The sequence below is a fragment of the Streptomyces sp. RLB3-17 genome, assembly GCF_007113425.2.
Classification (GTDB): domain Bacteria; phylum Actinomycetota; class Actinomycetes; order Streptomycetales; family Streptomycetaceae; genus Streptomyces; species Streptomyces mirabilis_D.
The window spans coordinates 11,769,541-11,826,213 of the sequence record NZ_CP041610.2 but is presented as its reverse complement, the minus strand read 5'-3'; the positions used below and the strand labels follow the sequence as shown (position 1 = coordinate 11,826,213).

The 56,673-nt window shown below is 68.2% G+C and carries 50 protein-coding genes and 6 pseudogenes (1 of these 56 only partly in view); 13 read left to right on the top strand and 43 right to left on the bottom strand.

What is annotated here, in order from left to right; genetic code table 11:
- The 7 genes in view from FNV62_RS53535 to FNV62_RS53505 are tightly spaced (at most 48 nt apart) and all read right to left on the bottom strand, a layout consistent with a single transcriptional unit that may run on beyond the window.
- Positions 1-765: the 5' portion of an SDR family NAD(P)-dependent oxidoreductase gene (locus FNV62_RS53535; RefSeq protein ID WP_143605023.1), read on the bottom strand. Its footprint begins 42 nt before the window's first position; the window shows 765 of its 807 coding nt (coding positions 1-765); the start codon lies at positions 763-765; the stop codon falls past the left edge of the window.
- Between the two features lie 20 nt (positions 766-785).
- Positions 786-1,352 carry a YceI family protein gene (locus tag FNV62_RS53530; RefSeq protein ID WP_143605022.1) on the bottom strand — a complete coding sequence of 189 codons (567 nt, stop codon included), beginning with the start codon at positions 1,350-1,352 and terminating at the stop codon, positions 786-788.
- 48 nt (positions 1,353-1,400) lie between these two features.
- Positions 1,401-2,498 (bottom strand): LLM class flavin-dependent oxidoreductase, encoded by a 1,098-nt coding sequence (locus FNV62_RS53525; protein WP_143605021.1) that lies wholly within the window; start codon positions 2,496-2,498, stop codon positions 1,401-1,403.
- 6 nt (positions 2,499-2,504) lie between these two features.
- The gene (locus tag FNV62_RS53520) at positions 2,505-3,359 is read right to left on the bottom strand and encodes an ABC transporter ATP-binding protein (protein ID WP_225900755.1); all 855 of its coding nucleotides are present in this window, start codon (positions 3,357-3,359) and stop codon (positions 2,505-2,507) included.
- The gene (locus FNV62_RS53515) at positions 3,356-4,216 is read right to left on the bottom strand and encodes an ABC transporter permease (protein ID WP_164331927.1); all 861 of its coding nucleotides are present in this window, start codon (positions 4,214-4,216) and stop codon (positions 3,356-3,358) included. Before FNV62_RS53515 ends, FNV62_RS53520 begins: the two co-directional genes overlap by 4 nt.
- Positions 4,213-5,145, bottom strand: a complete 933-nt coding sequence (locus FNV62_RS53510; protein WP_143605019.1) for an ABC transporter permease — start codon at positions 5,143-5,145, stop codon at positions 4,213-4,215. Before FNV62_RS53510 ends, FNV62_RS53515 begins: the two co-directional genes overlap by 4 nt.
- Before the next feature lie 7 nt (positions 5,146-5,152).
- On the bottom strand, positions 5,153-6,142 hold the full coding sequence (locus FNV62_RS53505) for an ABC transporter substrate-binding protein (RefSeq protein ID WP_143605018.1): 990 nt from the start codon (positions 6,140-6,142) through the stop codon (positions 5,153-5,155).
- A gap of 577 nt (positions 6,143-6,719) precedes the next feature.
- Between FNV62_RS53505 and FNV62_RS53500 the strand changes: the two genes are divergently transcribed.
- Positions 6,720-7,265, top strand: a complete 546-nt coding sequence (locus tag FNV62_RS53500) for a flavin reductase family protein (RefSeq protein ID WP_143605017.1) — start codon at positions 6,720-6,722, stop codon at positions 7,263-7,265.
- A 278-nt stretch (positions 7,266-7,543) separates the two neighbouring features.
- Here FNV62_RS53500 and FNV62_RS53495 read toward each other — a convergent pair whose 3' ends face one another.
- From FNV62_RS53495 to FNV62_RS53425, 15 genes and pseudogenes are all read right to left on the bottom strand, one after another.
- Positions 7,544-8,221 carry a Crp/Fnr family transcriptional regulator gene (locus FNV62_RS53495; protein ID WP_143605016.1) on the bottom strand — a complete coding sequence of 226 codons (678 nt, stop codon included), beginning with the start codon at positions 8,219-8,221 and terminating at the stop codon, positions 7,544-7,546.
- 190 nt (positions 8,222-8,411) lie between these two features.
- The gene (locus FNV62_RS53490) at positions 8,412-9,704 is read right to left on the bottom strand and encodes a M24 family metallopeptidase (protein WP_143605015.1); all 1,293 of its coding nucleotides are present in this window, start codon (positions 9,702-9,704) and stop codon (positions 8,412-8,414) included.
- 587 nt (positions 9,705-10,291) lie between these two features.
- On the bottom strand, positions 10,292-10,822 hold the full coding sequence (locus FNV62_RS53485; RefSeq protein WP_205522504.1) for a MarR family winged helix-turn-helix transcriptional regulator: 531 nt from the start codon (positions 10,820-10,822) through the stop codon (positions 10,292-10,294).
- Positions 10,823-10,863: 41 nt separating this feature from the next.
- Complete coding sequence (locus FNV62_RS54965) at positions 10,864-11,112, bottom strand: hypothetical protein (RefSeq protein WP_181360987.1); 249 nt, start codon at positions 11,110-11,112, stop codon at positions 10,864-10,866.
- Positions 11,113-11,192: 80 nt separating this feature from the next.
- A pseudogene (locus tag FNV62_RS53475) lies at positions 11,193-11,387 on the bottom strand (DUF1275 family protein); the annotation flags it as partial.
- Between the two features lie 165 nt (positions 11,388-11,552).
- The gene (locus FNV62_RS53470; protein ID WP_143605875.1) at positions 11,553-12,197 is read right to left on the bottom strand and encodes a hydrolase; all 645 of its coding nucleotides are present in this window, start codon (positions 12,195-12,197) and stop codon (positions 11,553-11,555) included.
- Positions 12,198-12,268: 71 nt separating this feature from the next.
- Positions 12,269-13,900 (bottom strand): annotated as a pseudogene (locus tag FNV62_RS53465) (IS200/IS605 family accessory protein TnpB-related protein).
- Between the two features lie 673 nt (positions 13,901-14,573).
- Positions 14,574-15,614: a branched-chain amino acid ABC transporter permease gene (locus FNV62_RS53460; protein WP_143605012.1), complete on the bottom strand. Its 1,041-nt coding sequence runs from the start codon at positions 15,612-15,614 to the stop codon at positions 14,574-14,576.
- The gene (locus tag FNV62_RS53455) at positions 15,611-16,498 is read right to left on the bottom strand and encodes a branched-chain amino acid ABC transporter permease (protein WP_143605011.1); all 888 of its coding nucleotides are present in this window, start codon (positions 16,496-16,498) and stop codon (positions 15,611-15,613) included. The genes FNV62_RS53460 and FNV62_RS53455 overlap by 4 nt, the downstream gene beginning before the upstream one ends.
- Before the next feature lie 6 nt (positions 16,499-16,504).
- A complete protein-coding gene (locus FNV62_RS53450; RefSeq protein ID WP_164331926.1) occupies positions 16,505-17,884 on the bottom strand; it encodes an amino acid ABC transporter substrate-binding protein in 1,380 nt (459 codons plus the stop codon).
- 361 nt (positions 17,885-18,245) lie between these two features.
- Entirely contained in the window at positions 18,246-18,968 is a 723-nt protein-coding gene (locus tag FNV62_RS53445; protein WP_143605009.1) for an ABC transporter ATP-binding protein, read from the bottom strand.
- Positions 18,969-18,970: 2 nt separating this feature from the next.
- Positions 18,971-19,702, bottom strand: coding sequence for an ABC transporter ATP-binding protein (locus FNV62_RS53440; protein ID WP_143605008.1), 732 nt, complete (start codon positions 19,700-19,702; stop codon positions 18,971-18,973).
- Complete coding sequence (locus FNV62_RS53435; RefSeq protein ID WP_143605007.1) at positions 19,699-20,736, bottom strand: branched-chain amino acid ABC transporter permease; 1,038 nt, start codon at positions 20,734-20,736, stop codon at positions 19,699-19,701. Before FNV62_RS53435 ends, FNV62_RS53440 begins: the two co-directional genes overlap by 4 nt.
- Entirely contained in the window at positions 20,733-21,611 is an 879-nt protein-coding gene (locus FNV62_RS53430) for a branched-chain amino acid ABC transporter permease (protein WP_143605006.1), read from the bottom strand. Before FNV62_RS53430 ends, FNV62_RS53435 begins: the two co-directional genes overlap by 4 nt.
- A gap of 8 nt (positions 21,612-21,619) precedes the next feature.
- Positions 21,620-22,855 (bottom strand): amino acid ABC transporter substrate-binding protein, encoded by a 1,236-nt coding sequence (locus tag FNV62_RS53425; protein ID WP_143605005.1) that lies wholly within the window; start codon positions 22,853-22,855, stop codon positions 21,620-21,622.
- A gap of 657 nt (positions 22,856-23,512) precedes the next feature.
- Between FNV62_RS53425 and FNV62_RS53420 the strand changes: the two genes are divergently transcribed.
- Positions 23,513-24,565 (top strand): LacI family DNA-binding transcriptional regulator, encoded by a 1,053-nt coding sequence (locus tag FNV62_RS53420; protein ID WP_143605004.1) that lies wholly within the window; start codon positions 23,513-23,515, stop codon positions 24,563-24,565.
- Between the two features lie 205 nt (positions 24,566-24,770).
- Complete coding sequence (locus FNV62_RS53415; protein ID WP_143599674.1) at positions 24,771-25,313, top strand: GNAT family N-acetyltransferase; 543 nt, start codon at positions 24,771-24,773, stop codon at positions 25,311-25,313.
- Here FNV62_RS53415 and FNV62_RS53410 read toward each other — a convergent pair.
- The 4 genes and pseudogenes from FNV62_RS53410 to FNV62_RS53395 form a co-directional block, all read right to left on the bottom strand.
- Positions 25,297-26,171, bottom strand: a protein-coding gene (locus tag FNV62_RS53410; RefSeq protein ID WP_225900565.1) for an IS5 family transposase whose coding sequence is annotated in 2 segments (ribosomal slippage) — positions 25,297-25,781 and positions 25,781-26,171 — 876 coding nt in all. Because the reading frame shifts where the segments join, the coding sequence is not laid out codon by codon here. The genes FNV62_RS53415 and FNV62_RS53410 overlap by 17 nt on opposite strands.
- Positions 26,172-26,191: 20 nt before the next feature.
- Positions 26,192-27,386 (bottom strand): annotated as a pseudogene (locus tag FNV62_RS53405) (RNA-guided endonuclease InsQ/TnpB family protein).
- Between the two features lie 209 nt (positions 27,387-27,595).
- Entirely contained in the window at positions 27,596-28,954 is a 1,359-nt protein-coding gene (locus tag FNV62_RS53400) for a dihydrolipoamide acetyltransferase family protein (RefSeq protein WP_143605003.1), read from the bottom strand.
- Between the two features lie 42 nt (positions 28,955-28,996).
- The gene (locus FNV62_RS53395; RefSeq protein WP_143605002.1) at positions 28,997-31,183 is read right to left on the bottom strand and encodes a thiamine pyrophosphate-dependent enzyme; all 2,187 of its coding nucleotides are present in this window, start codon (positions 31,181-31,183) and stop codon (positions 28,997-28,999) included.
- A gap of 163 nt (positions 31,184-31,346) precedes the next feature.
- Here FNV62_RS53395 and FNV62_RS53390 point away from each other — a divergent pair, with 163 nt between their 5' ends.
- Together FNV62_RS53390 and FNV62_RS53385 are read left to right on the top strand one after the other, a co-directional pair.
- Entirely contained in the window at positions 31,347-31,898 is a 552-nt protein-coding gene (locus tag FNV62_RS53390) for a VOC family protein (protein WP_143605001.1), read from the top strand.
- Positions 31,885-32,562 carry a GntR family transcriptional regulator gene (locus FNV62_RS53385; RefSeq protein ID WP_143605000.1) on the top strand — a complete coding sequence of 226 codons (678 nt, stop codon included), beginning with the start codon at positions 31,885-31,887 and terminating at the stop codon, positions 32,560-32,562. Before FNV62_RS53390 ends, FNV62_RS53385 begins: the two co-directional genes overlap by 14 nt.
- Before the next feature lie 464 nt (positions 32,563-33,026).
- Here the strand turns inward: FNV62_RS53385 and FNV62_RS53380 are convergent, their stop codons facing one another.
- The 3 genes from FNV62_RS53380 to FNV62_RS53370 form a co-directional block, all read right to left on the bottom strand.
- Positions 33,027-33,638: a LacI family DNA-binding transcriptional regulator gene (locus FNV62_RS53380; protein WP_143604999.1), complete on the bottom strand. Its 612-nt coding sequence runs from the start codon at positions 33,636-33,638 to the stop codon at positions 33,027-33,029.
- On the bottom strand, positions 33,610-34,857 hold the full coding sequence (locus tag FNV62_RS53375) for an RNA-guided endonuclease InsQ/TnpB family protein (protein WP_143604998.1): 1,248 nt from the start codon (positions 34,855-34,857) through the stop codon (positions 33,610-33,612). Before FNV62_RS53375 ends, FNV62_RS53380 begins: the two co-directional genes overlap by 29 nt.
- Before the next feature lie 229 nt (positions 34,858-35,086).
- Complete coding sequence (locus FNV62_RS53370) at positions 35,087-35,437, bottom strand: substrate-binding domain-containing protein (RefSeq protein WP_375336856.1); 351 nt, start codon at positions 35,435-35,437, stop codon at positions 35,087-35,089.
- Positions 35,438-36,009: 572 nt separating this feature from the next.
- On the opposite strand from FNV62_RS53370, the gene FNV62_RS53365 reads away from it, so the two are divergent.
- The 3 genes from FNV62_RS53365 to FNV62_RS53355 all read left to right on the top strand — a co-directional run bounded on the left by FNV62_RS53365 (position 36,010) and on the right by FNV62_RS53355 (position 40,277).
- The gene (locus FNV62_RS53365; RefSeq protein ID WP_143604997.1) at positions 36,010-36,957 is read left to right on the top strand and encodes an NAD(P)-dependent oxidoreductase; all 948 of its coding nucleotides are present in this window, start codon (positions 36,010-36,012) and stop codon (positions 36,955-36,957) included.
- Between the two features lie 134 nt (positions 36,958-37,091).
- Positions 37,092-38,351: a M24 family metallopeptidase gene (locus tag FNV62_RS53360; protein WP_143604996.1), complete on the top strand. Its 1,260-nt coding sequence runs from the start codon at positions 37,092-37,094 to the stop codon at positions 38,349-38,351.
- A 450-nt stretch (positions 38,352-38,801) separates the two neighbouring features.
- Positions 38,802-40,277 carry an NAD-dependent succinate-semialdehyde dehydrogenase gene (locus FNV62_RS53355; protein ID WP_143604995.1) on the top strand — a complete coding sequence of 492 codons (1,476 nt, stop codon included), beginning with the start codon at positions 38,802-38,804 and terminating at the stop codon, positions 40,275-40,277.
- A 297-nt stretch (positions 40,278-40,574) separates the two neighbouring features.
- On the opposite strand, the pseudogene FNV62_RS53350 reads toward FNV62_RS53355, so the two are convergent.
- The 6 genes and pseudogenes from FNV62_RS53350 to FNV62_RS53315 all read right to left on the bottom strand — a co-directional run.
- Positions 40,575-40,871: pseudogene (locus FNV62_RS53350) on the bottom strand (integrase core domain-containing protein); the annotation flags it as partial.
- Between the two features lie 4 nt (positions 40,872-40,875).
- Positions 40,876-42,075 carry an IS30 family transposase gene (locus FNV62_RS53345; RefSeq protein WP_186003052.1) on the bottom strand — a complete coding sequence of 400 codons (1,200 nt, stop codon included), beginning with the start codon at positions 42,073-42,075 and terminating at the stop codon, positions 40,876-40,878.
- 289 nt (positions 42,076-42,364) lie between these two features.
- Positions 42,365-43,278: pseudogene (locus tag FNV62_RS56770) on the bottom strand (IS3 family transposase); the annotation flags it as partial.
- A 201-nt stretch (positions 43,279-43,479) separates the two neighbouring features.
- A complete protein-coding gene (locus FNV62_RS53325) occupies positions 43,480-44,172 on the bottom strand; it encodes a 3-oxoacid CoA-transferase subunit B (protein WP_143604994.1) in 693 nt (230 codons plus the stop codon).
- Positions 44,169-44,864 carry a 3-oxoacid CoA-transferase subunit A gene (locus FNV62_RS53320; RefSeq protein WP_143604993.1) on the bottom strand — a complete coding sequence of 232 codons (696 nt, stop codon included), beginning with the start codon at positions 44,862-44,864 and terminating at the stop codon, positions 44,169-44,171. The genes FNV62_RS53325 and FNV62_RS53320 overlap by 4 nt, the downstream gene beginning before the upstream one ends.
- Entirely contained in the window at positions 44,861-46,057 is a 1,197-nt protein-coding gene (locus tag FNV62_RS53315) for a thiolase family protein (RefSeq protein WP_143604992.1), read from the bottom strand. The genes FNV62_RS53320 and FNV62_RS53315 overlap by 4 nt, the downstream gene beginning before the upstream one ends.
- A gap of 70 nt (positions 46,058-46,127) precedes the next feature.
- On the opposite strand from FNV62_RS53315, the gene FNV62_RS53310 reads away from it, so the two are divergent.
- Positions 46,128-47,009, top strand: coding sequence for a LysR family transcriptional regulator (locus FNV62_RS53310; protein ID WP_143604991.1), 882 nt, complete (start codon positions 46,128-46,130; stop codon positions 47,007-47,009).
- Here FNV62_RS53310 and FNV62_RS58340 read toward each other — a convergent pair.
- The 7 genes from FNV62_RS58340 to FNV62_RS53280 form a co-directional block, all read right to left on the bottom strand.
- On the bottom strand, positions 46,895-47,176 hold the full coding sequence (locus tag FNV62_RS58340) for a transposase (RefSeq protein WP_375336823.1): 282 nt from the start codon (positions 47,174-47,176) through the stop codon (positions 46,895-46,897). The genes FNV62_RS53310 and FNV62_RS58340 overlap by 115 nt on opposite strands.
- Positions 47,097-47,969 carry a hypothetical protein gene (locus tag FNV62_RS58335; RefSeq protein WP_399223615.1) on the bottom strand — a complete coding sequence of 291 codons (873 nt, stop codon included), beginning with the start codon at positions 47,967-47,969 and terminating at the stop codon, positions 47,097-47,099. Before FNV62_RS58335 ends, FNV62_RS58340 begins: the two co-directional genes overlap by 80 nt.
- Before the next feature lie 76 nt (positions 47,970-48,045).
- Positions 48,046-49,008, bottom strand: coding sequence for a dioxygenase (locus tag FNV62_RS53300; RefSeq protein ID WP_143604990.1), 963 nt, complete (start codon positions 49,006-49,008; stop codon positions 48,046-48,048).
- A gap of 32 nt (positions 49,009-49,040) precedes the next feature.
- Entirely contained in the window at positions 49,041-50,102 is a 1,062-nt protein-coding gene (locus FNV62_RS53295; protein ID WP_205522503.1) for a maleylacetate reductase, read from the bottom strand.
- Positions 50,103-50,398: 296 nt separating this feature from the next.
- Entirely contained in the window at positions 50,399-51,613 is a 1,215-nt protein-coding gene (locus FNV62_RS53290; RefSeq protein ID WP_143604988.1) for an acyl-CoA dehydrogenase family protein, read from the bottom strand.
- Positions 51,614-51,649: 36 nt separating this feature from the next.
- The gene (locus FNV62_RS53285; RefSeq protein WP_143604987.1) at positions 51,650-52,144 is read right to left on the bottom strand and encodes a flavin reductase family protein; all 495 of its coding nucleotides are present in this window, start codon (positions 52,142-52,144) and stop codon (positions 51,650-51,652) included.
- A 181-nt stretch (positions 52,145-52,325) separates the two neighbouring features.
- Complete coding sequence (locus tag FNV62_RS53280) at positions 52,326-53,672, bottom strand: PucR family transcriptional regulator (RefSeq protein WP_143604986.1); 1,347 nt, start codon at positions 53,670-53,672, stop codon at positions 52,326-52,328.
- A gap of 493 nt (positions 53,673-54,165) precedes the next feature.
- On the opposite strand from FNV62_RS53280, the gene FNV62_RS54960 reads away from it, so the two are divergent.
- The 3 genes and pseudogenes from FNV62_RS54960 to FNV62_RS56765 form a co-directional block, all read left to right on the top strand.
- Positions 54,166-54,351, top strand: coding sequence for a hypothetical protein (locus FNV62_RS54960; protein WP_181360986.1), 186 nt, complete (start codon positions 54,166-54,168; stop codon positions 54,349-54,351).
- Positions 54,348-54,770: a hypothetical protein gene (locus tag FNV62_RS53270; RefSeq protein WP_143604985.1), complete on the top strand. Its 423-nt coding sequence runs from the start codon at positions 54,348-54,350 to the stop codon at positions 54,768-54,770. The genes FNV62_RS54960 and FNV62_RS53270 overlap by 4 nt, the downstream gene beginning before the upstream one ends.
- 76 nt (positions 54,771-54,846) lie before the next feature.
- Positions 54,847-55,047: pseudogene (locus FNV62_RS56765) on the top strand (IS982 family transposase); the annotation flags it as partial.
- Between the two features lie 72 nt (positions 55,048-55,119).
- On the opposite strand, the gene FNV62_RS53260 reads toward FNV62_RS56765, so the two are convergent.
- A complete protein-coding gene (locus tag FNV62_RS53260) occupies positions 55,120-55,578 on the bottom strand; it encodes a hypothetical protein (protein WP_143604984.1) in 459 nt (152 codons plus the stop codon).
- Here FNV62_RS53260 and FNV62_RS53255 point away from each other — a divergent pair.
- A complete protein-coding gene (locus FNV62_RS53255) occupies positions 55,544-56,512 on the top strand; it encodes a hypothetical protein (protein ID WP_143651831.1) in 969 nt (322 codons plus the stop codon). The two genes, FNV62_RS53260 and FNV62_RS53255, sit on opposite strands and share 35 nt — an antisense overlap.
- Positions 56,513-56,673 lie beyond the last annotated feature (161 nt).

Sequence of the window (56,673 nt, the reverse complement as noted above, 5' to 3'; positions counted from 1 at the left end):
CGTGCCAGTGATGTAGCCGGCCCGCTGGGACGCCAGGAAGGCCACTGCCTCGGCGACCTCGGCCGACTCGGCCCACCGACCGAGCAGAACGCCGAGCTTGGCGAGGTAGGCGTCGAGGAACTCCTCGGTCGTCTTGCCCGCCTTCCCCGCCGCCGCGGCGGCCCAGCCGACCCGCCACTCGGTGGCGACCAGGCCGGGGACCACGGCGTTCACGGTGATCCCCTCGGGCGCAAGGTCGCGGGCCAGGTAGCGGGTGGCGTGGTGCATGGCCGCGTTGTTGAGGCCGTGGGTGAGGGCGCCCTCCCAGACGGTCTCGCCGGCGACGCCGCCGATGTTGACGATCCGGCCGGCGCCGGTCTTGTCCAGGAGCGGGTGCAGCGCCCGGATGACCCGGAGCATGCCGACGGTTTTCACGTCCAGGTCGGCGGCCCAGTCGCCGTCGTCCCAGAACAGCTGCCGGTCGAGCCGGCGCATCCGGTGCCCGGCAGCGATCACGAGGATCTGCACGCGGCCGAACTCCAGCTCGATCTGGCGGGCGGCCACCTCGACCGACGCCCGGTCGGTGACGTCGGCCTGGATGCCGACGACCGGTCCAGGGTGTCCCAGCGCCCGTAGCTCGGCCACCGTCTCGTCGAGGGTGGTCTTGGTACGGGCGAGCAGGACGACGCCCGCGCCCTCGGCGAGCAGCGCTGCGGCCGCGGCCTTGCCGATGCCGGTGCTGCCGCCGGAGATGACGGCCGTGGAGCTGGCGATTCCGAGATCCATTCGTGTCTCCGTTCGGTCGGTCAGGACTGGGTGAGGACGAGCTCGATCTCCAGCGTGATCCGGACGAGGTCCGACACGATGGCGCCGCCGGAGTCGAGTGCGGCGTTCCAGGTGACGCCGAAGTCCTTGCGGTTGATCTCGGTGACGGCGGAGAATCCGGCCCGGATCGCGCCGCGATGGGAGATCGCCCCGCCGAAGACGGTGTCGAGCACCACCGGCCGGGTGACGCCCTTGATGGTGAGGTCGCCCGGGACGTTCCAGCGCCCGTCGGCGGTCGGCTTCGCCGAGCCGCCGGTGAAGGTGATGACTGGGTGGGTCTCCGCGTCGAGGAAGTCCGTGGAGCGGATCAGCTCGTCGCGTTTGGGGTGACCGGCGCTCACCGAGGCGACGTCGATGTCCGCGCGCACGGTCGCGCCGAGCGGGTCGCCGGCCGGGACCTCGACGGTGCCGTTGACGGCCCCGAACCGGCCGGTCACCTGGGCCACGGTCATGTGCCGTACGGAGAACTCGACGAGCGAATGGGCCGCGTCGACGGTCCAGACGCCGGGCTGGAGCGGGGTCTCGGTGCTGCTCTGCAGGGTGGTCACAAGGTGCCCTTTCTTCGGTTTCCCGGCTTTCGTGAGGGATGGGGTCGGTCAGCTGGTGGTGGCGGAGTACGCGACGTGCTCGGCGGTCTGCACGGGGTCGGTGAAGCGGGGCATCACCTCGTCGATGAAGCGGCGCATCGAACGGGCGCCGAGGGCCGGGCTCATCTGCCCGTAGAGGAAGACCAGCGTCATGTGGCCGACGCCGATGCCCTCGTACTCGCTGATCTTGCGGGCCACGGTCTCCGGGCTGCCGACGATCATGGCCTTCTCCACGAAGTCGTCCCGGTCCACGGCCGAGACGCCGACGATGCTGGACTTGAACCCGGCCGCCGCCGCGGTCCCGCCGAACGACTTCTTCGACTGCTCGGCGAGGTAGTCGAGCGGCCCGGCGACGTCGGCCAGCGCGGACTCGTCGGTCTCGCCGACGTAGACCATCTTCTGCACCATCGACCATTCCCGGGCGAAGGCGAGCGTCTCCTCGTCGTGGCCGGACGCGTTCAGCGTGTCGTGGTAGAGCCGCCACTTGCGGGCGGTCTCGGGCACGGCCTCGCGGGCGGTCATCAGCACCCAGCCGCGCTCGGCGGTGTGGACGATGCCCTCGTCGGACAGCGCGGCGCGGCCGAACCGCGGCCCCGGCTCGGTGTACGAGGTCGGCATGATCCGGCGGGTCAGCACGCCCTTGGAGTGCGGCGTGGCATACTCCAGGTCCGGGTCGTCCAGAGTCTTGCGGCTGGCCTGCTCCGCGATCTGGATGACCTCGTCCATGAGCGCGCCGCGCTGCGCCGGGTCCCGGCCAAGACCCTTGTACTCCTGCGGGGACCCGCCCGTGCCGACGCCGATGATGCACCGGCCCCGGGTGAGGATGTCGAGGGTGTTGCACGCCTCGGCGAAGTTCATCGGGTTCCACAGTGCCGGGACCGCGACCGACAGCACCACATGAGCGTTCGTCAGCTGAGGCGCCAGGTACGCCCCGAACGTGAACGGGTTGCCGTAGGTGTTGTAGCCGGTGAAGTGGTGCTCGGTGAGGCACACGCCGGCGAATCCGCTGCGGTCGGCGAGGATCGCCTGCGCCGTGACCGCGTCGATCACGTCGAGGTCGTGGTCGGGCCCCGGGGACTGGGCGTTCAGGTATACCGAGAAACGCATGACGATCTACTCCTTGGATCCAATGGATACGGGATCGGACGGCGGCGGGCCTTGTGGCGGTGGCTCCTGGGAATCCGGGTGGCGCAGATGGTTCGCCACCTCCGTGCGGAGCTTGACGAAGTCGGCCGTGGCCCTGGTGGCGATCTGGTCGCGAGGCGTCGGCAGCGCCACCGGGATGTCGTCCGCGACGGTCGCGGGTGGTCTGGTCAGCGCGATCACCCGATCGGAGATGTAGACACTCTCGTCGACGTCGTGGGTGACGAACAGGACCGTGACGCCGAACAGGTCGCGCACCGCCAGGGTGAGGTCCTCCAGGTCGGCCCGGGTCTGCGCGTCGACGCTGGCGAACGGTTCGTCCATGAGCAGGACCTTGGGGCGGCACGCCAGGGCGCGGGCGATGGCGACCCGCTGCTGCATGCCGCCGGACAGCTGCCAGGGGTAGCGGTTCCAGGCGTCGGCCAGGCCCACCGCCTCCAGGGACTCCTGGACCCGCGCCCTGCGCTCGGCGCGCGGCACATGCGTCGCCTTCAGCGGAAACTCGATGTTGGCGCCCACCCGCAGCCACGGGAACAGCGAGCGGCTGTAGTCCTGGAACACGATCGCCAGGTCACGGGGCACTCCCCGCACGGGCGCCCCCAGCACGCTCATCTCGCCCGAGGTGGGCTTGAGCAGGCCGGCGACACAGAGCAGCAGGGTCGACTTGCCGGTGCCGGACGGCCCGACGATCGACACGAGTTCCCCGGGGGAGATCGTGAAGGACACGTCGGCGATCGCTTGGTGCGTCACGCCCTTGGCGACGTACGTGTGCGACAGCCCGCGTACGTCGATCATCGCCGTCTGGGTCGTTTGCGCGTCGGTCACTTGCCTCGAACCCCCTTGTGCCAGTGCAGGAGCCGGCTCTCGACGGAGAGGAAGACGGTGTTGATCAGGTAGCCGACGATGGCGAGCAGCGCCATGGCGGCCCACATTCCCGTCATGTCGAAGTGCTGCTGGGCGGTGATGAGGTTGAAGCCGAGGCCGCTGGTGGCCACCACCCACTCCGAGAGCACCATGAGGATCAGCGCGAGGGCGATCCCGATGCGCATCCCGGCCGCGATGGCCGGCGCGCTCGAGGGCAGTGCCACCTGCGCCAACCGGCGCCACCGGCTCAGGCGCAGAGCCCGCGCGGTGAGCCGCAGCCGTGGATCGACGGAGGCCGCCGCGGTCATCGTGTTGAGCAGGACCGGCCAGACGCAGCCGAACGCGATCAGTGCCACGCGCATGCCCGTGGATGCCCCGAACAGCAGGAGGAAGACCGGTACAACCGCCGGGGTGGGCAGCGCCCGCAGGAACTGCGCCGGCGGGTCGATGATCTGACGCGCGGTCCGTGCGGAGCCCGCGAGGACCCCGACCACTACGCCGATCAGTGACCCGAGCAGCCAGCCCGCCAGTGTCCGGCCCACGCTCGGCGCGACATCGGCCATGAAGGCCGAGGTCACGAACAGGTGCGTGGGCGGGCCGGAGAACCAGTCGGCGAGGATCCGGTCGAGGATCTCGGTCGGCGACGGGAAGAACAGGTTGCCGGCGTTGCGCGTCGCCCACTGCCAGGCGAGCAGCAGCAGGACGAGTACTCCGAACCGCACCACGGCGCCCTTGCCCAGCCTGGCCAGCAGACGGACCTGGCGTCCCGGCCGCCGGAGTCCCGGCCGCCGGATCAGGCCGGCTGTCGTCGTAATCATGACGTTCCCTCCCGTCCGTGCCATGGGAACGCGCGCCGCTCGATCGCGGTGGCCGCGGAGTTCACGGCCAGGCCGAGCAGTCCGGCGACCGCCACCGAGGCGTACACGAGATCGGCGTGGAAGCCGCCGCGGCTGGAGTCGAGAATGAACGCGCCGATCCCCTGGGTCGTACCGATGATCAGTTCGGCGGCGACGGTGACCACCAGGGCCAGGCTGACCGCGATGCGCACCCCGGAGCCGATGGCCGGCGCCGCGGACGGGATGACGACGGTGCACACCCGGCGTGGCCACTTCGCCCCGAACAGGCCGGCCGTCTGCAGAGCGACCCCGTCCACGTCCTGTACACCGTGCACGGTGTTGAGCAGGATCGGCCAGAAGACCGCGACGGCGACCGCGAGGACCACACTCGTCTGCCCGAGCCCGACCGTGAGCGTCAGCAGCGGGATGATCGCCACCGCCGGCAGCGGTCGCAGCACGTCGATCACCACCCGGGTGGCCCGCAGGGCCATGGGGAACAGCCCCAGCAGCAATCCGCAGACCACCGCCATCGGCGCGGCCACCAGCATCGCGAGCCCGGCCGAGGCGAGCGTGTACCCGATGTCGGACAGGAAGGGCGACGCGGTGAGCAGCTCGCCGAGCCGGGCCACGATCGTGGTGGCCGGCGGCAGATAGCGCGGTTCGACAAGGCCGCACCAGCTCACCAGCTGGTCGGCGAGGCAGATCGCGAGCAGGCCGACCAGCCCGCGGACGAAGGCGCTGCGCGCCGCCGCCCGCGCGTATCGGGCGGGCCGGCCCGGGCGCCGTAGCGCCGCCGCCGAGGCCGCCGAGACCGCCGCAATGCTCCGGGCCGTGCCGGTGCCGCCCTCTCCGGCCTCCGTACGGGCCCGCTGCCCAACCGTCCCCGGGCTGGTCGGATTCCTGGTGAACATGACCCGGTCAGCTCCCGGACGGGGCCGGCGCGGCGAACGACTTACCGGCGTCGATCTTGGCGGTGAGCAGACCGTTGTCCACCATGAGGTCGGCCAGGGACTGCAACGCGGCCGTGTCCGTCACGTTTGGGATGTACGTCGGCAGCGTGATGCTCTTCGCCAGTTCATCGGTGACGCCGCTGTACTTGGGGATCAGCGCCCGGACGACGCTCTGGTCCGCGTCCGCCTTCTGGTTGGCGGCGGTGAGACCGTCACGGAAGGCTGTGACCGCCTCCGGGTTCTTCTGCACGTACGCGTTGGTGGCGACGTACGCCCCGATCAGCATGTCCTTGTTGCCGCCGGTGAAGACGTCCAGCACCACGTTGGTCTTGAGGTGCAGCTTGATCTCGCTCTGGAACGGCTCGGGCGTGCACACCGCGTCGGTGACCTTGTTCTGCAGGGTGCTCTCGTGGTCGACCTGGGGCACCGTCACGAACTGGACCTTCTTGGCATCGACGCCGACGGCCTTGAGCAGGTTCGGGATGGCGAGGGCGCAGGAGGAGGTCGGCGATGGGATGGCGACCTTCTTGCCGACCAGGTCGGCCGGCTTGGTGATCCCCGAGTCGGACCGGCTGAGCACCCGGATCTGACCTGGCGCCCCCTGGTCACCGAGGGCGACGATCGAGATCGGCAGGCCCTTTGCCTGGGCGGCGAGGATGTCAGGCACGGTCGCCCACACGACCGGGTACGCGCCGGACATCAGCCCGACGATCGTGGACTGGGCGCCCTGGTGGGTGTGCAGGGCGACCTTGATGCCCGCCTGTTCGAACGTCCCGGACGACGCACCGTACGCCGCGGCGGCGCTGGAGGCGTTCGGCGGCGCGTCGACCGTGATCGTCGACGCGACCCCACCGGCCGCGGTCCGGGTTCCACCGCCGGACGCGGCCGGCGTCGGCCCCGGAGAACCGGAGCAGGACACCAGAGCCGACGCCGAGACGGCGGCCATAATGACGTACACACATCGAGCGAGTCGGCTCGACCGACACATATGTGCTCGTCTTGTCATCGACGATGCACCTTCCCTTCACTGTCGCTGTAGTGACGGGTGCGGGGCCTCAACAGCCCCCGATCGCAACGGTCCGCACTGACAGCTGCGCTGGCGAGTACCCGACGGAATGACTGATCGTCACCGCACGGGAATGAGCCTGTAATAACGCCGAATAAAAGCCGACGGCGACCGCACGGGTCAATGAACCTTCCTGTGGAATCCTGCACTTCGTGGCAGCCGACGAATGTCTTGACCCGATGCCGCGCAGCGTGAATTGTTGAAGGCACCTCCGCCTCCGGCCCGCGCGGTTCTCGTTTGCCGGCCACGGGTCATGGTTGCGGGAGGGGGCAGGTGGTTGTCCACAGTGGATCCCGATCGGGCCGGCAGCCGGTGACGGTGTACCTGGTGACAGCGCGTTGGCACTGTTCGCGGACAACGGCTACGAAACCGACCGTGTCTGATTCTGCACAGACGATTGTGCCGGGCGTGTGTTCCCTGCTTCGCTGAACCGGCGATACGTCCCTGCCCTGACATTCGAGGAGTCCGAATGAGTACGGGGTTCACCGATTGCATGTCGATGTCACCAGTGGTCAATCTGGCGGGCTACGGAATTGAAGCTGACCATTTCCGGTCGCTGGCCGCCGCACTTCCGACGGGCGTTACCGTCGTCACCACGCTGACGGCGGACGGCGCACCGGTCGGCATGACGTCGGGGGCCGTGTGCAGCCTGTCGTGCGAGCCGCCTCTCGTGCTCACTTGCATCGGGAAGGGCTCGCAGACGCTGGGGGCGATCAAGCAGCGGCAGAGCTTCTGCGTCAACGTGCTGGCGTCCGGCTCGGACGCGATCTCGAACCGGTTCGCGACCTCCGGCGGTGACAAGTTCACCGACGTCGACTGGCGGCCGGGGCCGGGCGGGCTGCCGGTCCTGACCACGGGCACGACAGCGCATGCGATCTGCGAGCTGTACCAGGTCGTCCCCGCCGGCGACCACGAGATCGTCATCGGGCTGATCGTCGCAGGAGATTCCGACCCCTCGGGATCGCCGCTCGTGTACTACCGCCGTGGCTACGCGGGGTTCGACGCCCTCGCCTGAGTCTTCATGATCTCATCGACGCGCCCCGCGGACAGGGCGCCGAAACGGCCGAGACGGACTGGTCAGGCACATCGAACGCACCATCAGTCCGTCGGCGACAGCCGTGCACACGAGCTGCCGGGGCCCCGCAGCCGTGGCAGACGGCCGTGTCCTGCGGCGTCCGTGCCCGAACCAGAATCCGGTTCCTCGGATCGATCACCGAGAAAGCCGGATCCGTGACAGCCCGTCAGTGCTCGCCTGGTGACCTGCTCGAAGCGGCTCGGTTCGGCCGGGCAAGGTCATGCGCGCGCCTTGTGGGTCAGTTTGGCGATGTCGAGGATGACCAGGCTGCGGAGTTCAAGGCGGACGACGCCTCGGTTGGCGAGTTCGGACAGGGACTTGTTGACGCTCTCGCGTGATGCCCCAACGCAGTGTGCGAGTTGTTCCTGGGTGAGGCCGTGGTCGACGCGGATGCCTTCGAGTGTCGGGGTGCCGAACTTCGTGGCCAGGTCGAGGAGCATGCGGGCGACGCGGAGCGGGATGTGGCCGTGCAGGAGATTTTCCACGGCGTCGTTGACGCGCCGAACCCGACGAGCGAGCAATTGCAGGAAGTGCCATGCCACGTCGGGCTCCTCCTGCAGCCAGCGGCGTACGGCCGACGCCGTGAACTCGACCAGTTCGAGGTCGGTCAGGGCGGTCGCCGTGGCTCTGCGCGGCGCCGGGTCGAACAGGGTGAGCTCGCCGAGGAGGTCGCCAGGGCCCAGTACGGCCAGGAGACTGTCGCGGTCCGCGCCGGCGGGGCGGGTCATCCCTATCTTGCCTCGGGTGATCACATACATCGAAGTGCCGAGATCGCCGAGCCGGAACACGACCCCGCCGCGCTCGAGATGCCGCCGCTGCGCCACCGTCTCCAAGGTGAGGGCCGCATCCGGACGCAGCCCGGCAAACAGCACGGTATTGGCCAGGATCTCGTTCACCCCGCCATGGTATGTATCGTTCACGACGTATACCAGAGTTCGAATTTCGGTCCTGTGAGAGACAGGCGACAGGAGTGCCCGGTCGAGGGCGGATACGGCCGTATCCGGCAACAGACCACGCCACAAGGCGCGTTGTGGGCGGGCGGGTGAGAGACAGATCCCACCCCGACTTGTGCCGGTTGGCGCCCCGTCAGTAAGGGTTGGCGACGAACAGGTCCTGGGCCGGGAACAGGGTCAGGACCTTGGCGCCGTCGGCGGTGACGACGACCTCCTCCTCAATGCGGGCGGCCGAGAAGCCGTCGGAGGCGGGGCAGTACGTCTCGAGGGCGAACACCATGCCTTCCTCGATCTCCACAGGGTTCTCGAGGGAGGTGAGGCGGCTGATGATGGGCCGTTCGTGCAGGCCGAGGCCCAGGCCGTGGCCGAACTGGAGGCCGAAGCAGTCCATCTCGGTGGCGAAGCCGAACTCGGTCGCCTTCGGCCAGGCGCGGGCGATGGTGTCCGTCGTCTGCCCGGGGCGTACCAGCTCGATGGCGGCGTCGATCCACTCACGGGCTTTGGTGTAGGCGTCGCGCTGGCTGGGGGTGGCGGAGCCGACGTTGAGGGTGCGGTAGTAGCAGGTGCGGTAGCCGTTGTACGACTGGATGATGTCGAAGAAACAGGTGTCGCCGGGGCGGATCAGCCGGTCGGTGAAGTTGTGCGGGTGCGGGTTGCAGCGCTCCCCGGAGACCGCGTTGATCGCCTCCACGTCGTCGGAGCCCTGCTCGTAGAGGTACTTGTGCGCCAGCCCAACGATGTCGTTCTCGCGGATGCCCGGCTTGAGGGCGTCGGCGATCTGCTGGTAGGCGCCGTCCACCATCGCCGCGGACTGGCTGAGCAGCAGGATCTCGTCGACGTTCTTGATCTGCCGCGCGTCGAGCATGACCTGCTGGCCGTCGGCCACCCGGATGCCGGCGCGCTGCAACTCGAACAGGAACGGCGGCTCCATGATGTCGATGCCGACCGGCCCGCCAGCCACCCCTGCCTGCACCAGCAGGTCCTTGATCTCTGCGACGGCTCGCTCCATCAGCCCGGCCTCCGGCGCGATCGCCCCACGCAGCCCGAGCAGCCCCGCTCGGGAGTTGCCCGGCGCCAGCCACGGCGCGTACAGCTGATGGTGCCGGGCCGCGGACCCGAAGTCCCACACCACCGGCTCGCCGCCCCGGGTGAGCAATGCGTAGCGGGTCATCTTGTCACGCGACCACTCACCGATGACGGTGTTCGTCAGATAGCGGATGTTGTTCACGTCAAATACCAGCAGCGCGCCAAGGTCGGATGCCTCCAGCGCGGCGCGTGCCCGGGCGAGCCGGTACGCCCGCAACCGGTCGAAGTCGACGCGGGTCTCGAAATCGACGGCGGTGTGGCCCGGCGCCGGGATGTACGGGGTGACCGAGAGCCGGCCCTGCAAGTCGTGGGCCGGGTTGGGTGCCGCACTGATGGTCACTGGTGTCTCCTGTCGGGTCGAGTCCGCCGACGACCGTGACGTCTTGCGCCGTCAGGCCGGCGCCGGGGCGCGGATGGTCGGCACGCGCACGCTAGGTTCGCCCATGACACCGGGTCAATCGACCGTGCAGATCTGCACAAGCGGCCACACCGGGATTGACATCCCGGAACGAGGCCGAGTCCCCCGCCGTGCGCTCGTCCACCATGGCCGCGCGGTGTTCGTCCGGCACCCGCCGGACGCGCTCATGGACCGAATCAGGCCGCGAACGCTGCCGTTCCCGGCCTTGACGACCCAGCACCATCGCATCGCCTTGATCCGCAAGATCGTGACCAGCGACGATCTTCCGCTCATGAAACGGATCGCAGCCGCCCTGAGCCTCCCGCACTGCTGCCTCCTGTGGTCGGGAGGCGTTAAGGGCGATGCCGGACGGCGTTGCCCCTCCTTGGTGTGCCGGATTCCCCGACGTCGCAGGTACTGACGGCTGGTCGTACGCAATAGCCGTCGGCCGTGGGGAGGTTGCTTGGCCGACACTTGCTCCCCGGCCGCCGATGTGGCCGGCGTGATGACTCGGACGCCCTGGTACGTCGTTACTTCCCGGCGTCGTCGTTGGCGTCGCGCAGTTCACGCATGGCATCGGCAAGCTTGGCCGCCCGGTCGCGTCCGAGGGGAGTGAGGACGCGAGCGCGCAGGATCTGTGCCACCGTCCGCGAGATGGCCCGGGCAGTGTCCTCGCCCCGGCCGGTCAGTTCCAGGTAGGCGACGCGCCGGTCGGCCTCGCACGCCACACGCCGGGCCAGACCGGCCACGCAAAGCCGGTCGGCGAGCTTGGTGAACCCGCCGCTGTACACGCCTGCCTCCTGCGCCAGGCGTGACATCGGCATCCGGTGCTGGGAGGCAGCGAGCAAGCGCACCACTACATCGGCGAGGCCTCGACCGAGGTCGAAGCGCTCGGCAACCTCGCTCACGAGAGCGTCCTGGGGGGCGTAGAAACCCTGCATCACCAGCATCCACCAGTCGAGCAGGTCACGATCGATGCTCTGGTCGACGCCTCGGCCGTCACCACCGTCGGTCGGCGACGGTGATACCGCGCTCTGATGGCCCCTCGTTTCGGTCCCCATGGCACTCTCACCTTCCTGGCAGCGCGGACGTTCCCGATCACTCAGTGGTGAAGGCCCGGCCGTCCCAGGAGGGCGCGGGTCATCAGCCCGCCGGCGATGCCGAAGCCGGCGGCCGCGGCCGCCCACCAGGGTGCCCAGGGGAGCAGCCCGAGGGCCTGGTCGACTGGCCAACGGCCGGGTCCGGTGAGCGTGAGCACGGCCGGCAGGACGATCAGGACGAGCGGGTACTCGTAGCCGTCGTTCTGCACCCAGAGCCCGTTGTGCCACTTCACCGTGACCGCGACCGTCATGACTCCCGCCCGCGATGGTCGAAGTGCAGTCAGCACGGCGAAGTACACGGGCGCAGCACGGTTTGCAGCCGGCGGCGATCCGCTCCCAGCAGGAAGGCCGCCAGCGACACCAGCGAGCCGAGCACTGAGAAGCCGGGGACGCCGGGGACGCCGACGGCGGCGAAGCCGATGATGACCACGTTGCCGGTCATGTTCGCGGTGAAGACATGGCCCGGTCCCAGATAGTTGACCGCACCGATGAGGCCGCTCACCGTGCTCGGTCCCGCACACGGCAGTACCTCCCGGGGCCACCCAACGAACCGTCATGCACGTGCAGTTCCGCGCCTACCCGCGCGGCGGTTGGCGTTTCTGCCGCTGCCACCCTCGAACGCCGTGCACATCGAGGTCAGCGGACCGGCGCCGGTCCGGGGCGGGGTGCCCTCGGGCCGGCGGGCCGGTGGTCAGCCCGCGGCGTGGGCGCCAATGACGGACTGGGCGTAGGCGCCGCCGTGCTCCTTGACGATGTCCATGACGGGCAGGTAGGTCTCGGCACGGGCCCAGTCGCGCTGCAGCTCGAGCAGGACCTGGATCCAGGTCACCGGCACCGCACCGGCATTGACCATCCGCTCGACGGCGTGCTCGTGTGCCTCCGGGGTGACGCCGCCGGAGGCGTCGGCCACCACGTACACCTCGTAGCCCTGCCCGAGCGCGGACAGCACCGGGAGCACGATGCACACCTCGGTCCACAGGCCCGAGATGATGATCTTCCGGCGGCCGGTGGCCTTGATCGCCTCGACGACTGCGTTGTCCTCCCAGGCGTTCATCGTGGTCCGGTCGATGATCTCCTGACCCGGGAAGACCTCGGCCAGCTGCGGCAGGATCGGGCCCGAGAACGACTCGGCGGCCACGGTGGTCAGCACCGCCGGGACGTCGAACGCCTTGGCCGCCTTCGCCAGGCCCACGGTGGCGTTGATGATCGCGGTGCGGTCGCCGCTGCTGGAGCCGAAGAACATCTGCGGCTGGTGATCGACGAACAGCATCACCGAGCTCTCGGGAGTCAGCAGATCCGGGCTGGGCGCGGCCTTGACATTGGCGATGGTGAACATATTTTCATACACGAAGTTGAACGATGAACTACATGGATGAGGCATCACTATGCCGAGGAGGCCGACCGTTCCTAGAGACTGAGCGGGAGTGAGTCCTGTTGCCAGGATTCGTGCTCAGCCGAACGCCCCGAACGGTGTTGGGTGTTCTGGTCTCCCGCGTTCGCTCCGCGTCCGGCATGCACGGATCGTGTCCGTGGTCCGGGGACGCGGGGGCGGGTTCCCTCACGCCCGGGGATGCCCGGTCGGGCCTGGACGGTCCGATGCCCACGCCGATCACTCCGGTCGTCGTGGGGCGGTGTCGTCCGTCGCCGGATCGGATATCCCTGGGCGCGCCTTCCGATCGCCACGGCGGCAGCGTCGTGGCGAGTGGTCTTCCTGGTTTTCGAGGTGAGGGGTTTTTGCCAGTGCTGGGCGCCCCAGCGGCTGGTGTAGGCCGGGTCCACGGCAATGACCGCGATGCCGGTGTGGTCGGCCATGGAGGTCAGCCGGGCGCGCAGCCTGCTCGTGGGTATGCCGGAGATGAGGCGCCGGAACCGCTTCTTGCGTCCGTGTTTCTCGCGGGTCTTCTCCGCACCGAAGTCCAGGTCCTCGATGGCGATCGCCTTCACACCACAGGTTTTGGCCCAGTTCAGCAGCCGGGACAGGGCGTGGCGGACCTGGGCGTCACGGTGATCGGCGCTGCCGGACAGGTCGTAGAAGAAGCGGCGAGGGGTGCCGGTCGGATTTCCGCAGGCATCCAGGCGCCAGGCTGCGAGGTGGTCGGCATTCATGTCGATGCCGATCACGCCCTGCGCAAGCGCGGCGGCCAGCGGGATGGTCTGGCTGGGTGGGATCTGCCACGAGGCAGTCAGGTACCAGCGGTCCCGGCCTACGTCCAGGCGGATGCGGTAGGCCACCGCCCGGTTGGCCTCGACGCGGTCGGCCCACTCGGCACCCCGGTGCGCAAACCGCACCCTGCACGCGAGGACGTACCGTCCATGCGGAGCGTTCGCCAGATACGAGAGCGGGGCGGGGAGCTTGATGCTCACCTCGCCCTCGGGACTGACCCGGATCGTCTCGTTCCCGTACCGCTTCCCGGACTCTCCGTCGGCCTGGCAGAACCAGCGCTCAGCCTCCCACCGCTGGCGCCACCCGGCCTCGGTAAGCTGCGCGGCTTCGAGATGGTGCCGGGTGCGGGCCAATTGCTTGCCGCCGCGCACGACACGCACGCGCCCGGCGTCACGATCGGCCCGCCCGGCGGCCAGCCGGTCCTCCAGCACATGCAGACGGCGCGTCTTGGCGTGCCACTCCTGCCGCGACCGATAACCCCCGGGCACCTTCTTGGAGCCCTTCTCCCCGATGGGCATCGACAGCCGATGCCCGATGGTGCGGATGCCCGCTTCCAGGTCCTGGATGTGCGCCAGCTGGCCACGGCGGGCCAGCGCCCACTGGTCGTGCGACGCCTTGGTGATGCTGCCCGCCCAACGCGACGACGAGAGCGGCGTCAGCTCCCGTTTGCGTGCCGCCCACGTGTCCGCGGAGTGTTCCAGACCATCCCGGCAGCGCGCCTTGAGGTCCTTCGAGACGAGCGCGCCCAGATGCGCGCCGACCAGGCGCAGCACCTCCTCATCCCCGGGCGTCAGATGCTTGAGCCGGGCACGGACCGCCACACCACTGGGGCCGGACGCAACGAACGGCTCCGCCAGTGTCCTCAGCCCGCCCACCCACTTCACCCCCGCCCCGAAGATCCGTCACCGCATCCAACGAGCACCGCCCGCAAAGGTCACGCATTCGATGCAAGAACGCCAGTTCCCGTTCGAAAGGCGGGGCACCACGACCCAGGGACGCGCCACGCCAAGGCCACCGGCACTCACTCCCGCTCACCAGAACAACCTTGAGTGCACTTCAGCGGCAGCAGCTCCAAACCCCTCTGAGTAGCGGCACGTCGCGCCGATGTCCTGGGATCTGTCCCGCGCGTGCCGAGGCGGGCTCAGTCGGCGGAGCCGTACGCCGGTGGTCCCGTCACGCTGCCCAAGGACGTCGAGGGCGTGCTGGAGGCGCTGGAACACGCGGGACAGGTGATGCGCTCAGCTCCTCGCCGGACCCGCGAGCCGCGGCCCAGGCCGAGATGCTGCGGGACGGCCGCATCCACGTGGGAACCTTCCAGCCCTCCTACAGGTACGAGGGCTTCGAACCGGACCTGAGCGCCACGGGCCCCGGGCTGACCTCGGCGCTCACCGACTGCATAATCCACACCCTGGGCCCCCGGGCGGACGCACCACGTCAGGTCACCTGAGATCCCTGGGCGGGGCGGCTGCCCCGCCCAAGGACGTACTCGTTCACCGGCCGCTGGACCCGCCGTAATCAGAACCCGCCTTCCCCCGCCTCGCGCCAGCGTCACACAGGGGTGCCGTCCGGCGTGGGCGTCTGCGGGGATGCAGCCTCGGCCGGCCACGGTTCACGGCGAGTTCCGCGTCGACGGCGCAGCCACTCGCCCACGGTGGGCAGGATGCCCCGGGGAAGCAGCAGGATGACGGCGAGGAACAAGGCCGCATAGCCGACCAGGTAGAACTGGCTCGCGCCGACCGAGTAGGCCAGGTACTCCTGGACGGGTGCGATGGCCAGCGCTCCGATCGTGGGTCCCCACAGGGTTCCCTTGCCTCCGAGGAAGACCATCAGCACCGTTCCGACCATCAGCAGCGGATCGACCGCATACTGCGGGAGGATGAAGGAGATGTAGTACGCCCACACCGCGCCTGCAGCGGCGGTCAGGCTGACGCTGACGCAATACATCATGACCTTGATCGCCGTGGTGGGCACACCTACGCCACGGGCCTTGTCCTCGTCCTCGCGCACCGCGGTCAGTGCGAGTCCGAGCGGGGCACGGCGGGTGACCTCGAACAGGGTGACGGCCACCGCGAGGATCACCAGCATGGCGAAGTAGAAGGGCGCCTCGTAACCATCGGGAGCGAACGGCGCCACGGCGGCTGTCAGCCCGGCGGACCCGTGTGTCACGCCGGTGAGGTTGAACGCCAGGGCTTGAGCCATGAACAAGAACGTGATGGTGACGATCGCGAAGGCCACATGGCGGGCCCGCAGGACGACCCAGCCGATGGGCGCGGCCATGACGGCCGCCGCGACCGCGATCAGCGGCACCAGGAGGAATGGCCCGTACCCTGCGAGTGCCGCCCTGTCGGGTCCGCCGAGCAGCGCCAGGGAGTAGGCGCCGAAGCCGAAGAACGCGGCGTGGCCCAGCGATATGTAGCCGGTGAAGCCGCCGAGCAGATTCCACGACGACCCCAGCGCGGCGTACATGATGGTGAGAACACCGAGGTTGAGTATCCACGAGGTGTGCACCAGCAGGGGGAAGCAGGCGCAGATCAGCAGCGGCAGGCCGAGCCGGAAAGCCGGTGTCCGTGAAAGCCGATCGAACGTCACAGCGCACCTCGCTCGACTGTGCCGAACAGCCCTTGGGGGCGGACCAGCACCACCACGAAGAGTACGGCCAAGAACGTGAACGGTGCCCACACGGGGCTGATGGTCGCCGCCACGACCGCTTCGACCACGCCGAAGGCAACCGAGGCGAGGACGGCGCCGGGCAGACTGCCCAGACCTCCCAGAACAGTGATCGAGAGCAGCCGGGAGATCAGGTCGTAGGAGCTGTTCGCGTTGAAGGGGTACAGCATCCCGTACACCGCGCCGGCACCGCCGGCCAGCGCGACGCCCACGCCCATCCCCAGTGCCCCGACGCGTTCGGCTTCGACCCCGAGCAGCTTCGCCGCGACCGGGTTTTGCACCGTGGCCCGCAGCGAGCGGCCGAACCGCGTCTTCCGCAGCAACAGCCACAGTCCGGACAGCAGTACCGCGGCGACGCCGAAGGCCAGCACACGAACCACCGACACCGTGTACCCGCCGACCTCCCACGAGGCGTTGGCGTAACTGGTGTGGATGGACCGGTAGTCGGCACCGTAGATCAAGTCGAGGATTCCTTCGATACCGATCGCCACCCCGAACATGATCAGCAAGGTCTGCTCGAAACTGACCTCGGCCTTGCGTCGCTTGACCGGCTTGATGAACAGGATCTGGACGGAGACCCCGACGACAAACATCGCGGGTATCACCAGCAGGATGGTCGCCAGCGGGTCGATGCCGAAGTGCGTGTGCAGGGTGTAGCTGAGGTAGGCGGAGAGCATCACGAAGATGCCCTGGGCGACGTTCACGACGCGCATGACACCGAACACGAGCGTCTGCCCGGTGGACATCAGCGCGTACACTCCACCGGTCAGTATCCCGAGAAGCAATGCCTGGATCAGCGTGTGCATGGCAGGTCAGCCTCCCCACGCGGGCTTGGGGATCAGGGGCGCATGTACGGCGGTATTGCTCGGATAGACGGGAAGCAGCCGGCCGTTGGTCCATTCCTCGAGCATGTTGTCGTGCCCGCTGGTCGCTCCGTCGCTGTCCCAGCTGAGGCTGCCCTCGACGGTCTGGACGGTCATGGAGTGCAGGGCCGAGATGATCGTGGTGTTGTCGGCCTTCCCGGTCTTCTCGGTGACCGCCTGCAGGATCTGTCCGGCCGCATACGCCTCGGCCGAGCTGGCGTCGATGGTGTCCGCGGATCCGCCGAATTTGGCGAGGTACTCCTTGACGAACTGCTGGTTTCCGGTGCGGTTCACCAGAGGTGACCAGTCGTTCGAGGTGAATATCCCGGCGACATTGCCCTTCCCGGCTTTGTCGGGGAAGTTGACCGGGTCGTTCGCGTCGTTCGGCATGAACAGCCACTTGGGGTTGAAACGCTGCTGGATCATCGCCCGCACCGTCTCGTAGGCGTCCTCGCCCTGCGTGCCCGCGATCACCATGTCCGGGCGGGTGGCAACGATCCGTGACACGGTGGGCCCGACGTCGGCTTGTTCGCTGGGGTAGGTCTGGTTCAACACGGTCGTGATGCCCGCGGCCTGCAACCGCCGGCGCATCGTATCCACGACCGAGGTGGCGAACGGGTTGTCGACACTGGAGTACGCGACGGTCCTGGGTCGCCGGTCGGCCGGCAGCGACAGTATGTAGTCGCAGAAACTCACGCCGAGTTCCGCCACGGGTGACGGCTGGGCGAGGAAGAGGTTGTGCAGATGCAGCGCGAAGACAGTGGGTGCGCCCCCCGCCGATTCGATGAAGGCGTATCCGTACCGGGCGGCCACCCGAGCCGCGGGCACGGTCAGCAGGCTCGACACCGGTCCGAACACGAGATCGACGTGATCCCTGCTGATGAGATTCTGGTAGTTGGTCACCACCTGGGTGCTGCTGCTCGCGTCGTCGACGATCTTCAGCTGTACCTGGCGTCCGAGGATCCCGCCGGACTTGTTGACCTGATCGGCCCAGAGTTGGTAACCGCGCTTCGCTGCTCGCGCGGTGTCGCCGAAGTCTCCGGTCATGGACAGCGAAATGCCGATCCGGAGCGGCTGATGGGAACCGCTGCCGGCTCCTGCGGCGCCCGTTGCCGGATTTGTTGAGCAGCTGGCAGTCAACAGCGTCGCCAGGATGCAGGCGCTGGAGGCCAGATTGCGTCGGATGGCTGGTGTCACGGTGAACTCCCTCTCATACCAAGGGCAGACAGGTCGATGAGCCGAGAGACCGCCAAAAGTGCGGCGGCCTTGGTGGGGGGCGGGCAGTGAGCTGGGGTCCGGGCAAACCCGGAAGCCGGCCTGTTCACTCAACGAAAGCCGCTCCCGAGCAGCGGCTGCGTTTCCGGCCCTGGCCATTTGACGCCCGCCTCATGCCGGCGGGCAACCGACAGACCCCTGTTGTGCAATCCTGCACAACAGGGGTCTGGCAAACGGGGAATAGCGGGGCTGTTCGCCCCTGCCGGGCACCAAGCACTTCTCGACGAGGGGACGTTGGGGAATGGCGAAGGCAGGCGGGGACAGCGACGCCAAAAGGGCGAGGAAGCCAAAGAGAGCAAGGGGATCGCAGCTCCCAGGCCGCCACCACGGGTGGCGGCCCGGGAACGGCCGCTGCCCTGCCCGCGGTCGGTGTCCGTGGGCAGGGCTTGCGGGTAAGGGGCCGTTGGCGTGGCACCTATCGCTGCGCGGCTCCCAGGTAGAGGCGGGCCACCTCGGGATCGTCCAGCAGTTCGGCACCACTGGCGACGAGGCGGACCCGGCCTGCTTCAAGGACGGCCCCGACGTCGGAGGCGGCCAGACCGGAGCGTGCGTTCTGCTCGACAAGGAGCACGGTGCGGCCGTCGGTGGCGAGTTGCCGGATGCTGGTGAAGACCTGCTGCCGGGATTTGGGGTCCAGGCCGATGGAGGGCTCGTCGAGAAGGATGAGCGCGGGGTCGAGGATCAGGGTCCGGGCGAGTTCGACCTGCTTCTGCTCTCCGCCGGAGAGGGAACCGGCCTGCTCCCGCGCCCGTTTGGTGCAGATGGGAAAGGCCTCGACGGCACGTTCGATGCGGGACTGCACCACCTTGTGGTCCTTGAGCGTGTAGCCGCCCATGAGGAGGTTGTCCCACACGCTCATCGCCGGGAACAGGCTGCGGTCCTGGGGAACGTGGACGATACCGAGCCTCAGCCGTTCCCTGGGCGAGAGCTTGCCCAGGGGTTTGCCGCGGAAGGCGACGGTGCCCCCTTTCGGCCGCAGCAGCCCGCTGATGGTCTTCAAAACGGTTGACTTCCCTGCCCCGTTGGGACCGATCAGGCAGGTGACCGTGCCGGGTTCGACGGTCAGGTGCACGCCCTTGAGGATGTCGCCGGCACCGTATCCGGCCACAACGGCGTCCAGAGTGAGGATCGGGGCCATGGTCAGCTCCCCAGGTAGGCGTCGAGGACGAGAGAATTGGTTTGGACCTCGCCGGGTGTGCCGGTGAAGATCCGCTTTCCCTGGTCGAGCACGATGACCGGGTCGCACAGTCGCATGACGAAGGTCATGTCGTGCTCGACGATGAGGAACGTGACTCCGGCCGCGTGCCGTTGCCGGATGTGGCGTTCCATGGTCTCGATCATGACCGGGTTGACGCCCGCGGTGGGCTCGTCCAGGAGCACCAGCTCCGGGTCGCTCATCAGTACCGCGGCGAACTCCAGCAACTTGCGCTGGCCGTAGGAGAGTTCCGAGGCCAGCAGGTCGGCGACGGGTGCCAGCCGGAACTCCTCCAGCAACCGGCCCGCCCGCTCCCGGTCGGCTCGGCTCACCCGCCGGGTCAGCAGCTGCCGCCAGCTGTAGCCGCCGGCGACCACCAGGTTCTCCTCGACGCTCAGCTGCGGGAAGACCCGGGCCTGTTGGAAGGTGCGGGACAGGCCGCGTCGGTAGAGGGTACCGGCGTCCAGGCCGGTGACCTCACGCCCGTTGAACCGTACCTGGCCGCTGTCGGGCCGCAGGTATCCGGTGATCAGGTTGAACAGGGTGGTCTTGCCCGACCCGTTGGGGCCGATGAGGGCGGTGACGGTGTCGCGCTGGACGGCGAACGAGCAGGAGTCGACCGCCCGCGTTCCGCCGAAGGACTTGGTGGCGTCGGTTACCTCGAGCAATGCGGTCACAAGTGCCCTCCTTCTATCGTCGGCACGGGGGCGCCGACGGCCGTTCGCAGGGTGGACGGGCCGGCGTCGACGGCTCTGGCCCGGCTGCGCCGCCGGATCAAGTCCTGGACGGTGGGCAGAATGCCGCGCGGCAGCAGCAGCATGATCAGCAGGAACACCAGGGCATAGGCGATGAGGTAGACCTGGCTGCCGCCGAGCTGGTAGGCGAGGTACTGCTGGGCGGATTCCAGGATGAAGGCGCCGATGACCGGGCCCCACAAGGTGGCACGGCCTCCGAGGAAGGTCATCAGGACGATCGCGATCGTGATCAGCGGGTCGATGGCGAACTGCGGGTAGATGAAGCCCTCGTAGTAGCCCCAGACCGCGCCCACCATGGCCGTGAAGCCGACGCTGAGGGCGAAGGCCAGCAGCTTGACTCCGGTGGTGCGCACGCCGATACCGCGAGCCTTGTCCTCGTCCGCGCGTATCACGACCAGACTCAGTCCGACCTTGGTGCGCGTGATCGCGTACGTGACTGCCATCGCCATCGCGAGCAGCACCAGCAGGACGTAGTAGAAGGGCCGGTCGAAGCCGGCTCCCGAGAAGGGCGGCTGTGGCAGGGCCAGCCCCTGTGCGCCTCCAGTGATGTCGTGCAGGTTGAACGCAAGGGTCTGGGTGACGAACAGAAGCGTGATGGTGACGATGGCGAAGACATCGGCCCGAGTGCGCATCGCCACTGCGGCGATGGGCAGGCCGAGGACGGCACCGAGCAGGCCGATCACCGGCAGCGCCCAGAACGGCTCGTAGCCGCTGGTGACGGAGTGGTGGGCGAACCACAGTCCTTCCGCGTAGGCGCCGATGCCGAAGAAGGCGGCGTGGCCGAGGGAGGGATAGCCGGCGAACCCGCCGACGATGTTCCAGGCGCTGGACATCACCGCGAACATCAAGGTGAAGATCAGCATGTTGAGCGCCCAGTGCGCCAGATCGAACGACGGCAGGGCCGCCAGCAGCGCGAAGAAGACGGTGGCGCGTGCTGCGCCACGGAACGCTTTCATATGGCCCCCCTGGTCGCGGTGCCGAAGAGGCCTCGCGGCCTCAGGAGAAGGATGAGGAGGATGATGACGAAGTACGTCATGCCGGACCAGGACGGTGAGAGCGTCGAGGCGACCACGGCTGAGGAGACCGACACGATCACCGCACCGACCACGGCTCCGACCACGCTTCCCAGACCACCGAGCAGGACGATGGACAGCAGCAGCGAGATCAGGTCGTAGTGACTGCCGGAGTTGAAGGGATACAGCAGTCCGTAGACGGAGCCGGCTGCTGCCGCGGTTGCCGACCCGAGCCCGAAGCCGAGGGCGGACACGCGCTGGGCCTCGACGCCGAGCAGACGGGCGGCGTCCGGGTTCTGCACGGTGGCGCGCACGGCCCGGCCGAAACGCGTCCGGTTCAGCAGCAGGTACAGAAGGCCGAGGGCCACGAGCGAGAGCAAGAAGCCCCACAGCCGCACCAGGGTGATCTGGTAGCCGAATACGGTCCAGCTGGCATTGACGTAGGAGGTGCTGACACTTCGGTAGTTGGTCTTCCACATCACGCTCATGACGCCCTCGACGAGCAGGGCGACGGCGAAGGTGACGAGCAGGCTGAGTTCGGAGCGGTCCTCCCTCTTCAGCGGTCGCAGGAAGCACACCTCGACCGCCACCCCCAGCACGAACATCACGACAGTGGTGATCGGGATGGCCAGGAACGGGTCGATGCCGAAAGAGGTGAACAGTTGATAGGCCAGGTAGGCGCCCAGGATGACCATCGCTCCCTGCGCCAGATTGACGACCTTCATGATGCCGAAGATCAGGGTCTGCCCGGAGGCCATGAGCGCATAGACGCCGGCGGTGAGGACGCCGAGGATGAGGGCCTGGATAAGGCTGTGCATGGCCTGTGTCACCCGCCCCAGTTCGGCTTGGGGTAGACCGGCGCGACCCGGGCGACACCCGCGGGGTAGACGGGCACGAGCTTACCGCCCTGCCACTGGACGAGGGAGAACTCGCCGGTCGGAGAGCCGTCGGCCTTCCAGGCCAGGTTCCCGAGCAGAGTGGGCCAGCTCCCCGAGTGCAGAGTCCGGGTGATCGTGGCGTTGTCGAGCTTGCCGGTCTTCTTGGCGACCTCTTCCAGCAACTGACCGCAGGCGTAGGCCTCGGCGGAGGTGTTGTCGATCTTCTGCGGAGTGCCGCCGTACTTCTTGATGTACGCGGCGGTGAACCCGGCGCTTCCCTCTGCGGTGGACCCCGGATACCAGTCACCGGATGACATGACGCCCGTGGTGTTGCCGGAACCCACCTTGTCGGGGAACTGCTGCGGGGAGTTCGCACCGTTCGACTGGAACATGTACTTCGGGTTGAAGTGCAGCTGCACCAGCGCCTTGACCTGCTGGTAGGCGTCCTGGGTCTGGGTACCACCGACCAGGACGTCCGGGTGAACCGCGGCAACTCCGGCCATCACCGGGGAGAGGTCCTGGGTCTCGGCCGGATACACCTGCTTGTAGACGGTCTTGATGCCTGCGGCCTCGAACTTGACCCGGACGCTTTCGGCGACCGGGGCGGCGAACGGGTCGTCCAGCTCCGCGTAGGCGGCGGTCTTCGGCCGCTTGTCGGCCGGGAGCGACAGTATCCAGTCGGCGAACACGTCACCGGAGCGGGTGGAGGGCGCCGGCTGAACGAAGAAAAGGTTGTTCAGGTGCTGTTCGAAGACCTTCGGACCACCGCCGGCCGGCTCGAGGAAGGCGTATCCGTACCGCCTGGCGACCTGCGCCGCCGGTATGGTGAGCAGGCTGGAGAACGGACCGAACACCAGACCGACATGATCCTGGTTGATGAGGTTCTGGTAATTGGTGATGACCTGGGTGGGGCTGGACAAGTCATCGACGATCTTGATCTGCACCTTGCGGCCGAGCAGTCCGCCCTTGGCGTTGACCGAGTCGGCCCACAGCTGGTAGCCGCGCTGAACGGCCTGACCGGAATCGGAGAAGTCCCCGGTGAGCGACACCGAGGCACCGATCACGAGCGGGCCATGGGCTGATCCGGCGCCGTCGGAGCCAGAGGTGGCGCAGCCGGTCGCTGCCAGTGCGCAGGCAGCGGCAACCGCGGTCCAGGCGTTCCGGCGACGTGCGTTGCGTTTCATGTGTCGTCCTTGTGAGTGGCGTGTGGAGAGGTCATCGCACCAACCAGACCGGTGGCCGAGCCGGCCGGCCCGCAGCGCAACTGGGCGGACCCGGTGGTGCAGTTACGAGGAGACGGGCTGCGCGGCCGCCTTCCCTTCAGCAGGGTTGCGCAGCGTCACCGGCACCAGATGGTGGTCGGCGAGTGCCTCTTGGCGACACCGCGCGCGGCAGAGGTTCGCCCTTATCGGCGGGTGCGGTTGTTCACGGCCATGCCGTGTCCGGCGTTCCAGGGCCGCCCCGCGAGCTCGAGGTCCATGCGCCCGGTACCGATCCATTCCGGTGCGGACGGTCTACGACCGGGTTTGACATGCTGCCTCATCTCTTGAGAACGGCACACCCACCGGCCAATTCCTGCAATCGGATGCGGCACCGCCCGATCCTGGCGGAACGACCGATCAAGAGGTAGGCAGGTGACTGGACAACAGTCGCCTGATCGCACAGTGGAGCAACCACCGCGGTTGCGACCAGATGTTTGGCAATCGGTTGCACGACGCCCCATGTTGTGCAGTGCACCACACGGTGTCAAGAGGTCGGAGAACCCATCTTGCCGCTGGGCCGGACCACAACTGGTATGCGAACGGTTGCAGTGAGGGCTGGGGCTTCCTTAGACTGCCGGCGTGAGCAGCCGCGCGACGATATCCGACGTGGCGCGCCAGGCGGGGGTACACAAAGCCACCGCCTCCCGCGCCCTGAACCCCGCCACCAGCAGTCGGGTGAAGGCGGCCACGGCCCGGCGTGTCCAGCAGGCGGCCAGGCAACTGGGCTACACCCCGAACGCGGTCGCCCGAAGCCTGCGCACCAGCCGCTCGTTCACGGTGGGCGTGCTCCTGCCGGACCTGACCAATCCCCTCTTCCCCCCAATCGTCCGAGGGATCGAAGAGGTACTCAGCGTTCAGGGCTACACGGCTCTGCTGTCGAACACCGACAACGACGACGACCGGGAACGTGCCCAGTTCCAGGCATTGGTCGACCGCCAGGTCGACGGGTTCATCATCGCCACCGGTCTGCGACGGCATCCCCTGCTGGAGGGGGCCTTCGAGGCGGGAGTCCCAGTCGTGCTGGTGAACCGCGGCACCGATAAGTCGATGTTTCCGCTGGTCAGCGGGGACGACGCCACCGGGGTAACGCTGGCCGTCGACCACCTGGCCGAACTCGGCCACAGGGCGATCGCCCACCTGGCGGGTCCGCCGGGACTGACCACCAGTCTGGTGCGCACTCGCGCCTTCCGGCAGGCCTCTCAGGCACATGCTCTGCCTGCCGAGCTGACTCCGGTGGTGGCCAGCGCCGCGTACGAGGAGAAGGCCGGCGCGCGGGCCGCCGAAGAGCTGCTGGATGCTCACCCGGAAGTGACGGCGATCGTGGCAGGCAATGATCTCATCGCCCTCGGCGCGCTCCACACACTGCGGGCACGCGGCCTGTCATGCCCACAGGACGTGTCCGTGATCGGTTTCAACGACATGCGCTTTGTCGACGAATTCCAGCCGCCGCTGACCAGCGTCCGTGTGCCGCACCAGGAGCTCGGTGCCGAGGCCGCCCGCCTTCTGCTGGAGCAGCTGCAGTCGGACCCGGAGCAACCACACTCACGACGGCCGATCCCCAAGACCGTCATGCTGCCGGTCCGGCTCGTCGTGCGAGGATCTACCGCCGCTCCCCGGACGCGGACTTCCTAAGAGTCATCACGTAATGCTGGTTTGAATCCTCCCCTCCCTGAAGGGAGGGGGATTCCTTACCCTCCAGGGCTTGTGTGGGGATTTCTAGCTCACGCTGCCAGGCGGGGCGGCGCCCCGTCTGGTCCTCCGCGATCAGTACTAGGGCGTGTATCGAAAGTGCCTGGTGAGGATGGAGGAGAGCCCATTTGTGATCCAGAATGATTGGATGGTCACGCTTGAGACTCCCCGTTTGATCCTGCGTCGCTGGCGCGAGGAAGACGTTGCGCCCATGGCTGCCGTCAATGCCGACCCCGCGGTCATGCGGTGGATCCGTGACGGCAGCGTCCTTGACGAACAGCAGACTCGTCGCCGGGTCCAGGCATGGGAGAGCGAGTGGGAGTCACAGGGCTTCGGCCTGTTCGCCGTGGAGATCCGGTCCACTGGCGAGCTGGCCGGATTCACCGGCCTTTCGGTGCCCAACTTCTTGCCGGAGGTACTGCCGGCGGTTGAGGTCGGCTGGCGGCTGGGACGTTCCCACTGGGGGCAGGGCTTGGCCACCGAGGCCGCTGCGGCCGCTGTACGGTTCGGGTTCGAAGAGCGAGGGCTGGAGCGGATCGTCAGCATCACTCAAGTGGGCAACGACGCCTCCGAACGAATCATGACCAAACTGGGGATGCATCCGGTCCGTGAGACGGTCAATCCCACCGGGGGTCGGCGAGTACGGGTGTTCGGCTTGTCGTCGGACCAGTACGTCACAACCACTCGTTGATGGCGGCAACGAGGACTGTGGCCTCGTAGCGGACCGCAAGTTTGTCGTACCTTGTGGCCACGGCCCGGTGCCTCTTGAGGCGATTGATACCGCACTCGACCGCGTGCCGAGCCTTGTAGTCCTGCGGGTCGAACTTCGGCGGCCGGCCGCCGCGCGAACCGCGCTTCTTACGGTTGCGGGCCTGGTCGGCCTTGTCCGGGATGGTGCAGAGGATCCCGCGCCGCCGCAGGTAAGCGCGGTTCTTCCGGGAGGCGTACGCCTTGTCGGCGCGCACCCGACCTGGCCGGGTACGCGGCCTGCCCGGCCCGAGACGCGGGACACGGATCTTGTTCAGGACAGGCTCGAACTGCGGGGAATCCCCGCGCTGTCCGGCCGTGATCACGATGGACATGGGCTTCTGGCCCTGTTCGACGGCCAGGTGCAGCTTGGTGGTCAGGCCACCGCGCGAGCGCCCGAGCCCGTGGTCGTCCGGCTCGACGGCGACGCCTCCGGGCGGCTCCTTCTGCAGCTCCCCCTTTTCCTCGCCCCGGCGGCGTGCTGGTGGGCCCGGCACACCGTGGAGTCGACGTTGATGTCCCAGGTGATCAGCTCTTTCGCGTCGGCCCGGGCCTGCAGCGCGGTGAGGATCCGATGCCAGGTGCCGTCCCGCTGCCACCGGCGGAACAGGTCGTACGCCCGGCCCCACGGCCCGTACTCGGCTGGCAGGTCCCGCCAGGGGATGCCGGTGCGGACCCGAAACCGTATGCCGTCGATCAGCCGCCGCCTGGCCCACGTCGGCGGCCGTCCGGGCTTCTTGCCCTTCGGCAACAGCGGTTCCAGCACCGCCCATTGCGCATCCGTCAGATCTCCACGTGTCACGAACCAAGATCATCTCACGTTCAAGATCCACTTTCAATACACGCCCTAGCCGGGTTGAGACCAGCCCGGACCAGCATCACGTGGGCGGAGTTCTTATCCCGGGGGGATACGGCTCCGCACGCGGTGCAGGCATACGTTCGCATCGAAAGAGGTAGTGCGTGCTTGGTTCTCGCTCCGCACCGTGCGCAGTCCATCGTGGTGTGCGCGGGGTGTACCAGGTGCACGGTCCGGCCGTGCTTGCGGCCCATCTCGACCAGGGCCGTCTTGGTGGCGCCGATGGCGGCGTCGGCCGCCTTCTTGGCCATGGTGGTCTTCGCGAGGAACTTCGGCTTGAAGTCCTCCACGGCCAGGGCGTCATGGTCGCGAACAACGGACTTGGCCCACTTGCGGCCGCTGTCCTGACGCTGCCGGGCGACCTTCTTGTGCAGCTTCGCGACCTGCCGCTTAGCCGTCTTGTAGCCGTTCGAGCCGGGTTTACCCTCCGCGGGCTTACGCCTCGCACTCATCCGCTGGTATCGGGCGAGCTTCTGCGCTGCGGTCTTGCCGTGCTGGGCGTGCGGAAGGTCGTGGGCGTCGGACGTGGTGGTCGCGGTCTCCTTCACGCCCCAGTCGATACCGATCACACGGCCCGTCGCGGGCAGCGGTTCGACCTCGGCAGCAACGACGAACGAGCAGTACCAATGCCCGATGGAGTCCTGATAGACGCGCACGCTGGACGGGTCGACTGGAAGCTCCCGCGACCACACCACCGTCAAGGCGATGCCACCGGCCACGTACAGACGGCCGTCTTTGACGGAAGCCGCGCCGAGTGTAGTTGAGAGACGGCAGCGCCTCGCGCTTCTTCTTCCACTTCGGCATCCCAGCCCGGCGACGCATTGGCAGCCGGTCTTTGATGTCCTTCTGCGCCTTGGCGCGGGACTTCCCAAAGTCGCGTATCAACTGCTGCTGCGGAACGCTGGAGCCCTCACTCAGCCACACGTCCCGTTTACGGGCCTCGGTCAGCATCTTGTCGAGCTGCGCCGGACCGCAGGTCGTCTTCTCGCCCGTGGCCTTGTTGTGCATGTGGGTCTGCTTCGACTTCGCGACGCATTCGTTCCACACCCACCGGCACCGGTCCCACTCACCCAACAGCGCGGCGCGGGCCGTGGACGACACCCGAAGCCGGAACGTCCACCGGGCGCGCCCGGCGTCCTCCGTCTGCGCTTGCATCGTCATGAACCACAACTTATCTGGAAGGACCGACAGTTGAGAGCAATTGATCTTGCTGGACTTCCTCACCCCGCCATCGGATGAACGCCGTTTCGCCCTGCCGGCGAAACGGCTATCCCTGCCCTGCTCCGCAGGAGTCCGATTCCTCCCCGGCCTGAAGGCCAGGGCATCCTCGGAGGAATCAGGTGACCAACGCGCTGATCCACGCCGACCCTCTAAAGGAGCAGGAGCATCGGCTGCTCGATCGCTTTGGTGAACTCGCTCATCCAGCGCGCTGCGTCGGCGCCGTCGACGGCCCGGTGGTCGACGGAGAGCACCACGCGCATGACGGTCGCTGTCGTAAGTGTTCCGTCGTCGCTGACCGCCGGCTCTTTGCGGCCCGCGCCGACGGCGAGGATGGCCGCCTGGGGCGGGTTGATGATGGCGGAGAATTCCTCCACCCCGAACATGCCGAGGTTGGTGATGGTCAGGGTTCCGCCCTCAAGGTCCCTCTGGGTGAGCCGTCCGGCGCCGGCCTGTTCGACGTACTCCTTGACCTGGTGGGCCACGCTGCCCAGAGGTCGCGAGTCCACGGATCTGACGACCGGGGTGACGAGGCCCCGGGGGGAGGCGATGGCAACGCCGATGTCGACGGACGCGTAGCTGAGCATGTGCTCGTCCTGCCATACGACGTTCATCGGCGGTACCTGCTGGTGCGCATACGCAGCCGCCTTGATGACGAAGTCGTTGACCGAGACGCGTGTGGCGGAGACCTGGTTGACCTCACTCCGCAGAGCCAACAGTGCGTCGAGGCGGGCGCTGCCCTTGAGATAGAAGTGGGGAGCCTGCTGCTTGCTCTGGGTCAGGCGGGCGGCGACAGCACGCCGCAGGCGCGTGTGCGGGATGATCTCGGCAAGGCCGGGCTGTGCCGCTGCGGCCTGCCTGCCGGCCTCCGAAGCCGGCGCCGATGGCGTGGGTGCCGGGCGCTCCGCCTCCGGCGGGGTCTGGCTGACATTGGTCAGTTCCGCCGCTGAGGTCTTGGCGGCGAAGCCGTTGTCCGCAGCCGCGCCACCGTCCGCTCGGGCCGCGACCGCCCGTTCGACGTCCTTGCGGACGATCCGCCCGTGCGGTCCGGTGCCGTGGACATCGGTCAGCGACAGTCCGGCCTGTTTCAGCAACCGCCTCGCAAGGGGACTGGCGAAGATCCGTTGGGGTTCCTCGGTTGCGGCCGGTGCGGCGCCCAGTCCTTCCGGCAGCGGGCTGGTGGTAATGCCGGCCTGCGCAGTGGCGTTCGGGGAAGGGGGTTCGGCGATTGCCAGTTGGGCGAGCACGGCGTTCAGGTCGGTGAAGTCCTCGCCTGGATCCAGTAGTACCGCGATGGGCGAGCCGACCTCCACAGTGCTGCCGGCCTCGGCGAGGATGCCGGCCAGCGTGGCATCGTGCTCCGCCTCCAGCTCGACCATCGCCTTGTCGGTTTCGATGACGGCAATGGGATCCCCGGCGCCGAAGCTGGTGTGCTCCTTGACGAGCCACTGCGACAGCAACGCCTCGGTTGATCCTGCCGCCACCTCGGGCATGTGCAGCAGCTTGGCCATGACCTCTCCTTGTGTCCTCTTGACTGCGGGAATGCGGCGAGCTCAGTCGGCGTCACGGATCTGCTGGAGCCGGGCGATGATCTCCTCGGTGCCGGCGATGGCGGCGCGCTCAAGGACCTTGCTGATGCTCGGCGATGACTCGGCCCCCGTCACGCGCTGCACCGGCTGGTCCAGCCAGTCGAAGAGGCGGCGCTGGATCTCGTCGGCGAGCCAGCCGCCGTAGGACGTACCCGCGGCGCCCTGCTCGACGATGAGAACGTTGTTGGTCTTCTTCACGCTCTCCTCGATCGCCTCCCAGTCGACGCCGGCCCGGTCCAGCCACCGCAGATCGATGACATCGGCGTCGACCGTCTCGACCGCGTCCAGCGCCTCCAGGCACCGGTCCACCATCGACAGGTAGGAAATGACGGTCAGGTCCTTGCCCCGCCGCCTGAAGGCGGCCTTGCCGACCGGGATGAAGTAGTCGAAGTCGTCGACCGGTCCGATGCCCGTCGAGTTGTACAGGTCGACGTGTTCCAGGACGACGACGGGATCCTTGCAGCGCAGGGCAGCGTTCATCATCCCCACGTAGTCGAAGGGGGTGCTCGGTGCTGCGATGCGCAGGCCGGGGGCGGTGGCCAGGATTCCGGCGGGGTCCATGGTGTGCTGCGAGCCGTAGCCCGTGCCGGCGGCGATCTTGCTGCGGAGCACGAAGGGCATGTCGCTGTCGCCGCCGAACATGTGCCGGACCTTGGCGACCTGGTTGAACAGCTGGTCGGCCGCCACCCACATGAAGTCGGCGTACATCAGTTCCGCGACCGGCTTGTAGCGTCCGTCGAGGGCAATGCCGCCGCTCAGGCCGACGAATGCGTTCTCGCTGATGGGCGTACCCAGAATCCGACCCGGGAAGTTCTCGGGGAGGTTCTTGGTGGCACCGTTGGTGCCGCCCTTGAGCTTGTGGACGTCCTCGCCCATGACGACGATGGAGTCGTCCTGCGCCATGCGCCGCTGCATGACCTTGCTGACCACGTCGATGAACTTGACGGTGTCCGTGGCGCCGGTGAAGCTCTCTGCTTCCTCGAACCGCACGCCCTCGTCGAACTCGCTGAGGTTGCTGCGGACGCCGACGTCGACGAAGGTCGTCTCGGGCCACTCCGACGCCTTGATCCGCCGCTGGCCGGGCTTGCCGTCGGGTACCGGTTCCAGCAGCCCGTCGCCGATGTCGGACATGGTGGTGGCTATGTCGGCGGCTGCCTGGTCGATCTCTTCCTGGGTTGCCAGCCGACGGCGCAGCAGCTGCCGCTTGAGCATCTCGAGCGGGTCGCGCTCGCGCCATCTCTTCTCCTCGTCCTTGTCCCGGTACCCGAAGGCACTGCCAGGGTAGGGGCCGTTTTGGTGGAAGAACCGGTAGACCTCAGCCTCGATGATCGTCGGGCCGCCTCCGGAGCGCATGACGTCGAGGGCTTCCTGCATCGCCAGGTGGACAGCCACGGGGTCCATGCCGTCCACTCGCCAGCTGGGGATGTTGAAGCCCAGGCCGCGGGCGGACAGTCGCGGCTCGGCGGTCGCCTCGTTCACGTGGGTGGATACTGCGTACTGGTTGTTCTCGATGAAGAAGCAGACGGGCAGTTTCCATGCTGCCGCGAGGTTGAACGTCTCCAGGACTGAGCCGATGTTCACGGCGCCGTCACCGAAGTAGGTCACTGACACAGCATCGGTACCGGCCTGTTGGTGGGCCCAGGCGAAGCCTGCAGCCTGCGGGACACCGCCGCCGACAATGGCGTTGGTGCCCATCGCGCCGGCTTCGCGCCATTGCAGGTGCATGGATCCGCCGCGGCCCCGGCAGAACCCCCGTTCGAGACCGCAGATCTCGGCCAGCGTGCGCTCCAGAACCGTCCGCACGCCAGGCGTGATCTTCTCCAGTGATCCGGACGGTGCATCGGCGACATGCGCGAGCGCCTTGGCCAGGAACTGGTGGTGGCCGCGGTGGGTGCCGTTGATGAAGTCACTGCTGCGCAGAGGCAGCACCGAACCGATGGCTCCTCCCTCCTGCCCGATGCTCGAATGCGCAGGGCCGTGGATCAGCCCCTGGCCTGCGAGCTCCAGTACGTACTCCTCGAAGGAGCGGATCCACAACAGGTGACTGAGCATCCGGCGCAGGACATCGCCGTCGGCGCTGTCCCAGTCCTTGTCGGTGGTCCGCAGTTCCACCCAGTTCGACGCCGCGCGCAGCCGGTGATGCGTGGCCATGAAGCCTCCTCGACGTGGCTTGATACATGCCGGACCCTGACACACATTGGATCCAACGACAAGCCGTCGACTGAAGATAGAGAGGGACTGACAGGCACTTTCCGGCTACGCGAGGGCACCACTAGACTGACGCGCGCAATGATCGGATCCAATAGGAGGACTCGTGAGAGAGTCAGCATCCGGACTGCCCGGTCTGGCCGGGGTCGACCACTTCGGATTTACGGTCCCCGACCTCGAAGAAGCACGGCATTTCCTCGTCGATGTCCTGGGGTGCGAGTACATGTACACACTCGGCCCTTACCAGGACGACGGAACCTGGATGGCCGATCACCTCAACGTGGCGCCCGACACCGTGATGCGCCGCCTGCACTTCTTCCGCTGCGGCGGCGCGGCGATCTTCGAAGTGTTCGACTACGAAGCCGCAGACCAACGCCTCGAACAGCCGCAGAACAGCGACATCGGCGGTCACCACGTCGCCCTCTACGTCGAGGACCTCGACGCGGCCGCTGCATACCTGCGCGGCCGCGGAGTCCGCGTACTCGGCGAACCGACCACGAGCAAGGGGCCCAGCGCCGGCCAGCGGTGGGTGTACTTCCTCGCACCGTGGGGCATGCAGTTCGAACTCGTCTCGTACCCTGGCGGTAAGGCGTTCGACAGGCTCCCCTCGCCGGCGCAAACCATGCAATCGCACCGGAGGGCACGTGGCGACCACTAAGGCAGCGCTCAGGCCGGGCGTCGCCAGCAGGCGCATCGCGGAGCACCTGCGCGAGCAGATCCTCGCGGGCCAGCTGTCGCCTGGTGAACGCATCGTCCAGGACGAGATCGCCGAGCAATTCGGCGCAAGCCGGCTGCCCGTTCGAGAGGCTCTACGCATCCTGGAGTCCTCTGGCCTGGTGACGCTGCGCTCCAGCACCGGAGCGTGGGTCACCACGATGGAGCAGCGCGACTGCGAGATCGCCTACAAGATCCGCGAACGGGTCGAGCCCCTGGCTCTGGCCGAATCACTCGCTGCGCTGAGCGACACCGACATCGACCGCCTCGAGGAGATCCAGGCACAGATCGAAGCCTCCGCAGGTGTCGAGGACTTTCTGCGCCTGGATCGCGAGCTGCACACGCTCACCTACAGCGGCTGCACCCTCACCGAGCTCAGCAACATGGTCAACCGATACTGGGACATGACCCAGCACTATCGACGCGCCTTCACCCGCCTGGCCGGTGCCGACCGTAAATGGGTCATCAACACCGAGCACCGGCTGCTCATCGAGGCCATCCGGCGCCGAGACGTCGAAACGGCCGAACACGTGCTCGTCGGCCACATCAAGCGCACCCGCCTTGAGCTTCTGCGCCATCCCGAGGTGTTCTCCACCGAGCAGCAGTGACGACGCACTCGGCCTCACACGGCATGTCCGGCAAAGGCGCTGACGCCGTGTGACGCCGATCTCGCTCGGAGCACGTGACAAGGTGCGCTGCAGGCAGTCGCCATTGTCTCCCAGCGGGCCGCACAGCTGGTGGGCACAGGCCACCGCCGTTGCCGTGTCCCTTTCGCGCCCACCGCTCGTCCTGGATCAACCAGGTCCAGCGGTGTGGTTTGGCCTGCTGCCCAACCAGCAGACACGGCGAGGCGTTCACAAGGTCGCCCAAGCCTGGAGGAGGACATCCGCACCTGGATCGAGACCTGGAACGGGGGTCCTGGCCGAGCGGCCTGCCTCGGCAGAACCTGCATATCGTGCCCGAACAGTCTGTCGGCAACCTTCATCGGCCAGTCCCTGCACCGAGAAGGTGTCGACGCTCTCGCAACCAGCCAGGGTGATCACTGTCGGCGGGTGGTCGATCAGGTCACGGTTCAGCTCATACGTCTCTTGCGGGATGCATCTCTGCCGGGCGTCGACTTGCGGTCCACGGCGTCCGCAGTCGATTCCCGGATGACCAAACGCACGGGCAGCAGCACTGTTTTGGCCGCCGACACCGTGTCGTCCGACTCGTCCGAGCGGTCCAGTTGTTCCAGCAGCAGCCGTGCGGCCTCCGCGCCGAGTTCGAGATGCGGCACATGGACGACGGTCAGCGGCGGCTGGAACTCGTCCGCGAACTGCATGTCGTTGAACCCGGCAAGGGAGACGTCCTGCGGGCAGCGCAGTCCCCTGGCGCGCGGCACATGCAGCGCTCCGAGCGCGATCATGTCGTTGCCGGCGACGATCGCCGTGGTGGCCGGGTGTCGGTCGAAGAGTTCATCTGCGGCCTGCTCTCCCGCCGCCACCGTGTACGCCAGGGCCGGTATGACCGGCGCCTGGTCCGGGCCGATTCCTGCGCTCTCCATCGCGTGCCGAAACGCCCGGGCTCGGGTGATCCCGGTGGACATGTCCGGCGGGCCGGACAGGTGGGCAACTTGACTTGCTCCCCCTGCTGAAGCAGGGAGATTCTGGCCTTCCTCACCGGGTGCTGTGCCGCTGCGCGGCACGAACCCCGGTGTGGATTCCGTGGCTTCCTGCTTCTTCGCGCTGTGCCGGAACGAGTCCCGGTCTTACCTGCGCTCGACAGGCTGTCACCGCCAGCCCGGCGGCCTGTTTGACGTTCTTGGCGGCGTTGTGGTCCCGGTCGTGGACCGTGCCGCAGTGCGTGCACGTCCAGGTGCGCACGTGCAGGGGTTTGGGCCCGTCCTTGACTCCGCAGACCGAGCACACCTGACTGGTGGGCTCGAACCGGCCGACCTTCACAAAGACGCGCCCGTACCGGCCGGCCTTGTACTCCAGCATCGCGAGGAACCGCGCCCAGCCGGCGTCGTGCACGGATTTGCCGAGCCGGGTGCGGGCAAGGCCTTTCACCGCCAGGTCCTCCACCGCGACCGCTTGGTTTTCGCGGATCAACTGCGTGGAGAGCTGGTGGTGGAACTCGCGGCGGGCATCGGCGACCTGCGCGTGCGCGCGGGCCACCTTCAGCCGGGCCTTCTCCCGGTTCTTCGACCTCTGCTGCTTGCGGGACAGCTCCCGCTGCGCCTTCTTCAGCTTCTTCTCCGCCCGGCGCAGAAACCGCGGGGAGTCGATGACACGGCCGTCGGAGAGGACCGCGAAGTGTGTGAGACCCAGATCGATGCCCACGCTGGGCAGGTTGTCGGCGTCGGGCATCCGCGCAAGGTCGGCGACGGGGTCTGTCTCGATCACGAAGGAGGCGAAGTACCGGCCGGCCGCGTCCCGGATCACCGTCACGCTCGACGGCACCGAAGGCAGGGTGCGTGACCAGCGCACCTTCACCTCGCCGATCTTCGGCAGGAGCAGCCGCCCCGCCTCGGTGATCTTCCATCGGGCGTTGGCGGTGAATCTGATCGCCTGGCGGGCATCCCGCTTCGATCTGAAGCGCGGCGCCCCCACCCGTGCCCCCTGGCGGGATCCTTTCAGAGAGGCGAAGAAGTTGGTGTAGGCGCGCTCCACGTCCCGCAGCGCCTGCTGCAGGATGACTGCCGACACCTCGGACAGCCACTGCCTCCCGGGGCTCTGCTTCGCCTCGGTGATCAGCGTCTTCGACAGCGCGCCCGCACTCGGAAACGCAGCACCCTCCCGCCGGGCCCGCTCCCGGGCGGCGACCGCGTCGTTGTACACCACCCGCGCACACCCCAACGCCCGCGCCAGCGCAACGCGCTGACCGGGCCCCGGGTCGAGGCGGAAGGCATACCGAAGCCGCATGATCCGGACGCTAACACCCACCACCGACAACCCGGACCCGATCAGCCGACCCCAGCCCCGCCGGAACACTCCTGCACTGCCCTCACGCGGGCAACACCGGCCCGGACAAAGCACTGCCCGGCTCCGCCGCGCAGCCCTGCGGGCGCTCCGCGCCCGCTCCACCCAGCACCGCGACGCTCCGCGTCGCAGCCACAGGATGCGCTTCACCCCCAGGCTGAAGCCTGGAGCACTACGCAAGAAGTCGGGTAGCGGTGCCCTCGCTCCAGCAGATGCTCGACCGCGAGCCACACGCCGGTGCTGTCGTCGCGAACGGGAAGAGCGTCCGGTCGGTGCAACGGTTGGGGAGCACAATGGGTACTCCGGACTTGCGCGCCTCCTCCAGCAGTGGGTGTTTGCGCCGCGCGGTGGCGACGATGAACCCGTCGACCTGACGCCCCAGCAGGACGTCGAAATGATGGCGCTCTTTGACCTCGTCGCCGTCTGCATTGGCCAGCAGCGCGGTGTAGCCCCGAGGCGTAAGGGCCGCCTCGATGCCCCGTGCCATCGGGGGGAACAGCGGATTGGTGAGGTCCGGCATCAGGACCCCGACCGTGAACGAACGGTTCGTCCGCAGGCTGCCGTGCGGCGGTGTTGGGGGTGAACCCCGCCTCCTCCGCTGCGGCCCTGACCCGCCTGGCCGTCGCCGGGCTCACCCGGCCGCTCGTGCGGGGATCGAGGGCACGGGACGCCAACTCACGGGCGCAGTCTAGGGACGCCCGCCACGTCACCACAACCGATCGCCATGCGATGCAACGCCCACCACTTCACCATCCTTGTGTCTCCTCCCGCCCCCCTTCCAGATTTTTGGTCGCGTTCTGCGAAAAACAGCACGCCCCCTTGACAGTCCTGTAGCCACGGAGCAAGCATAATTTGGCAATCGGTTGCACACCGGCGAAGGCAAGTGATGCGCCTACCCCGCTCGCCACGGACTCGATCTGTAGTCACCGCAGATCAAACGTTTACTTTCTCGTTGCGCACTAGGCTCGAACGGTATTTTCTTAGAGCAACCGAACGCATGCCGCCAGCCTCTTACGGCTTCTCCGCTGCGGTGGGGAGTGCCGCCGGTCGGCATGCCGGCCCTACTGAGCCGTCTTCCAGGAGTGAGGAAAAAGCATGACGTACGTCGCCATGGACCGCCCCCGCATCGGCTGGATAGGTACCGGCCGTATGGGATACCAGCTGGCAGGCCGTCTGCTCGACGCCGGCCACGATGTCGCCGTCTACAACCGGACCCGGGCCAAGGCCGAGCCGCTGTCCGAGAAGGGCGCGACAATCGTCGACCGGCCCGAGGAACTCGCCGACCGGGACGTCGTATTCGTCATGGTCTCCGCCTCCGCGGACCTGGAGTCGGTCACCACCGGCCCCGGGGGCGTGCTCACCGCGGAGAACGCCGCACCGGGCGTGCTGATCGACAGCTCCACGGTGTCCACCCAGGTCTCCGCCCTCGTACGGGAAGCGGCCGCCAAGCGCGGCACCGACTTCCTGGCTGCGCCGGTCAGCGGCAACCCGAAGGTGATCACGGCCGGCAAGCTGACCGTCGCGGTCTCCGGCCCACGCGCGGTGTTCGACGCCGTCGAGCCGCTGCTGAACCTGCTGGGCCGCGGTGTGACCTACGTCGGTGAGGACGAGGTGGCCCGCCTGGTGAAGATCGCGCACAACATCTTCCTGGGTGTCGTCACCCAGTCGTTGGCCGAGATCACGGTGCTCGCGGAGAAGGGCGGAGTCACGCGCTCCGCGTTCCTTGAGTTCCTCAACGACTCGGTGATGGGCTCGGTCTTCACCAAGTACAAGTCGCCGGCGTTGGTGAACCTGGACTTCAAGCCGACCTTTACCAACATCCTGCTGCGCAAGGACTTCGACCTCGGACTGGCCGCTGCCCGCGAACTGGACGTCCCGATGCCGGTGGCCTCGGCCACCGCGCAGCTCGTCCAGGCGGCGATCGGCGCCGGTCACACCGAAGAGGACTTCGCCACCCTGATCCTCGAGCAGGCACGCCGCTCCGGCATCACGCTGGAACCGGAGAACGTGACGATGGACGACGGCCTGACCCCCCAATCCTGAGCGCTCGGCCGAACCTGGACCAGGAGCCCTGGCAGGTTCGGCAAGCCCGTCGCCAGGCGACAACGCCCTCCCTCGACCGCCCGCACGGCCCTTCGCCGGTTACCTGGGCAACGTGACAAAGGACGTACCACACGATGACAGTGACGAGCGCGAGCACCTCGCGCCCCATACCGGCCCACGGCCACAGCGCGGTCGATTACGAAATGCGCGTGGACTACGACCGGCTGCGGTCCTACCGACTGGAGCGCGCCCGCGGCGCGCTGGACGCCAGCGAGTGCGGTGCTTTCCTGCTGTTCGACTTCTACAACATCCGCTACACCACGCAGACATGGATCGGCGGCGCCCTCGGGGACAAGATGACCCGTTACGCCCTGCTGACCCGTGGCGGAGACCCGGTGCTGTGGGACTTCGGTTCCGCCGCCAGGCATCACCAGCTGTTCGCCCCGTGGCTGAAGCCCGAGAACTCCCGTGCCGGCATGCTGGGCATGCGCGGCGCCATCGCCCCGGATGCCGGTCTGATGGCCTCGGCGGTACGCGAGATCAAGGGCATGCTCGAGGACGCCGGTGTGGCGAAACTGCCGGTTGGTGTCGACATCGTCGAGCCGCCGTTCCTGTTCGAGATGCAGCGGCAGGGTCTGAAGGTCGTCGACGCCCAGCAGATGATGCTCGACGCCCGGACCATCAAGTCGCAGGACGAAATCGCCCTGCTGTCCATGGCTGCGGCCATGGTGGACGGGGTCTACCAGGACATCGTCGACGTGCTCAAGCCCGGCATCCGGGAGAACGAGATCGTCGCGTTGGCCAACAAGCGCCTGTACGAGATGGGTTCCGACCAGGTCGAGGCCATCAACGCGGTCTCCGGCGAGCGCTGCAACCCGCACCCGCACAACTTCTCCGACCGCCTCATCCGCCCCGGCGACCAGGCGTTCTTCGACATCATCCAGTCCTACAACGGCTACCGCACCTGCTACTACCGCACCTTCGCGGTCGGCAGCGCCACCAGCCCGCAGCGTGACGCCTACACCAGGGCCCGCGAGTGGATGGACGCCGCCATCGCCGTGGTGAAGCCGGGGGTCGGCACCGACCAGGTGGCTCGGGTGTGGCCGGCCGCGACCGAGTTCGGTTTCGCCAACGAAATGGCCGCCTTCGGCCTGCAGTTCGGCCACGGACTGGGCCTCGGTCTGCACGAGCGGCCCATCATCAGCCGGCTGAACAGCCTGGACAACCCCGTGGAGATCCAGGAGGGCATGGTCTTCGCCCTGGAAACCTACTGCCCGGCCTCGGACGGCTTCTCCGCGGCACGCATAGAAGAGGAAGTCGTGGTCACCGCCGACGGACCGCAGATCCTCACGAAGTTCCCGGCGCAGGAGCTGTTCGTCGCCAACGCGTACTGACGGGACCCGCCCAACGGCCGGGCCCGCGCAGCGGGCCCGCGCCACGGCACACGCGGTGCTCATGGGCCCATGCACCGCGACCCGTCTCGCCCCTCCCCGGAGGCCGGCCCCGTATGGAACCGCCCGGCAGCACCCTGCGCAGCGAACCGTGATGACCGCCGGCCGGGCGGCCCGCCCCGACCCGCGGAAGCGAGGGGAAGGGCGGTCTCCCGAACAACCGGAGACCTGCCGGGAGCCGTCGGGGCGACGGCCGAACAATCACGGAGGACATCCCGGCTGTGCGGCCGGAGTGTCAAACCGGTGTCCGTAATCGCCGAGTAGCCCGTCCTCGGCCCCCACTGGGCACCGGTCCGCATCACCGCGCCGGGCACCACCCACCGCTGCCGCGCCGGACTCTCTGGCGCGGCGCGGTAGACCTCATCATCAAAACGCGCAGAAGGCGATGAATCAGTGAGTGCACACCGCTCGGGCTCCCCGGCTCGACTCCGTATCGACAAAGTCCCCACCGACCTGTTCATCGGCGGCAAGTGGCGGCCGTCGAGCGACGGCTCCCGTATCGATGTCATGGATCCGGCCACCGGCGAGAAGCTCGCCGACGTCGCCAGCGCGTCCACCGAGGACGCTCTGGCTGCCGTGGCCGCAGCCGATGCCGCGCTGCCCGGCTGGGCGGCCACCCCGCCCCGGCAGCGAGCCGAGTTCCTCCGCCGCGCCTTTGACCTGATGACCGAGCGGGCGGAGGATTTCGCAGAGCTGATCGTCCTGGAGAACGGCAAGACCCTCACCGACGCCCGCGGCGAGGTGGCCTACGCCGCGGAATTCTTCCGCTGGTACGCCGAGGAGGCCGTGCGGACCCAGGGCAGCGTGCAGACCGCGCCGTCCGGCTCGAACAAGATCCTCGTACTGCGCCAGCCGGTCGGCGTCTCGGTCCTGGTCACACCGTGGAACTTCCCCGCCGCGATGGCCACCCGCAAGATCGGTCCGGCGCTGGCGGCCGGGTGCACCGTGGTCCTGAAGCCCGCCAGTGACACACCGCTGACCGCGCTGGCCGTCGCCGCCCTCTTCGAGGAGGTGGGCGTGCCCGCCGGTGTGGTGAACGTGCTGCCCTCCCGCCGCTCCGGGGCGGTCGTCGGCGCAATGCTGGACGACCCCCGGGTACGCAAGCTGTCGTTCACTGGCTCCACCGAGGTCGGCCGGGTCCTGCTGGCCGCCGCATCCAAGACCGTGGTCAACTGCTCGATGGAGCTCGGCGGCAACGCGCCGTTCCTGGTCTTCGCCGACGCCGACCTGGAGGAAGCGGTGGCCGGCGCCATGGTGGCGAAGATGCGCAACGGCGGTGAGGCGTGCACGGCCGCGAACCGCTTCTACGTCGAGGCATCGGTCGCGGACGAGTTCACCCGCCGTCTGGCCGAGGCGATGGGCGCCCTGAAGGTCGGCCCCGGCCTCGACGACGGAGTCCAGCTCGGCCCGCTCGTCAACGCGGAAAGCCGTGACAAGGTCGCCGAGCTCGTCGCGGGCACTGTGCAGGCCGGCGCCTCGCTGATGACTGGCGGCCGGCCACTCGAGGGCCCCGGTTATTACTACCCGCCAACGGTGCTCAAGGACGTGCCCCCGGGCGCGCCGGTGCTGAAGGAGGAGATCTTCGGCCCGGTCGCTCCTGTCGTCAGCTTCACCACCGAGGACGAGGCGATCGAGCTGGCCAACGCTACGGAGTACGGTCTGGTCTCCTACGTCTACACCTCCGACCTGGCCCGCGGCCTGCGGGTGAGCGAGCGTCTGGACTCCGGCATGGTGGGGCTCAACCGCGGTGTCGTGTCGGACCCTGCAGCACCGTTCGGCGGTACCAAGCAGAGCGGCATCGGCCGCGAGGGCGGCCATGAGGGGCTGCTCGACTACACGGAGTCCAAGTACATCGCCCTGTCGTGGTGACCGCATCCCGTCACCCGGACTCCTCACACGCTCCGCCGTCAGACTGACGGCAACGCCCAGCCATGGGCGATCCGGGCCGGCGGCGGCCTGGATCGCCCCGGCACCGAACCCTGCCCTTGCCAATAATGCATCCGCCCTGGTGAGGGTCGGCACGCGTTGATCCGTGGGATGTCGACCGCGTCGCCCAAGTCGGCGCTCTAGCGAGACTCGTGATCACCCCCGGCATGATGATCGGCCGTGCTGCTGCGACTGGCGTACCTGAACGTGAGGTGACCCCCGGAGTGTGGACACAGGGGTTCATGCTGCGAGTGAGAGTTTAGCTGTCTTGTGGTGGTGCTGTTCGAACTCCATCGGGGAGAGGTAGGAGAGCGCGCTGTGTCGGCGTCGGGTGTTGTAGTAGGTGAGCCACCGGAATATCTCGAGCCTCGCCTGAGACATCGTCACGAACACTCTCCGGTGCATCGTTTCTCGCTTCAGTCCCTGCCAGAAACTCTCGGCCAGGGCATTGTCGTAGCTGGAGCCGACCCTGCCCATGCTTCTGCGGATGCCGTGCAGGTCGCAGACCTGGGCGAACGCGGCCGAGGTGTATTGGGCGAGTTCAACCAGTCGTTGCAACACCGGGCTGTTGCAGCGAGCGTAGCTGTTCTTCGAAGACCTCGGCCGGCGTCCGCCAACCCAGGACTTTGCGCGGCCGGTTGTTGATCGCCATGGCGACGGCTTCGAGGTCCGTGGACGACCACCGGGACAGATCGGTGCCCTTCGGGAAGTACTGACGCAACAGCCCGTTCGTGTTCTCGTTCGTCGGTCGTTGCCAGGGCGAGTGGGGATCGGCGAAGAACACCTTCGTCCCGGTATCGAGGGCGAACTGGGCGTGGCCGGAGAGTTCCTTTCCGCGGTCCCAGGTGAGGGTTTTGCGTAGCTGCTCGGGCAGCTGCGTCATCGACGTCCTGAGCGCCGCGTTCATCGCGATCGCGCCATAGCCCCCGAGCGAGGTGCCGTTCTTCACGGGCGGATTCTCGCCCCAGCCCTCGAGCCGGGGCAGGTGCACCAGGAGCGTGGAGCGGCTGCTGCGCTCGACCAGCGTGCCGATCGCGGAGCGACCCGTCCCGATGATCAAATCTCCTTCCCAGTGTCCGGGGACCGCGCGGTCTGCGGCCTCGGCGGGGCGTTCACTGAGGATGACGTCCGCGGTGACATGCCCCTGCGGTTTGTTCTGCGACCGTGCACGGGGAGTCCGCAGCGCCCGGCCGGTGCGCAGGCACGTGACCAGTTCCCGCTTGAGCGCGCCACGGCCCTCGATGAACAGCGCCTGGTAGATCGCTTCGTGGCTGATGCGCATGGACTCATCATCGGGGAAGTCGACAGGGAGACGGTGCGAGATCTGCTCCGGGCTCCATGCCGTCGCCCATCGTCTGTCCTGCCGGTGCGGCTTGTTCAGCCCTTTCCATGCGAGCGTCCTGGGTCCGGGGACGATCGTGTTGTCGGGGCGGCGGACGCCGCCGGCGAGCCGGTCCTGCACGTACTCACGCAACCTGTCGTTGCCTGTGAGTTTCGCGGTCTTCGGGCGCTTGGCGGCCTGCTGTGCTTTCCACTGGGCGACCGTCGCGCGGTACTCCTGCTTGCCGCTGCGCGTGGCGGCGTTGCGGCGCAGTTCGCGAGAGATCGTTCCGGGGTCACGCCCCAGGGCGCGGGCGATCTCGCGCACGCCCTTGTTCATCGCCCTGAGGATCGCGATCTCCTCGCGCTCCTCGAACGCGAGGTACCGGCCCGTGGGCTCGGCCAACGAGATCGGAGGCATGCCGCCAGCGTGACGAAACCACCTCGCACCCACCGGCCACGACACGCCGACCGCCAACGACGCCTCCACCGTCGTGACCCCCGTGGCGATCAGTCGCCAGAACTGGCGCTGCACGACTCGAGACGGATCAGGCCGCCCCGGCGAACGCATCGCCGGCCGCAACGCACGATCAGCGCGCCACTGCCGACGCCGACCCTCCGGAACATCGCTGGTCTTCAAACTCCAGTCCGCCGTGGCCACGTCGCACACCTCCGAGATCAAAGTGTTGCGACGACCAGTTGAATCCACCTTGCGATCCGCGGTCCGCGTGGAAGATCACTCCGGTGACGTCGCCGCCGCGGGTCGCGACCGCGGCCTGGAGTGCGTCGATGACGAGCTCGGCCCGCATGTGCGGGGCCATCGACCAGCCGAGCACTCGGCGCGACCGGATATCGATGACGCAAGCGACGTAGAGCCAAGCAGCTCAGACCTGCACGTATGTGATGTCGCCGCACCACTTCTCGTCTAGCGTACTGGCGGTGAAGTCCCGCTGGACCAGGTCTGCCACCTGCGGCGCGAGGCGGTCCGGGATCGTGGTGCGCTTCTTCTTCCGCAGGTGACGGCCGACGATGCCGTGCTTGCGCATCAGCCTGGCCACGCGCTTGCGGTTGACCGTGTGGCCGAAGCCGCGCAGTTCGGCATGGACTCGAAGCGCGCCGTAGTTCCCGCGGCGTTCGGCATGGATTTCGCGGATCTCCTCGACCCGGGCGTCCTCCTCGAACTGCCGCCCCGCCCGCGCCTCGGCGCCGGCGATCCACCGGTAGTAGCCCGAGCGGGAGACCTCCAGCACCCGGCATATCCGCTTGATGCCGAACATCTCGGCATGGGCGGAGACGAAGTCCCAAGCGGCGGTCTTCACTTCATCTCCTGGGCGAAATACGCCGCTGCCCGACGCAGGATCTCCCGCTCCAGCTGCCATTCCTTCTCCGCCTTGGCCAGCCGCGCGTTCTCCGCCCGCAGCCGGGCCAACTCGGCCTCGGTGTCCTGCGACGCGCCGGCAGAGGCCGGACGGCCGTCGGCATCACGCACCCAGGTCCGCAGCGTCTCGGGGTTGACGTTCAGATCAGCCGCGACGTCCTTGAACGTCCGCCTGCCGGCCGAAGCCCGCCACAACGCGATCGCGTCGGACCGGAACTCCGCACTGTACTTCGAGGGCCGTGCCACGTAGGTCTACACCTTCCAGGATCAACAAGATCCATTGTCAGGTGTGTCCACACCACCGGGGTCACCTCAGCCAGCGGCTCCCCCGCCGGCAACGCCGCTCCCCTCAGGGCTGGTCGGCAACGGTGGTGGTCTCGCGCTGCATCAGTCCCTCCTGCGGAGCGAGACCGAATCCCGTTTGGCTCAGGTGCGGGCCTGAGGAGGTCAGAGCAGCTCGACGTCGAGGCGTGAGCGCAGCTCGTTGAGGGTGATGCCGTAGGTCTCCAGCACGTGGACGCCGTCGGGCCGCACGTCGAAGGTGGCGACCTCGGTGTAGACCCGGCTGACGCAGCCGACGCCGGTGAGCGGGTAGGTGCACTGCCGGACCAGTTTGGGCGCACCGGACTTCGTGAAGAGCGTCATCATCACGTAGACGTCCTTGGCTCCGATGGCGAGGTCCATCGCACCGCCGACAGCGGGAATGTCGCCGGGCTTGCCGGTGTGCCAGTTGGCCAGATCACCGCGCTCGGAGACCTGGTAGGCGCCGAGCACGCAGACGTCGAGGTGGCCGCCGCGCATCATGGCGAAGGAGTCGGCGTGGTGGAAGTACGCCGCCCCCGGAAGCTCGGTGACCGGAACCTTGCCGGCGTTGGTGAGGTCGGGGTCAATCTGGGCGCCCTCGGCCTTCGGCCCCATGCCGAGCATGCCGTTCTCGGTGTGGAGGACGACGCCGAGTTCCTCGGACAGATGGTCGGCGATCTTGGTGGGCTGGCCGATGCCGAGGTTGACGAACGCGCCGGCCGGGATGTCCCGTGCGATCACCGCGGCCACCTCGTCCATGCTGAGCGGATGGTCCACGCTGATCGGCGCCTCGGCCGTGGACGCCGGGCGGGTCGAGGCGGTGGAGTCGGTAGTCATCGTGCTCCCTGGACGGTGTAATGGCGGGACTTGACCGGGACGATGCGGTCGACGTACACGGATGGCGTGACGACCGCCTCCGGGTCGAGCTCGCCGAGCGGGACGACTTCGTCGACCTGGACGATCGTGGTGGTGGCGGCGGTCGCCATCACCGGGCCGAAGTTGCGGGCGGTCTTGCGGTAGACGAGGTTGCCCATCGGGTCGGCCCGGTGCGCGGAGATGAGGGCGTAGTCGCCCTTGATCGGATACTCCAGCAGGTAGTCGCGTCCGCCGATGGTGCGCACCTCCTTGCCCTCGGCGAGCGGGGTGCCGACCGCGGTCGGGCAGTAGAACGCGCCGATCCCGGCGCCGGCGGCCCGCATCCGCTCGGCGAGGTTGCCCTGGGGCACCACCTCCAGCTCGATCTTCCCCTCGCGGTAGAGCGCGTCGAAGACGTAGGAGTCGACCTGCCGCGGGAAGGAGCACAGCACCTTGTGGACCCGGCCGGCCGCGAGCAGCGCCGCAAGTCCGACATCGCCGTTTCCGGCGTTGTTGGAGACGATCGTGAGGTCCTTCGCGCCCTGCCGGATGAGGGCGTCGATGAGGTCGAACGGCATCCCGGCCAGACCGAAGCCGCCGACAAGGACGGTGGAACCGTCCTCGATCCCGGCGATGGCCTCGTCGGTCGATTCCAGCACGGCGGTGCGGCTCACTTCGACACCTCCAGGTTCTCCAGTACGACGGCCAGCCCCTGGCCGACGCCGATGCAGATCGCGGCCACGCCGTACCGCTCGCGGCGTTCCCTCAGGACCGCGGCGAGGGTCCCGAGGATCCGGCCGCCGGAGGCGCCCAGCGGGTGCCCGATCGCGATGGCCCCGCCGCGCTGGTTGACGATCCCAGGCTCGCGCAGACCTTCCTTCAGCCAGGCGTCGACGCAGGCCAGTGACTGGACCGCGAATGCCTCGTTGAGCTCGACCGCGCCGACCTGGTCCCAGGTGATCCCGGCGCGGGCGAGCGCTCGACCCGCGGCCTCGACCGGTGCGTAGCCGAATTCCCGCGGGTCCAGCGCCATCGCGCCTCTGCCCGCGATCCGGCCGATCGGGTCGCGGCCGATGGTCGCTGCCGCTCCCTCAGTGCCGAGGATCACCGCGGAGCCGCCGTCGGAGAGCGGGGAGGCGTTGCCCGCGGTGATGGTGCCGTCCGGCCTGAACGACGGCTTGAGCTGGGCGAGCTTCTCGGTGTTCGAGTCCGGGCGGATGCCCTCGTCGCGGACCAGGTCGCCGACCGGGGTGACCAGCGCGTCGTAGAAGCCGTCCTCCCACGCCTGGTGCGCGAGGCGGTGAGAGCGGACGGCGAACTCGTCCTGGCGCTCGCGAGAGATGCCGAAGCGCTCCTGGAGCTGCTCGTTGCACTCTCCCAGCAAGACGGTCCATTCCTTCGGCATCCGCGGGTTGACCAGCCGCCAGCCCAGTGTCGTCGACACCGCGGTGACGTCGCCCGCCGGGAAGGCCCGCGACGGCTTGGGCAGCACCCACGGCGCCCGCGTCATCGACTCGACACCGCCCACGAGAACGACATCGGCGTCACCCGTCTCGATGGTGCGGGAGCCGGTCATCGCCGCGTCCAGGCTGGAGCCGCAGAGCCGGTTGATCGTCGAGCCGGGCACGCTGGTCGGCAGACCGGCCAGCAGCGCGGCCATCCGGCCGACGTTGCGGTTCTCCTCGCCGGCGCCGTTGGCGTTGCCCCAGACAACCTCGTCGATCGCGGCGGGATCCAGCGACGGCGCCTGCGCGAGCACACCGCTGATCGCGGCAGCGGCCAGATCGTCGGGCCGGACGCCGGCCAGCGCGCCGTTGAACTTGCCGAACGGTGTCCGTGTGGCGGCGTAGAGGTATGCACTGTTCATGACTCGACGCTAGACGGCACCGCCGATACTGTGAAGTATCAATATCGACGTCGATTGAAACTCTGAAACTATGGATCTGCGCCAGCTCCGTTACTTCGTCGCCGTCGCGGAGGAGCGCCATTTCGGACGTGCGGCCCAGCGGCTCCACATGGCACAGCCGCCGCTCTCGCTAGCGATCCGGCAGCTTGAGGGCGAGCTCGGCATCGCTCTGTTCCAGCGCACCACACGTCGGGTCGACCTCACCGACGCCGGCCGCGCCTACCTCGACCGGGTACGGGCGATCCTCGCCGAGGTCGACGAGGCCGCCCACCACGCCCGCCGGGTCGCCGCCGGTGCGGTCGGTCACCTCACCCTCGGTTGCGTCGGCTCGGCGACGTACAGCCTGCTGCCAACGCTGTCGCGTCACCTCGCCACCGAACTGCCGGGCATCGACTTCTCGTTCCGTGGGGAGATGCTCGCTCCGGATCAGGTGGAGGCGCTGCGCAGCGGCGCGATCGACGTGGCCCTGCTGCGCCCGCCCGCGGCCGACCTGTCCCTCACCGTCCACACCCTGCGCCGGGACCGCCTCGTAGTGGCACTCCCGGCCGAGCATCCACTCGCGGCGAAGACCCGGGTGCGCGCCGCCGACCTCGCCGGCCTCGACCTGATCATGCACTCGGCGGACCGTCACTCGGTGATGCACGATGTCGTGCTCGGTGTCCTGCGAGACGCGGGCGTCGAGCCGCACATCCGGCACGAGGTCGGGGAGACCTCGACGCTCATCACCCTCGTCGCCGGCGGCCTCGGAGTCGCGGTCGCGCCCGAGCCGGTGACCGCGCTCGCGCTCGACGGCGTCGTCTACCGGCCCCTGATCCGCCCGGCGGCGTCGATCGAACTGGCCGTAGCCCACCGCGCCGACCGCAACGAACCCCACCTGGCTCGCACAATCGAGGTCATTCGCCGACTCTTCTGAGCGGCCCGCGGGCTCCAGTCCTCACCCAACACCCGGTGAGCGACGAGGTCGAGGAGAGCATCGGCCCGGTCGTCCTGGGCCAGTCGGTCACGGAAGTCGGACAGCACGCTGTGATGGAAGCCGGGATCGTCCAGCTCGAGCGCGAGGGCGTATTTGAAGTGCAGCACGCTCACCGTGGCGAGCTGGGCCGGAGACAGCCCAGGCCGCCCGGCGCTTGATCTGACAGATCAAGCGGAGGAATGCCTGCTCAAGTTCGTCGGTGGTGTCCGCCCGCGGGGTGGTAAGGCTGATGTCGTAGCCGCGTAGAACATGCTGCGCACCTTCCTTCGCCGCCACAATCACGGCAGCTACGACGGCGCCGCTGAGCAAGAACGCGGTTGGCGCCGTCGCGCCACTGACGGTGAACCAGGTCCAGCTCTTTACGTGCGGCCAGGCGTGCAAGAGGTGGACCACCGCGGTGATCGCGGCGCCGATCAACCACACGGCCAAGGTCAGCGCGACCATCCAGGCCAGGCCATTACCGGTGGCGTGTGCGTACCGCTTCCACCTTGTAGTGCTCGTGTCGTCCGTAGGCGTGCTGAGCACCATCGTTTTCTGCTGGCCGCCTTCCAGGCCAGCCCGCAATGCTTTACGTTCGCCGTCGCTGAGCACGTCGCTACCCTGGCGGTGGGCCTCGTCGATGAGCCCGTACAGCAGCCCACGTCCTCGGGCTACGCCGGTGTGACGTTCCGCGCTGACCTGGAGCACGGTCCACTTCTTGCCGGCGAGTTCTTCATGCAGCAGTCGCACGACCGAGGACTTGCTGGTCCCGTAGCGGCCGAGCAAACCGATCGCCAGCGAGTGCGTGGACTTGCGGGCGATGTCAGCGATTTCGCGCGCAACCGAGGTGTGATCGAAGCGGTCTTCGTTCTGCGTGGCGATCGATAGGTCCTCGATGATCCACCCGTCGCTTTGGCCCACGTCCCACTCCTTGCACAAGATCTTCACATCAGTCGCATCGATCGTAAAGCCTGCCACTGACAACAGTTACGGAAGCTCAGTGGTTCTGGTGGCGGCCGGTGCTGAACTCGACGGTCGTGGTCTGTCCGGGAGTGAGGATGAAGTCGTACCGCAAGTCCCAGTAGGGTTCGGTCCGGCCGGCGGCCGCGAGTCTCGCTGGGCCTTCGATGCGGTTGTAGTGGACGACGAGGGAAGGTTTGACGCCGAAGACGACGTCGCTGTCGAGGTAGGGGTCGTCGTCGGTGAACAGTTCGGTGACGATGGTCTGGTAGCCGGGCGCGGAGGCGATCACGTGGAAATGCGCGGGACGCATGTTGTGGCGTCCGGTGAGGTGCAGTAGTTCGCCCACGGGCCCGTCGTCGGGGATCGGGTAGCTGACCGGCTTGACGGTCCACAGGTCGTAGCTGCCGTTCGCGTCGGTACGGAACCTGCCACGCAGGTTGTAGTCCGGTTGCGTCGGGTCGATGTTCTCGTACAGGCCGCGGGCGTTGGTACTCCACACGTCCAGGACGGCGTCGCTGATCGGCGTGCCGTCGGTGTCCAGGACCCGGCCGTGAATCTTGGCCGGTTCTCCGTCGTCGGTGCCGCGGGAGATGTTGGCTCCGTTGGGTTCCCATGGCGCGCCGGCGCGGTAGAACGGGCCGAGTGCGCTGGTTTCCAGCGCGCCGTCGGCGACGCCTGCGGCTTCGGTGTCCACGACCATGGTCAGGCCGAGTACGTCGGACAGCAGGATGTATTCGTGCCGTGCCGCGTCGCTGATGTCGCCGCACCGGCGCAGGAACTCAGCCGCGGCGAGTAGTTCGTCCGGTTGGAGCCGGACCTCGCGGGCGAGGTCGTGGGCGTGGCGGATCACGGCGGAGAGGATTTCGCCCGCTCGGGTCCCGGTCGTGCTGCTGATAGCGGCCAGTACCTCGGCGGTGATCTGTTCGCTGGACGTCGCGTGGCCGTCCTGCTGGTCGGATGCCCGCTGTGGTGCCCTGACTTCATCGTTCAAACTCATCGGGCTGTCACCCTTCTCGTTCTCGGTGCTGGTCACGACGTCGTGTTGCTGGCGGCGGCGGTTCCGTATCCGTCGGCTCGCGGTGGATTGCCGGCCCACGCGTCGCGGATCAGGTCACGCAGCGGCTCGCGTTCGACCGGCCGTGGGTTGTAGTACGGCGCGGCAAGGCACCTGTCCGCGGCCTCGGTGATCCCGGACTCGGGCATGCCCAGTTCACGCAGTGAGGTGGGGGCGCCGAGGTGGTCGACGAAGGTGCGCAGCGCTGTGGCACCCGGCGCTCCCAGGACCCGTTCGACGACCGTGGCCGCTTCCAGTGCCGCCGGGGCGTTGTAGGCGACGACGTAGGGCAGCACGACGGCGTGCGTCTCGGCGTGCGGCAGGTCGAACGTGCCGCCCAGGACGTGGCACAGTTTGTGGTGCAGGGCCATGCCGACCGTCGCGAGGCAGGTGCCGGCCAGCCATGCGCCGTAGAGCGCGGCGGCGCGGGCGTCCCTGTCGCCCGGGTCGGTCACGATGCGGGGCAGGCAGGCCACGAAGGTGGTGATGGCCTCGCGGGCCATCAGCAGGGTGACCGGATCCGGGTCCTGCGCCCACAACGCCTCGACCGCGTGCGCGAGCGAGTTGAGGGCACTGTTGACCGTGACGGCGGTCGGCAGGCTGAGGGTCAGGTCGATGTCGTAGATGACCGTCTCGGGGACGACCTTGAGCGACCGCAGGGTCGTCTTGGTCGCGTCGACCGTTTCACCGAGGATCGGGGTGACCTCGGAGCCGGCGTAGGTGGTGGGAAGGACGATCTGGTCCAGATCGGTGCGCAGCGCGATCGCCTTGCCCAGCCCGGTCGTGGAGCCGCCACCGATGGCGATGACGCAGTCCGCGGACAGGTCACGGGCCATGGCCACCGCGCGTTCGGTGACCTCGACGGGCGTGTGCATGCGGGCGTCCGGGAAGACGCCGACGGCCAGCTTGCCGAGGCTGTCGGCCAGTTCGGTGGCCTGCGCGTGCTGTCGGGGTGTTGACAGGACCATCGCCCGCGTGTGCCCGAGCCGTTCCAACTCGCGCGCGACATGCTGGCGACCGCCCGGTTCGAATACCACCCTGGTGGGCAGTCCTTCTCGGACAAACCGGTGCATGGCACGTCCTTCAGATCGGTTGGTGATTGATGAAAGGGCGGGCAGATCGCCTCGACTGACCGGCAGGGGGAATTCTCCCGGGTGTCGCCGGTGAGCCATCGGTCTCCTTACTCGGTGGGAACAGCGAGGACGTCGCCCGGCACCGTCGTCCTGGACGAACAGCACGTACTCGTTGGGCGGGTCGTGCTCGGTGGTGCGGTGCCCGGCTGCCGCTATGTCCAGCTCCTGCCACCGACGACGAAAATCCCCGCCTCCGAGACCTACACCATCGTGGACACCGTGCCGCGGATGCCGAACAGCGACTTGCCGTAGATCTCGGCGCTCACGTTGGGGTCGAGGGCGCTGTGGCTGCTCCCGGTCTCGACGTCGCGCCAGATGCGCTGCAACGGATTGGAATCGCCGAAGCTCGCAGACCCCTGGGCTGAGCAGACGACGCGGACCGCCTCACGCGCGTAGACCGCCGCCATCGCCGCGTCCATCCGGATCCGTGCCCGGGTATCGTAATCGGGGAACACCCCGGTTTGCGCGGCCTCGTCGATGTCAGCGGCCGCGCGGTAGGCGTGCATCTGGGCGGAGTCGGCGAGCGAGGCCGCTTTCGCGGCGGCGAGCGGGATGGCAGGTGCCTCGATTTGGGAGGCGTAGTTCGTCAGGGACATCCTCCGCTTCGGCGCCCTTTCCGCCAGGATATCGACAGCGGCCGCGGCCAACCCGAGTTGAGGCCCGGCCAACACGACAATGGCGACCGACAGGAACGGTGCCCGGTAGAGCGCCTCGTCGGTGAAAGGTGTGGCGTAGCGGCCCTCGAGGGCGCCGGGGAAGGAGTGGAAGCGGTGCGCGGGCACGAACAGGTCCTCGCCGACGAGCGTGTTCGACGCGGTCCCGCGCATGCCCGCCACGAACCAGGTGTCCTCGATGGTCAGCTCCGATATCGGCACGAGCACGAGGCCGGTGGCGTCCGGCGTGCCCTCGGCATCTGGCCGGGTGACCCCGAGGACTGCCCAGTCGGCGTGGGTGCACCCGGAGGACGGGGTCCAGTGCCCGCTCACCCGGTACCCGCCTTCGACCACGCGCGCGGTTCCCTTGGGGGTCGCGACGCCGGCGACTCGGGCGTCAGGGGTGTCGGCCCAGACGTCGTCCTGGGCCTGGGCGGGGAACATACCGACGAACCACGCACAGGCATTGAGCAGTGAGGTCACCCAGCCGGTAGAGCCGCAGGCGCGCCCGACCTCACGGCTGACCTCCATCAGGGTGCGGTAGTCGGTCTGCAGACCACCGTAACGGGCGGGCTGCATCAGCGAGAGCAGGCCGGCCTCGGCCAAAGCGTCGATGTTCTCCGCGGGCACCCTCCGCTCGCGGTCGGTCAGATCGGCGTTGCCGGCCAGCAGCGGTCGCAGTTTGGCGGCGCGCTCGACGAGGTCGGCCCGCAGCTCGCGTGCCGCGTCAGTGGTGTGGGGGGCGTCCATGCTGATGCTCATTGTCGTCACTCCATTGTGAGTCAAGCGGGGTATGAGTCAGCTCGCGGCAGCGAGAAGGGAGTGCGTGCCGAACAGTCGGCGCGCGTAGATCAGCGGGGCCATGGAGGTCGACTCGGCCTCCTCCAGGTGCACGATGAGCAGCACGTGGTCACCGCCGTCCACGTGGCGTTCGACGCGTCCCGCGGTCCAGCCGGCGGACTCGGGCAGGTAGGGCAGTCCGGCGCGGACGGTCCAGGTGACGCCGTCGAACTTCAGACCCGGTCCCTGGCCTCGACGGGCGAACGTCGACGCCAGTCCCTGTTGGTGGGCGCTGAGGATGTTCACCCCCACCCGGTCACCCGGTTGGAGGTGGGCCAGCAGACTCGATGCGCGGTCCAGAGCGAAGCTCGCCAGGGGAGGAGTGAGCGAGAGCGAGGCGAAACTCGACACAGTGCAGCCGTGCGGTCGCCCGTCGGCGGTCGTCGCCGTCACCACGGTGACCGGGGCGCACACTCCACCCATCACCTCGACGAAGGTCTCTCGGTCGATCATGGTACGCCCTCCTGGTGTGCTCGATTCCGTCTGTCGGGATGGGTGACTTCGTGGATCACCGCGTCCGACATCACGAAGGAAACCTCGACTCCCGAGGCGGCCGCTTGGTCTGCCGGCTCAGAATCCCGGTCTCCAGTTGGTCTGCCGTGCCAGTCCGGGCCGCGACCGGTACACCGGGGGCTCACCGAGAGACGTCGCGAGGCAGGAGGACCGCGTCCCCCAGTTCCTCGGCGAGCGCCAGGGCGGTGTGGAGGGCGAAGCGGCGGTCGTCGAGGTCGTGTCCCAGCACCGCCTGGGCCCGCTTCACGCGGTAGGTCACAGTCCCCCTGGCCACGTGCAGGCGCCGGGCGACATCCACGATGCTGCGCTCGGCGCCGATGTAGTGGTACAGCGTGGTCCGCAGCGCCTCTATCGGTGCGCTGCGGACGGAGAGCCCGCCAAGTTCACATCGCACGAAGTCACCGGCCGCGTCGAGATCGGTGGCCAACAGCGCGATGACGGCGATGTCGGCGTAGGCGGTCGCATGCCTCGGAACCCGCCCGGCCTCACACCGCAGTCGCTCGACTCTCTCCGCACGCTCGGCCTCGCGGTGAGAGCGGCGGAAGCCCCCGACGCCACCGCCCGGGGTCCCGAAGGCTGCCTGCACCCGCTGCCGGGACAGCGCCTCCGCGATGGTTTCCCACGAACCGGTCTGGCGCGTGCCGTCCGGAGGTACGGTGCCCCACGCCCACAACCGCCCGGAGGCCACGGGTACGGCCAGCGTCATCGTTGCGCCACGGGCTCGGAGCACCTCGATCGCCACCGCCTGGAGCGTGGAGTTGCCGTTTGGCGCGTCCGACCACACCACCACCGCCTCGTGGGTCCGCCGCAGGTCGTAGCCGAGGAGACGCGACGCCTTGCTGACATCCACCGTCGCGGCATCACTCAGCAGGGAACGCACGATATCGGCCCGTGTCGCAGCTGCGCTGGCGCTCCACGCCTCGTGCTCCACGAGGTAGGCGCGGATCATGCTGTCGGAGAGGCCATTGATGTACGAGAACAGCTCGCGGGAGACCGCCGTGACCTCATCGACCGCCACCTCCGGGTCGACCAGCTCGGCACAGGCCCGCAGGAACGCCTCGGTCACCGCCGCGTGCCCAACCCGGATGGCCTCGAACACCCGTTCGAGTGGTACGCCCCGGTGAACCCACTCGCGGATGCCCTCCAGGGTCGCCTCCCCGGCGGGCCAGGCGGTCGCCGAGTCTTCCACCAGAGTGAACAGCGCCCGCAGGATGACCGTTTCATTGCCTCGGCGGAGCATCTCGACCGCGGCCGGGTAACCGCCGACGGCCGGCACCTCGTCGACGATCCGCCGCACGACCACGGAACTCAGTTCGATCGCCCAGCGCACGGGGTCCGCACCGACGCGCGCGATGGCGTCCTCGACGATCGCGCGCGGGCATGCCGCTCGGTCCACGTCGACCTCACCCTGCGGGCCCAGCCGCGCCACCCAGGCCCGCCGCGGCCACCGCCGACCGATCTCGGTCACATTGTCCTCCCTCGGGCCATGACATCGCGACGGGTCACCCACGTCGACGACCTGGGGTGCCTGTGCCGGAGTGAATGCCTCACGAAAACAGAACAGAGTCTCCACGACCGGCCGCACACCGGGCACTCCGCCTGTTCGCCCTGCTGCATCGCGACCACCCGCTGCCGGGTCCGCCGCAGCCTACGCCACCGCCGTGACCTGCACCGACCCGAACAGAACACCGCCTCCGCCGCCAGCAACGGCCGCCACGACCCAGATCATCCAGCCGTACGCACCTCACGGCCAGCGTTCAAAAACACTCACTAACGAACCGGTCGGGCGCGAAGCAACGGGGCAGGCAGAGCGCCCGATGGCTACTTTGTACCGTGGGTCAGAGATAGGACGCCGAGGTCTGGCCGGCCTGGTGCGGTGCGGCCGCTGCGGCTAGCGCATGGCCGTGCGCTAGCCGCAGCACGCGGGCAGCACCCGCCCCGACTACGTGTGCGCCCGGCAGATGACCGACTACGGATCCGGGGAGCGCTGCCAGGCACTGAACGGGGCCTGCGTGGACGCCTTCGTCACCGCCCAGGCCCTCGCCGCGCTCGCCCCGGCCTCGGCGGAGTCCCGGGTGTATTGGGCGATAAGCAATGTGATGGCCCGCCGGCTGACCGGCGCCTCCGACTCCTGGCGCGGCGCATGACCGGCGGGGAGCTGACCTTGGGGGCGGTCCTGGTGCGCCTGGAGGAGCGGGAACGGGAGATCGCCATGCAGGTCGAGGAGGCGAGGGAACAGATCGCGCAGCTGACCGCGCAACTGGACGAACTCGGCAGGGCTGCCGAGGAGATCCGGATCACCCGCAAGACGCTCCTGGACCTGCCCGATCCGCCACCGCCCGCGCCGCCTGCCCCGAAGCTGCCGGACCATCCGGCCTACGAGCAGATCATGGCGGTGTTCGCCGCGTCCGACGCCCCGCTGCGGGCACGGCAGGTGTGCGAGGCGATGGACCTGGAGGTCGCGCCCAACAACATCAACAACACCCGCCTGAAACTCAAGCGGCTGACCGAGCGCGGCATCCTGGTCGAGACCGAGCAGGGATTGTTCGCCCAGCCGCGGCCGTAGCCGCCCCGTCGCCCCCCGACCAGCCTGCCTACCCCAGCCGACAAGGCAATACGGACATCAGCTCACGTACCGCCCTCTCAAGCCTCTGCGGCAGGTCATCGAGTCGATCAACGAAACCTTCAAGGGCCAGCTCGACCTCGAACGCCACCGCGGACGCACACCCAACGGCGTCATCGCCCGCATCATGCAGCGCATCCTCGCCCTGACCGCGGCGATATGGCACAACGACCATGCGGGACAAGACGTCCTACGCTCGCTGACCGCGTTCGATCACTGACCCCTTGGAATAGATCATCTAGGTATCCGGGCATCGCCCGGCCCCAGCACTGGTTGTTGTCCCACCACTGCCTCAGGACCGCCCGCAGGTCCTGAAGGGACAGCAGGCCGGCACACGGGAGCACGCCGGTGCGGGCTCGAACTGGCCCTGGTCGAAGCTGCCCACCTCCTCCAGCAGCGCGGGCAGATGGGCGGTGAAGTACGGAGCGGGCCGCACCGCGATGACCCGGCAGCGGTCGGTCGCCGGCAGCTCGGTGAACGCCCCTTCCAGGGCGGGCAGGCTCGCGCGGACCTCCGCGTCCGCGACCAGGGCCACCACCCGGGCATCGTCGGTCTGCAGCGCGCCGGACCGCTCGGCCTGGCCGATGCCCTCGACACGCGTGTTGAACAGCGTGCGCAGCGGCTCGGGCAGGGCGGCCCAGAACACCGGCAGGTCGCCCAGGCGGCCCAGGGCGGCGAGCTGGACGGGCCGGGTCGGCCTCCACCAGACGGCCCGTGTGCCGGGCCAGGCACTGCTGGGCGAGGGCGGCATCGCGCTCGGCGAAGTGCCGCAGGCAGCCCGCCATCCGGTCGGCAAGCATCGCAGACGGGATCTTCACCTGCGGATCGTCGATCTGCAGCAGGGCGAACTTGGCGGCGAACTCCACCACCTTGGCCCGGGCCGAAGGGCGAACCCGGTCGAAGAACGCGTAGCTGAGGTACTGGGGAGCAAAGGTGAACGCTGGATCGGCGACGTGCGCGGCGAAACTCGCCAAGATCTTGCGGCCCTGGCTCGGAGGGTGGATCAGCACCGCCTCCAGCGCCACCGCCAGATGGGCCCGGGCGTACTCCGTCGCCGGCACGTACAGCTCCCCGAGCGGGCGCAGGGACAGATGGGCGCACAAGTGCCGGTCCTCACGCAACCGCTCCAGCTGCATCTTCTGCGTGAAGTCGATCAGCTCCAGCTTCTCGGCAACGTCCAAGACGGTCCGCTCGACGCCGAGCATGATGTTCACCGCGCCGGCCTGTCCGGGCTGCTGGGCACGCTCGACGTCGTCGACCAGGCCGCGGGCGTCGGCCTCGCCCTCCTCCTTGAGGACCTGCACCTTGTGGATCAGATCGGCGCACACCGCGGTCCAGGTCAGCACGATCGCCGCACGGGCGGCGCCGGAGGCGTAGCAGCGGTGCGCCTCCTGCACCAGCGGCCGGACATCCGGGTTGAACACCCGGGTGACATGCTCTTCCAGATCGAGCATCAACTCTCCTCGGTACATCACGATGGCCAGGCCGCCCGGCGGCCCCGGCAACACCGTACGAGGCGCCGGGGCGAACAGGTTGGGCCCCGTACGGCTGGGTTGATGGCGAGTGTGCCGAGCATCGAGACACGGAATCTGACTCGGACGCCCCGTCGGGCACGTCGGCTGAGGCATAGACAGCGGACAGCCGCTCGCCCCAGACGCCTTATCCGCGGCTGCGGGCCCTGCTGAGGGCTCTCGGTGACGCTCCGCAGGAGGCGGACGACGAGGGCAATCTCCGCTTCGTGCTGCAGGGGCCGGACGGCCTGCAGCACCTGCTCTTGGACGAGATCCCTCTGCCCGCAACGACTCCGGCCCCCCCTACCGGCGGAGGTCACCGGCACCACCACGCC

What these genes read in the sequence shown, in the direction of transcription:
- FNV62_RS53415 (WP_143599674.1), top strand. Translation starts at nt 24,771, where the DNA reads ATGGTCACGCTTGAGACTCCCCGTTTGATCCTGCGTCGCTGGCGCGAG.
- FNV62_RS53455 (WP_143605011.1), bottom strand. Translation starts at nt 16,498, where the DNA reads ATGCACACGCTGATCCAGGCATTGCTTCTCGGGATACTGACCGGTGGA.
- FNV62_RS53290 (WP_143604988.1), bottom strand. Translation starts at nt 51,613, where the DNA reads ATGAGCATCAGCATGGACGCCCCCCACACCACTGACGCGGCACGCGAG.
- FNV62_RS53285 (WP_143604987.1), bottom strand. Translation starts at nt 52,144, where the DNA reads ATGATCGACCGAGAGACCTTCGTCGAGGTGATGGGTGGAGTGTGCGCC.
- FNV62_RS53360 (WP_143604996.1), top strand. Translation starts at nt 37,092, where the DNA reads ATGACAGTGACGAGCGCGAGCACCTCGCGCCCCATACCGGCCCACGGC.
- FNV62_RS54965 (WP_181360987.1), bottom strand. Translation starts at nt 11,112, where the DNA reads ATGACGGTCGCGGTCACGGTGAAGTGGCACAACGGGCTCTGGGTGCAG.
- FNV62_RS53515 (WP_164331927.1), bottom strand. Translation starts at nt 4,216, where the DNA reads ATGATTACGACGACAGCCGGCCTGATCCGGCGGCCGGGACTCCGGCGG.
- FNV62_RS53445 (WP_143605009.1), bottom strand. Translation starts at nt 18,968, where the DNA reads ATGGCCCCGATCCTCACTCTGGACGCCGTTGTGGCCGGATACGGTGCC.
- FNV62_RS53510 (WP_143605019.1), bottom strand. Translation starts at nt 5,145, where the DNA reads ATGTTCACCAGGAATCCGACCAGCCCGGGGACGGTTGGGCAGCGGGCC.
- FNV62_RS53310 (WP_143604991.1), top strand. Translation starts at nt 46,128, where the DNA reads ATGGATCTGCGCCAGCTCCGTTACTTCGTCGCCGTCGCGGAGGAGCGC.
- FNV62_RS53400 (WP_143605003.1), bottom strand. Translation starts at nt 28,954, where the DNA reads ATGGCCAAGCTGCTGCACATGCCCGAGGTGGCGGCAGGATCAACCGAG.
- FNV62_RS53435 (WP_143605007.1), bottom strand. Translation starts at nt 20,736, where the DNA reads ATGAAAGCGTTCCGTGGCGCAGCACGCGCCACCGTCTTCTTCGCGCTG.
- FNV62_RS53375 (WP_143604998.1), bottom strand. Translation starts at nt 34,857, where the DNA reads ATGCGGCTTCGGTATGCCTTCCGCCTCGACCCGGGGCCCGGTCAGCGC.
- FNV62_RS53395 (WP_143605002.1), bottom strand. Translation starts at nt 31,183, where the DNA reads ATGGCCACGCATCACCGGCTGCGCGCGGCGTCGAACTGGGTGGAACTG.
- FNV62_RS53470 (WP_143605875.1), bottom strand. Translation starts at nt 12,197, where the DNA reads ATGTTCACCATCGCCAATGTCAAGGCCGCGCCCAGCCCGGATCTGCTG.
- FNV62_RS53260 (WP_143604984.1), bottom strand. Translation starts at nt 55,578, where the DNA reads ATGCCGCCCTCGCCCAGCAGTGCCTGGCCCGGCACACGGGCCGTCTGG.
- FNV62_RS53300 (WP_143604990.1), bottom strand. Translation starts at nt 49,008, where the DNA reads ATGAGTTTGAACGATGAAGTCAGGGCACCACAGCGGGCATCCGACCAG.
- FNV62_RS53500 (WP_143605017.1), top strand. Translation starts at nt 6,720, where the DNA reads ATGAGTACGGGGTTCACCGATTGCATGTCGATGTCACCAGTGGTCAAT.
- FNV62_RS53430 (WP_143605006.1), bottom strand. Translation starts at nt 21,611, where the DNA reads ATGCACAGCCTTATCCAGGCCCTCATCCTCGGCGTCCTCACCGCCGGC.
- FNV62_RS53270 (WP_143604985.1), top strand. Translation starts at nt 54,348, where the DNA reads ATGACCGGCGGGGAGCTGACCTTGGGGGCGGTCCTGGTGCGCCTGGAG.
- FNV62_RS53365 (WP_143604997.1), top strand. Translation starts at nt 36,010, where the DNA reads ATGACGTACGTCGCCATGGACCGCCCCCGCATCGGCTGGATAGGTACC.
- FNV62_RS54960 (WP_181360986.1), top strand. Translation starts at nt 54,166, where the DNA reads ATGACCGACTACGGATCCGGGGAGCGCTGCCAGGCACTGAACGGGGCC.
- FNV62_RS53325 (WP_143604994.1), bottom strand. Translation starts at nt 44,172, where the DNA reads ATGACTACCGACTCCACCGCCTCGACCCGCCCGGCGTCCACGGCCGAG.
- FNV62_RS53425 (WP_143605005.1), bottom strand. Translation starts at nt 22,855, where the DNA reads ATGAAACGCAACGCACGTCGCCGGAACGCCTGGACCGCGGTTGCCGCT.
- FNV62_RS53345 (WP_186003052.1), bottom strand. Translation starts at nt 42,075, where the DNA reads ATGCCTCCGATCTCGTTGGCCGAGCCCACGGGCCGGTACCTCGCGTTC.
- FNV62_RS53525 (WP_143605021.1), bottom strand. Translation starts at nt 2,498, where the DNA reads ATGCGTTTCTCGGTATACCTGAACGCCCAGTCCCCGGGGCCCGACCAC.
- FNV62_RS53315 (WP_143604992.1), bottom strand. Translation starts at nt 46,057, where the DNA reads ATGAACAGTGCATACCTCTACGCCGCCACACGGACACCGTTCGGCAAG.
- FNV62_RS53485 (WP_205522504.1), bottom strand. Translation starts at nt 10,822, where the DNA reads ATGGGGACCGAAACGAGGGGCCATCAGAGCGCGGTATCACCGTCGCCG.